Consider the following 57671-nt stretch of genomic DNA (forward strand, 5'->3'; position numbering starts at 1 on the left):
ACTGCGGATAGCTGGCGGCTACGCCGGAGGCATAAGCCTGTGCTCCGAAGTGCTGACGATTCTCTGGGGTATCCGAGGTACGCAGCGTACTGCCATCAATCGCGTAGCGGGCCAATCCGCGCCAGCTTCTTCCCTGCTGATGCCGCTCATCCCAAACCAGCGCGCTGAGCCCGAAGAGTTGGGCCAACGGTTCCTCGCCGAGGCGCTGCCGCGCCTGGGTCAAGGCGCTCTTGGCAATCTCTGGATTGACCGCGTCAGGCAGCACCAGATCGAGATGAGCGACGACCTCCGGGATGGGCTGATGCCGGTACATAGCCAACGCAATGACCAGCCAGACGACCTGTTCGGCCGGCAATCTACGTCGGCGCACGCTGGCTTTGCCGGTCACTGCAAGCGCGTGGGCGATCCATGCCGGGTCAATTTGCTGAGAAAGTGCAGAGAAATCAGGGTGTTTATGAGCCTTGCTTACCATCTTGACCAACGTGAGGGAGTCAACCTGGCCGGAATATGAGCAAGATTCGCACCATGAAAAATGCCGTTCACTTGCTTAAGTGAACGGCATTACCCCGTTTGGGGCGCTTTGTGTTTGGACGGGTAGCGGCTGGCTGTTACAGGGTCGGATAGTCTGTATAGCCCTTCGCGCCGCCACCGTAGAAGGTGTCCGGGTCCGGAGTGTTCAGCTCAGCGTCGTTGGTCAGGCGTTTCACCAGGTCCGGGTTGGCGATGTAGGTGCGGCCGAAGGCGGCAGCATCGATCAGTCCGGCGGCGATCAGGCCCTCGGCCTTGATGCCGGTATAGCCGCCCGCCGCGACGATCACGCCCGGGAAGCGGGCGCGCAGCGCTTGGCGGAACTCGGTGCTGTACGCCGGGCCGCCGGCCCAGTCTGGTTCGGACACGTGGAGGAAGGCGATGCCGCGTTTGGCGATTTCGTCGACCAGATAGTAGGCGGTCTCTTCCTGGCCGACGTCGGACAGGCCGTTGAACACGCCCAGCGGCGAGATGCGGATGCCGACGTGATCGGCGTCCCACTCGGCGATCACCGCGTCGAGCACTTCCAGCGTCAGACGAGCGCGGTTCTCGACACTGCCGCCGTACTGGTCGGTGCGCAGGTTCGCTTCTGGCGACAGAAACTGATTGAGCAGGTAGCCGTGGGCTGCATGGATCTCGACGAAGTCAAAGCCGGCACGGCGGGCGTTGTCAGTGGCGCGGCGGTAGTCCTCGATCAGGTCGTCCAGCTCCGACAGCTCCAGCGCGCGCGGGGTCGAGGTCGGTTCGCGCACCAGCTCGCCCTGTTCGTTGCGGATGGTGGTACGGGTGTCGGCGGCAATCGCCGACGGCGCTTCCGGCGCCTGGCCGTCCGGCTGCAGGCTGGTGTGCGAGATGCGGCCGACGTGCCACAACTGCAGCGCGATGCGGCCACCGTTGGCGTGCACCGCATCGGTGACCACCTTCCAGGCCTGCACCTGTTCCTCACTGTAGATGCCTGGGGCGCCGGCGTAGCCCTTGCCCTGCGGCGAGATCTGCGTCGCCTCGGCGATGATCAGGCCGGCGCTGGCGCGCTGCGCATAGTATTCGGCCATCAGCGGCACGGTGGGCACGTCGCCCGGCTCGATGCTGCGCAGTCGGGTCAGCGGCGCCATCAGCACGCGGTTGGGCAGCGTCACGGTGCCCACGTTGAGTGGGGAGAGCAGTTTATCCAGCGCCATCATGCTTCCTTTCGAATAGACCGGTCGTCTCTAAAAATGCGTCGATAAAAGCCCGTGCGGACACGGGCGGTCAGGTAAGGGATTGCCCCCGGATTACAGAGCCGGCAGGCGTTGTTCAGTATCGGCACGCGCCGCTTCCAGCGGCGCCAGGGTTCGGCCGACCTTGGCGCGCAGCGCGGCGCCGAGCCAGGTCGAGTACAGTGCTTCGGCCAACTTGGCCGGTTCGGCTACCGGTGTCAGCGAGCCGTCGGCCATGCCGGCCTCGATCGCGGCGGCGATGCGGCTGACGATGTGCGCCATGCCGTTGTCGAGCGCGGCACGCATCGGCTCGGACAGATCGCACACCTCGGCGGCCAGCTTCACTGCCAGGCAGCTGCCGTGGCGCTCGGTGTCACAGGCGCTGGTCACCCACTGCTCGAAATAGTCGAGCAGCTTGGTGCGCATCGGGCCGGCTTCATGGTTGAAGCGCGTGTCCATGCGCAGGTCGTACTCGTCGAAATAGCGGGTCAGCAGTGCCTCGCCGAAGGCTTCCTTCGACTTGAAATAGTGGTAGAACGAGCCCTTCGGGACCCCGGCGGTCGACAGCAGTTCGGCTAGGCCAAGGGCGGTGAAGCCGCGGCCGAGGATCAGCAGCTCGCCAACGGCGAGGATGTGTTCGCGGGTATCGGGGTGGGTAGCAGGCTTGTTCATGGTCAGAATAGTAATAGACCAGTCGGTCTAGCGCAAGAAGTCAATGAATAACCACAAGAATAACATGACTATTCCCTGGCACGGCCCTGGCCGGCGGTGCGCTCGGCGGCCTGTCCCCGCGCACCTGGTTGCTCGCCAGCTGCAGCTGGCAACATCGATCCTGCCGTTGTGACCTCTCCACCTTTGCTAGGGGGCGTAGTGTCGACCGTCCGTCGGCAGGCCGCCGTCAGTGTCCGTTCAAGGCTGCCGAAACAAGGTACTTCAAGGGAGCCGCATGGCTGCCTGGCCGGCAGTGCAATGGGCAGGTGGCGTCTTAATCGCGGGGCATGCAGTTTGCAAGTGGGCCGGTGTGATGCCCATTGCCTGTCATGACGCATGCGCGCGCGGTGACGCCCGATCGTCACCCGGTTTACAATGTCGCCACAAGCGCCGCACAGAGCGCACCGTATCCACGCCGATACCACCCGGAAAGACCCCTCAGAGAACCCAAGGAAGACCATAGATGAGCACCATCCGTCAGGAAGACTTCGTCCAGAGCATCGCCGATGCATTCCAGTACATCAGCTACTACCACCCGGTGGACTACATCAAGGCGCTGAGCGAAGCGTATGAGAAGGAAGAAAGCCCGGCGGCCAAGGACGCCATGGCGCAGATCCTGATCAACAGCCGCATGTGCGCCGAAGGCCACCGTCCGATCTGCCAGGATACCGGCATCGCCGTGGTGTTCCTGAAGGTCGGCATGAACGTGCGCTGGGACGCCACCCTGTCGGTGCAGGACATGGTCAACGAGGGGGTGCGCCGCGCGTACAACCACCCGGACAACAAGCTGCGCGCCTCGGTGCTGCTCGATCCGGCCGGCAAGCGTCAGAACTCCAAGGACAACACCCCGGCCGTGGTGCACTACGAGATCGTGCCGGGCGACGAGGTGGAAGTGATCTGCGCGGCCAAGGGCGGCGGCTCTGAGAACAAGTCGAAGATGGTGATGCTCAACCCGTCGGACAGCATCGTTGACTGGGTGCTGAAGACCGTGCCGACCATGGGCGCCGGCTGGTGTCCGCCGGGCATCCTCGGCATCGGTATCGGCGGCACGCCGGAGAAGGCGATGCTGCTGGCCAAGGAATCGCTGATGGCACCGGCCGACATTCACCTGGTGCGCGAGAAGAAGGCACGCGGTGAGACGCTGACCCGCGCCGAAGAGCTGCGCCTGGAGCTGATCGAGAAGGTCAACGCGCTGGGCATCGGCGCTCAGGGCTTGGGCGGCCTGACCACCGTGCTCGACGTGAAGGTGCTCGACTACCCGACCCACGCGGCCAGCCTGCCGGTGGCAATGATCCCGAACTGCGCGGCCACCCGCCACGTGCACTTCCACCTCGACGGCAACGGCCCGGTCAAGCTGACCCCGCCGAGCCTAGACGACTGGCCGAAGATCACCTATGACAGCTCCAAGGGCAAGCGCGTCAATCTCGACGCGATCACCCCGGAAGAAGTCGCCAGCTGGCAGCCGGGCGACGTGCTGCTGCTCAACGGCAAGATCCTCACCGGCCGCGACGCCGCGCACAAGCGCATGATCGACATGCTGAACAAGGGCGAGAAGCTGCCGGTTGACTTCACCAACCGCTTCATCTACTACGTCGGCCCGGTCGACCCGGTCGGTGACGAAGTGGTTGGCCCGGCCGGCCCGACCACTGCGACCCGCATGGACAAGTTCACCCGCCAGATGCTCGAGCAGACCGGTCTGCTCGGCATGATCGGCAAGGCCGAGCGCGGCCCGGTGGCGATCGACGCAATCCGCGACAACAAGGCGGTGTACCTGATGGCAGTGGGCGGTTCGGCCTACCTGGTGTCCAAGGCGATCAAGGCATCCAAGGTGGTCGCGTTCGAGGACCTGGGCATGGAAGCGATCTACGAGTTCGACGTGCAGGACATGCCGGTGACGGTGGCGGTCGACTCCTGTGGCGTGTCGGTGCACAACACCGGCCCGGCCGAATGGCGCGATCGCATCGCCAAGATCACCATCAACGTGGCCTGATCGTCAGCCAAACGGTCCGCCGATGGCAAAAAGCCGGTCTCATTGAGAAGGCCGGCTTTTTTCATGGGCACGGCGCAGAGCCGGTCTGGCATCGGGGTGCCCGTGCCGCCTGTCGCCAGGCTGATTTACAGCGACGGTCCCGGCCAGTATAAAGGGCGCATTTCCATTTACTCTTGTCATCCGCCATGCGCTCAATCTATGAAATTGCCGCCGACCTGTTCCTGTACAGCCCCGAGGGCAAAAGCTCCGGCATGAACCGCGAGCAGGTGATCGCAATGCTGCGCGCCCGCTGGCCGGACGAGGCCGAATTCCGAGCCTACATGGACAAGCAGACCCGCCAGGCTGCGAGCGAGAAACAGCAGCTCGCGCCGAAGAAGCTTCACTGAGTACTACATCCAGACAGGCCAGCCCATGTGGCTGGCCTGTCGTCGTTTCAGGAATGAGGATTACTGCGCCGGGGTGATCTCAACGCGGCGCGCCTCCTTGTCGTTGCCAGCGCCGGTGACGCTCTGTGGCGGCTTCATATGGATCTTGTCGTCGGCAAGGCCCGCCGCCAACAGGGCGTCCTTCACCGCCAGCGCGCGCTTCTTGGCCAGCTCCTCGTTGGCGTGCAGATCGCCGGTCTTGTCGGTGTAGCCGGTCACATCGACGCCGCCCCCCGCAGACTTGGCCGCGTCGACCGCCGACTTGATCGCCTGCTGCCCGTCGGCATCGATATCGGCTTGGCCGGTGGCGAAGTAGACCTTGGCCGGCCCGGCGGTGCTGCTAGCGGGGGCCGAGTCAGTGCTCGCCATCGGTGCCGACGCGGTGCCGGCGGGCGCGCTGGCCGCTGTCGCCGCGCTGCTGCCGGCCGAGGCGGTCTCGTCTACCGTCGGCGTCGCTTTTTCTGCCGTGGGTTTCGTGTTCAGGAGCGGAAACGCGGCTAGTGCTACCAAGATGAGCAGGAGCCACGGCCACCAGCGGCGCGGCTTGCTGCTTGCCTCGGCGACGACCGTGCTCACCGGCTCCGACACCTTTGCGGCCACCGCCTTGGCCCTTGCCTCCGCGTCTTGTGCCGCTTCGCTGAACTTGCCGGTCAGGCTACCGAGAAACGCCGTCGCGCTGCCAAAGCCGAGCATACTGGTCAACTGCGGGTTTAGCGCGCCAAGCAGCGTGTCGTGTTGCTCGCTCAGCAGCCGTGAGAGCCCACCGGCGTCGAGCTTGTTCTCACCGACTACCTTCTTGACCACGGAAAAGATCGCCGGCGTGACCAGTGTCAGCAGGCCACCGGACACCTCGCGGCTGATGTCGCCTCCCGAGGCCAGTGTGATCTGTTCTCCAGCATGGCCTGACACCGCATGACCGATGCCGCTGACCGACGAGACGGCGTCAGTGAGCGCGTCGATCTTGTCGCCGAACAGTTGGTTCAGCAGGCCATGACCGATCTGTTGCAGTTCGTCGCGGCTTTCCGGCGTAGCCAGTTGTTTGCCGAACTGTTCGGGCAGATGGATATCGGTCGGGACGCTGTCTAGCGCGGAGAGCAGGCCTTGAGCGCCTTCGGGCGTCGCGCCTTCCTGGGCAATGCCACCCAGTACTGCTGGCACCAGGGTCGAGATGCCCTTGCCGATCTTGCCGACGTCTTCGCCAAACAGGGAACTCACCAGCTGGACGAAATCGTCGCCAAGCGCACCGCTTGTCAACTCAAGCAGATTGATGCTCATCCTTTTCCTCCGTGCCCATTACCAGGCCAGCGCCGTCCGTAAAAAGATCGTGAACAGGCTCTTAATAACCGCTATCAGGCTGTGGCCTGCTCAGGCGCAGTATAGGCATTGTTTCTCTATTTATTGTTTTTGCATCGGGCGCCGGCCGGTCGCAAAGGGGCATGGGGCAAGGAAAGCGCCGAAAATCTGCCGTGATGGCTGGAATGCCATATGCGTAAAAAACGCGCTACGATGGTGTGATAGTCAAGGTCGAAGAGCAATCATGAGCCAGTCCATCGAGCTGGCCGCACCGTTCGAAGCCGAGCGGGTCGCCACAGTGCTGCGACAAGCGGCCGACTGGCTGATTGCGTCGGGTCGGGGCCATCTATCTAGAGCGTTAAGACCCCGCCCAGTTAAGAGGGCATTCTGCGGCGCAAGAAAAGGGGGCGAGAGACGGGTAGCGTGCCGGGGCCGAATCCTTCACCATGGCGTGTTGCCACATGCCGTTTCATCGCGATGCCTATTGCCTCCCGCTCCCAGTTGTCCAAGGACGTCATCCAATCCATGCCGCCCTATCCGGGCTTGCCGCTTGCCGCCGTGCACGTGGTCAGCGATGCGGTCATGCTCGCCAGCGCCTGCCGGGCTCTGAGCGCCGCCGGCACCATCGGCTTCGATACCGAGTCGCGTCCCACCTTCCGCAAGGGGGAGGAGTCGACCGGCCCCCATCTGATCCAGTTCGCCAGCCATGAGCGCGCCTGGCTGATCCCGGTGGCACTGCTGAGTGACGTTGCGCCGTTGAAGGCGCTGCTCGAATCACCGGCCATCGCCAAGGTGGGCTTCGATCTGAAATCGGACACCCGCCGCTTGCGAGACAAGCTCGGCATCGAGTGCGCTGGCCTCGTCGACGTCGGGGACCTGTGTCGCGAGGAAGACGAACGCCACACTGTCGGGGCGGTCCAGGCGGTGGCACGGGTGTTCGGTCAACATTTCCGCAAGTCGAAACGGGTGTCGACCTCCAATTGGGGCTGCACCGTGCTGACCGATGCGCAGCAGCTCTATGCCGCTAACGACGCCCATGTCGCACTGCAAGTCTACTTGGCGTTGCAACACGCCGGTCGGCTCCCGCTACGTTAAGAGTCGCCAGGCCGCCGCCCTGCGATGGTGTTCCGGCCTCGCCACAACGCTTGTGATTGAGTGCAAGCGCGATTGGCGAGTTTGAAGCCGGACTGTAGCGTTCCTTCAAGCCCTTTATGTTGCCTTTCCACGACGGTTCCCATCTGGTGTTGGTTATGTGCATCAATGCCGGAAATTGGCAAATAGGCCGATGGATGCCTCGATTGCCACTATAGCTGGTGCCAACCGCTTAACAGGGGTGAGCATGTGCATGAATCCATTTCAATGGTATTGCATATGTCTCAGCCGGATCTTCTTGAATAGTGCAAAAAACATTCTTAGACCGAAATGGTGTCTTGGTCATAGATGCCACAGTTGAGCCCCGCCGCTGCTGGGGTTGCCGCCGGCTGTGGGTGTCGGGACACAACACAAGATCCTGCCCACCCTGACGTGGCCTGGTTGCAGCACGGCTGGTAGCGAGCGGGCCACGGTTTCGACATAGGGAGTGAATCATGCAAAAGCGCATCAAGATTGCATTGCTACTGGCAGGGCTGGCGAGCGTGCCGGCAGCGATGGCGGCGTCGACCGACGAGCCGTGGTATGTCGGCGGTAAGGTGGGCTGGTCGAATTGGAGCAACCAGCGCTATAGCGACGCCATCCAGAATCCGTACGACGTGAACAAGGACACGGTGGGCGGTGGCGTGTTCCTCGGCTACCAGATCAACCAGTGGCTGGGCATCGAGGGTGGTTACGACTACTTCGACAAGCTCAAGTACAGCGCCACCAACCTGGCGGAGCGCCAGGACTTCAAAGGGGAGGGCATCCAGCTCACCGCCAAGCTCGGCATGCCGATTGCAGAGGGCCTCGATCTCTACACCCGCCTGGGCGGCATGGGCACGCGTGGCAAGGGTCTCGGCGAATCCAAGGACGTGTTTTCGCCGCTGGCGGCGCTGGGCCTGGAGTACCAGTTCAACCGCAACTGGGCGACTCGCTTCGAATACCAGTGGACCGGCAACCTCGGCGACAAGGACAAGGTGGGGCTGAAGACCGACAACAACCTGGTCAGCGTGGGCCTGCTCTACAAGTTCGGCGGCGCGCCGGCGCCAGTGCCGGTCGCCGCACCGGCGCCGACCCCTGCGCCGGCACCGGCCGCAGTGGCCCCGCACGAGTACAACCTGAGCTCCGATGTGCTGTTCGACTTCAACAAGGCAACGCTGAAGCCGAGCGGGCAGACCGCACTGGCTGAGCTGATGCATCAGCTGCAGGCCGAAACGTCGAGGGAGGCGAACATCACCGTGGTCGGCCATGCCGACCGGCTCGGTTCCGAGAAGTACAATCTCGGCCTGTCCCGACGCCGTGCCCAGACCGTGGCGAACTACCTGATCGGCCACGGTATCCCAGCCAACCAAGTCAGCGTTGAAGGCGTCGGCGAGTCTGAGCCGGTCACCGGCAGCCAGTGCGACGGTATCAAGAAGCGCGCGCAGCTCATCAATTGCCTGGCTCCGGATCGTCGCGTGGTGGTGAAGGTGAGCGGGCAACCGAAGCCGCAGTAAGCTGGACTGGCAACGTCGGAACCGCCTGGGGCCTGGCCGAAAGCGTCGTGAGTGCTTTCGGCCAATTCATTCAAAGCGTTGTAGGGCGGCGACTGAGCCGTCGCGCCGCAGGGTACCGGCCGTCGCATTTATATGCAAACTGGTCGGGACATCTCCGCGGTTTTCTTCTAGTATTTATTTAGTGAATTGACGAATTATGCCGTCAGTTATCACTCTGGCGCATTGCCTGGAGCGTGTGATGTGTCGGCCCGCGACGGTCGGAAACGGCGTTACGCGCTGTGGTTTTTGTTGTGCTCGACGTTTCCGAGGCAGTACTGATGGGCTACAAGATATCTTTCGCAGCGGGGGCCAGGGCGTTTCCCAATTCTCATCCGATCGAATACAACAAAATTGCGCTGGTGTGCGAAGGCGGCGGACAGCGGGGCATCTTCACCGCTGGACTGCTGGACGAGTTCCTCCATGCGGATTTCTTCCCGTTTCATCTGATGATCGGCTCCTCGGCCGGGGCACAGAACCTGTCGGCTTACGCCTGCGGACAGAAAGGCTATGGCCGCCACGTTATCACCCGTTTCACCACCTCGCCGGAGTTCTTCAACCCGCTACGTTTTCTGCGTGGCGGCCATCTGATCGATCTGGACTGGTTGGTTGAGGCGACCTCGCGCGAGTTTCCTCTCGACATGGCGCGGGCACGGCAACGCTTGGTTGGCCGAGAGCTGTTGCTGTGCGCCTGCCGCAGCGACGACTTCCAGCCGGTTTATTTTCCCGCCATCGAGACCGACTGGCTCGAGGCGATCAAGGCGTCGAGTGCCATCCCTCTGTTCTATCGCAATGGCGTCGAACTGGACGGGGTGCGATATCTCGACGGTGGGGTACGCGATGCGATCCCGGTGCGCGAAGCCTACCGGCGCGGCGCGGACCTGATCGTGGTCATCCGTACCACACCATCCGGTTTCGACGAGCCGCCGCCTTGGCGCCGGGGCATGCAGCGCCTGTTGGCGCAAAGCAGGCTCAAGCTGGTGGTCGACGTGGTGGAAAGCCACGAGTCGAGCTATCTCGCCACCCAGGCCTTCATCGATCAGCCGCCGGCCGCGCTGCGCATTCTGGAGATCGCCCCGAGCACGCCCTTGGCCAGCAAGATCCTGGGCAGTTCGGCCGAGGCATTGAGCCGTGACTACCGGATAGGTCGTCTGTACGGTCGCCGTTTCGTGAAGCATGTCGCCCCGCTCTTGCGACAGCGCAAGGACCTCGCCTCCGTGCAGTCCACCGACAGTCTGGTGGTCTGAACGCCGCGTGTTTTCTCTTTTCTGTCCGGTAGCGTCATCTTGCCGATCTGAACCGTGCCGAGCGGGGGCAAGGTGGTCGGCCGCTTGCTTGCCACTCACTCCCCCTCCAAGTCATAGCGCGTTTCGCAACGGTTCCGGCTGCTCAGTCCTGGTGACGCTCCAGGTCGGACAGCAGGATGTTCAGCGCTACGCTAGAAGTCTTCAATTCCCACAACGACAACGCCAACGACGCGATCATGCAGATCAGGCTCACCCCGAAAGTCATTTCGGCCAGCTGGTGCGCGCCGACGTAGATCTCGAACATTGCCAGGACGCACAGGAACAGGCTCAACACCCCTGCTCCCTGCATCCATTGGATCAGCAGGATGCGCTGGCGTAGTGAACCGATCTGCTTGAGCAGGTTGCTGCTCGGGCGGGTCTGATGGTCGTCGTAGAGGCGGCGCACGATCGCGGCCAGGCCGAGATAGCGATTGGTGTAAGCAAGGAGTAGCAGCGAGACGGCGGGAAACAGCAGGGCGGGGGTTGTCAGCGACAGTTCGTTCATCACAAGGGGGCTTAGAGCCAGTTCAAAGTCTTTTTGCGGCTGCTGCCGACCCCGGCAGGATGCAGCACTAGGAGAGCGTGCGGGCCGCAGCAATGCGGCCGAGGGTTGTACTGGCAGGGGCTAGGTGTTCTCGTCGATGTAAACATCGGTACCGATAGGGCTGTGATCGAACAGTTCGATCACGTCGTCGCTCTTCATGCGAACACAGCCGAGCGAGCTTGGGGTACCGAACGGTACGTGGGCACCGGCGCCGTGAATGTAGATGAAACGCTCAAAGCTGTCGACGTCCCCTCCCTGATTCAGGCCTGGCTGCATGCCGCACAGCCACAAGATTCGGGTCAGGATCCAGTCCTTGTTCGGGTACTGCTGATGTAGTGCCTCGGTGTATTTCCACGGCGTCACGGTCTGCCGAAAGATGATCGTATCCTTTTCGGCGCCATCGCCAATTTTCTCGCAAACACGGTGCCAGCCGCGCGGCGTCTGATAGCTGTTCTTTTGCTCGCCGACACCGAGTTTGGCGGTTGAAACGAGATACTGCCGTTCAGGCAGGCCGTATTCGTCGTAATAGGTCAGTGTCTGGCTCTTGACCCCGATCAGCAGCCAAGGCTTACCGTAGCTGAACGGATTGGGGTGGGTCGGCGTCAATGGTGCTGCGCTCTGCTGGGCCTGTAGCCAGGCGGCAATGGCAAGAGGATCGTAGTTCGGGGCCGCGAATGCGGTAAACGGCAAGGCAAGCAGGCCGGCAAGGATAAGCCGGCAGCCAATGAGTGATCGCATAGGGGGACTTGTACAGAGTGACGGTAGCGAGATGCTGCTTCCAGTATTGCCGATTCATCGGCGGACGTGGACGGAAGATACCAGGCTGGGCCGGCAGGGTGCGATTCATTCCGCGGCCTGTTGGCGACGACTACGGAAGAACTCACTCAACTGTTTGCTGCAGCGTTCTGCCGCTACTCCACCGAACACTGCGGTGTGTGGATTGAGTTGTCGATTGGCGAACAGGTCAAGTTGGCTGCCTGCTGCACCGGTCTTCGGCTCGCTGGCGCCGTACAACACCCGGTCTAACCGTGCCATCACGATGGCACCCGCGCACATCGGACAGGGTTCGAGCGTGACGTACAGATCGCAGCCGCTTAGCCGGTAGTTGTCGAGGGTAGCCGCCGCTTCGCGCAGCGCCAGCATCTCGGCGTGTGCCGACGGGTCGCGTCGGCCAATCGGCTGATTATAGCCACGACCGATGATCGCTCCCTGATAGACCACCACCGCGCCGACCGGTACTTCGCCCCCCCTTGCTCCCTGTTCGGCCAAGGCCAGCGCTTCGTCCATATAGCGGAGCTGCTCGCCCTGTGGCGGTACCAGTCGTATCGGCGGGTGTGCGCGTAGCGCGTGGCGTAACAGCGCCCGGTCGTGATCGGTCAACTGTTGCCAGTGCAGGCCGCGTTCGGCCGCTGCCAGTGCGAACAATAATCGCTCGGTGATGGTCTTTCCTGCTGCCTTCAGGAGCAGATAGGTACTGACGGCACCGGCGGCGGCGAGCTGTTCACGGCTGGCGATGCCGAGTTCGGCCAGTGCCGCGATGGCGCTGGGCGGCAGAGGGGGAGAGGTCAGCGGCGTCATGGCGAGATTATAACGTCACCGTCCATGAGCAGAGTGCAGACGGCAAAGGGGCGGGCAATCAGCGGTGCGACCAGATACGCCGGGCGGCCCGCCAGATGATGAGAGCACGGCTGGTATTGCGCAGCAGGCTGCGCAAACGACGGCTTGGCATCAGCGCTGCCAGCACGCCGCTCAGAAGGCGCCAGGTGCCGGCTTCCTTCCAGGCATCGACACCGTCGGCGACATTGGCCAGCGGCCGCTGCCATAGTTTCAGTTCCATGCGTAGCTTGACCCGCAGCGCTTCGCCCTTCATGAGCAGTAGCTCTTTCTTGAGGGCGCGCTCGTGAGGGGTCATGACGATCCCTTTTCGTTAAGGATTTCCCAGTCCTTGCGCACCTCATTGAGCGTAACCGAGAACGGTGCTGGTTGACTGTGCAGACGACGGCGCATCCGGTACAGGGCAAACGTGCCACCTAACAGAAAGACCACTGCCAAGAGGCCTAGCACCAGGGCGCGCCAAGGTTCTGGCGACAGCACCATGATGAAAAGCAGTAGCGCCTGCAGGCCTACCAGGAACGCGATCAAGGCGGCAACGCCGGTCAGCACGTCAAAGAGCAGTGCTTCCTTTTGCTCTTGAGCCTCCAGACCGAACAGTTCGGCACGGGTTAACAACAGCGAGACCAAGCCGCCCAAGATCGAGCGGAGCGAGCCTGGGCGGGGTTGTTGGGCATTGTCAGTCATGCAGAGATCAGCGACGAGAGATCAGTACACCAAGCAGCAGCCCAACGCCGGCGGCGATGCCGATCGACTTCCACGGGTTGTCGTGCACGTACTGGTCGGTCGCCTTGGCGGCGACCTTGGCCTTGCCGACGACAAGTTGTTCGGCGTCTTGGAGTCGGTCCTTGGCGAGCTTGAGGTTTTCCGCAACCTTCAGACGCAGCGCGCGGGCTTTGTCACTGCCCTCGTCACCAGCGGTAGACAACAGGTCTTCTGTGCTGGACAGCACCTGACGGACGTCTTGCAACAGCCGTTCTTTCTCGGCTTCGAATGCATGATCGGACATGGGACCTCCTTCGTGGTTGAGACAACAAGAGGACTTGCAGCGGGCTTGCTATTGAAAAGGCTGCCCGGCCATCGCGAGTGGTATGTCGATGAGGGTGACGCTGGCAACGCAGCAGACCCGTTTGACAGGGCCTTCGCTGCCAACAGCCCGCCGACCAATGGCTGGCCTCCGTCACTCCCTCGCTCGCTGATCCTTACCCTAACAGGCTGGTATGACAGGCGTCAAACCACCGTGGTCTGCCGCAGGCCATTTGGAAAAACGGCTCTTTATATGCTTTTGGTATTGCAAAAGTCTATTGTAGACAACATAAATTCGCTTGTCGTAGGTAATACCAGTTGCAGTTTTGTGACGTATTTGCAACATGTGTTTTTTTGTTGTCATCGAGTTATATGTATTTTATTTGTAGATTTTTGTATGAAAATCATCTAGTTACAAATAATTTTTTTGTAACGTAATGTTATTGTTAGCACAGAATATAAAAATACCACTTTGTTTTTCGCATGCTACCAATTTCTGCAGTGCTACTGGCTTTTTGACAGTGTTTCAGATGATTTGCAAACTCTTTCCCCACGTGCTTGCCACTTTATAAATTCCATCGGACAAAACCCGATTGGAATAATTCAAAGGCACTGCTGCGTTACATCAAAAAAAGCTTGCCTATATACAGAGGGAAATAATGAAAAAGCTGAAACTCGTTGCTGCGCTGCTTGCTGCTGCTCCATTGCTGTCGCACGCCGATGCCACCATTTATGGCTCTATCCGTACCGGTATGGATTGGTTCAAAGATGCTCATACCAATCAATCGAGCATGGGCGTCGACGACTATTCCAGCCGTATTGGCTTTAAGGGTAACGAAGACCTGGGGAGCGGTCTGAAGGCGATCTGGCAGGTTGAGAACGGCTTTGACAGCTCTGGCAAGGGCGGTACTGGTTCTGCCTCCGGTACCTTCGCCAACCGTACCACCTTCGTTGGCCTGCAAGGCGACTTCGGTAAGGTCCGCCTCGGCTACCTGGACGACGTGACCTCCGAAACGGAAGCCACCGACATCTGGTACGACGCGCGCCGCAGCGGCCTTGCTTTCCCGCTGTATGAAGGCAACGATCTGATCGGCGCCTTCGGTGACGGCCGCTTCAAGAACTCGATCCGCTACGACACCCCGGACCTCGCCGGTTTCAGCGGCATCCTGCAGTATGGCTTTGACGAAACCGCTCCTGCAGGGCAGCCGAAGGCAGGCCAGTGGGGGGCCCGTCTTGCCTATACCTACTCGGGTTTCTTTGGTGCTTACGCCTACCAAGCCAAGTTCAACCAGGGTAGCAACCATGGTCAGACTGCCTCGATCAACCGGATTGAAGGCGGTTACGACGCCAACAACCTGTATCTGGCTGCAACCTACAACTGGAACAAGTCGTTCGGCGATGCTACGGGTCTGGGCATCGGCAGCACCGACACCGCTGCGGAGCTAAAGAGCGAAACCTGGGCGGTGACGGCGTCTTACGACATTGGCGCCTTCAAGCCGAAGCTGACCTACTCGCAGTACAAGAGCCCGAAGGTCGATGGCCAGGAAGTTGACTGGGGCCGCAAGCAGGTTGCCGTTGGCCTTGACTACTCGCTGTCCAAGCGCACGCTGCTGGGCGTTCAGTACGCTCAGATCAAGAATGACCATGGCTACCAAGTGGCTAACGGTGATAAAGGCGACAAGTCGAGCAGCGCTGGCGTTTACCTGAAGCACAACTTCTAAGTCGCTTTCATCGCGCGATTTCCATCATTCAGTCATTAAGCCGCTGGGAACCCAGCGGCTTTTTTTTGCATCATCTAATGTCGAAACAAGAATAATAGTTCTAAAAATAAAATGTTTTGTCATATCTATTTTCGGTGTTGAAATGCCGAGATTAGAAATGATCGCATTGCTTATTTCCTACCTGCTGCTAGCAAAAAAGCAAGGGTTATTTCCGGGATAAGAAACCGTTTTGTGCGATCAATAATAATTGCTCATTGTGTATAACTGACTTTTATTGATTTGAGGCTGATGGAGAAATGGAGCCTCTATGTCAATAAAACACATTGTGCTAAAAACAAAACAGCCCCGGCGAGGCCGGGGCTGTTGATGGTAAGAACTAGGAAAGGGGTGTTGCCGCTTATTCCCACTCGATCGTTGCCGGCGGCTTGCCGGACACGTCGTAGACCACGCGGTTGATGCCGCGCACTTCGTTGATGATGCGGTTGGACACGCGGCCGAGCAGGGTGTGGGGATGCTGTTAGCGATTGTATTTAAAGGGTTTTGTTGGGTTTTCCTGTCCGGGGTTTTTACACCATTTACGTGTTGACCGGCCTGTGACCGTCGTTACGGAGGTAATGATGGCGGCAATCAGGCAAAGAAGTGGCAAGTGGCAGGCCCGGGTGACCGTGGCGGGTCAGGAGGTCTGCAAGACATTCCTATATAAAGCAGATGCGGCGCGCTGGGCGCGCGAACAGCAGATCGAGATGGAGAGGGCCATCGCCCATGGCTGTGCCGGCTACGCAACGCTGGCGATGGTGATCAAGCGTTACCTGGCCGAAGTGCTGCCGGGTCGGCGTGGGCGCACTCAGGATCAGTATCTCGTGCGGCGCTTCCTGCAGATGCCATGTGCTGAACTCGCCATCAGCAAGGTGCAGGCCGAGCATATTGCTGCCATGCGCGATCAGCGATTGAAGGAAGTTTCATCCGGATCGGTGCGGCGCGAACTGGACCTGCTGTCGTCCATCTTCAGCCATGCGGTCAAGGAGTGGCGCCTGTGCCGCGAGAACCCAGTGCTGTCGATCAAGAAGCCGGCACCGGGTCGGGCCCGGCAGCGGCGCTTGCTGCCGGGTGAGCTGGAGCGGGCCATGCAGGCCAGCCAATCGCCAGATTTTACGGCGATCATCACGTTGGCGCTGGAGACCGCGATGCGACGCAGCGAACTTCTGCAGTTGCGCTGGGACAACATCGATCTCCAGCGCCGGGTGGCCTACCTGCCACTGACCAAGAACGGTGAGTCGCGCTATGTGCCGTTAAGTCGCCGGGCGCTCGAGATCCTGCAACAGTTGCCGCGCCGGGCTGACGGCAAGGTGTTTGCCAAGAACGGCACTTCACTCAGCGGCGCGTTTCAGCGCGCTGTGGCACGGGCGCGGCGGCTCTATGAGGAAGAGTGTGCCCGGGATGGTCAGCCTGCCGATCCAAAGTATCTGATAGACCTGCGATTGCACGATCTGCGCCATGCCGCGACGACACGTCTGGTAGAGCATGGCCTGAGCATCATCGAGGTGTCGGCGATTACCGGGCACAAGACCCTGTCCATGCTAAAGCGCTACAGTCATCCCGATCCGGAACGTTTGGCCGCCAAGCTGGATTGAGCATGTTGGAAGAAGGCGCCAGCTGATGCCGAATTGGACTCATGCTCGAGCTTGCTGAAAGCAGCTACAGGCAAGCTCGAGCATGAGGGCGAAGTCCTTGTCCACGGGTTCTGGTGAGGCTAATTCTTGCGCCTATTGGTCAGCAACTTGCCGCGGCCAACTACGGCCCGAACGTGTCCTGACTTGCCGCGATGGCAATGGGGTGAAAAAACTCGCGAAACCTACATGGGGTCGATGGTTAGAGGGTTGGGTTGACTGCTCGGGTGATGAACGGTCCGCGGTGCCCTTTCCGTGCTCTAGCAAATCGATCACCGGCTTGCCGTCATCGCCACGAGCGACAACTTCTGCGACCGCCCTGAGGGGAGGGCGAACTACGCACGTTGCAGTCGCTCGTGACGCAGGTCAAGTGTATTTGGCCTGGTGTTCGACAGTTGTGAATACGTCGTGAACGTCGGCCTGTGCACTGCGGCCGAGAGGGTGTTCGACCTCAGTGTGGAGCCCTCTGCCTTCTATTTCAGATAGCCGCACAGCGGCGGCCTGACATCATGGTCCTGGCTGGTGCAACGTGCTCAACCGTGGGCACAGAAGCCTTCAACGAGGCAGATGCCGGTCTGGACGGGTATCCAGAACGTGCTTGTCATCGAACTCAAAAGGGGAGTCCGCCATCGGTCGCGACGGGCCGGGTAAGTGGCTCTGTCCAGGATGTCCTCGGTAGCGGCGCTATGGAGAGGGCATGTCCCAAGGACTCATTGTCGGACGCTCGGTCGGCGCCCAGGGCATGAGCGAATTGGAAAGACGATGGGCTACTCCGCAGTCACATCCAAACGCCGGCTTATGGACTTCTGACCCATGAGAAGCACCTGCGCTTTCTCGTCCCAACGGCAAGATTCCGCCCCATGTATGAGGACGAGGCAAGGGCCGAGTTGTCCGACAAGATCATGAAGGCATGGCGAGCCGGACAGATCTGGATCTACCGGCTTGGAGCGGCAGGTAGGAAGCCACGCGTTGGCGCCTCGCTAGTGCCGGCCCGCAGGCGCGCCGTCAAGTGCTGGGCACGCGGGTCCCCGAATCCACCGCGCTGCACTACAGGCGGGGCTCCACATCGGGTCCGAGGACTGAGTAACCGTCTTCGAAGCCAAGCGCCAGAAGTGAGCTGTCCCAGGGCTTGTCGGTTTTGACCATGGCGTTGAGCGTGGTCAGTTGCCTGTAGCAAGCCGGTTGAATCTGCTGAAGTGCTCGTGCACATGCTCGACCATCTGGCCTTCGATGCCGTCCGGTTGCGCCTTGGCGGCAGCGATGATGGTCTCGATGCTCGGGTGCAGGCCCGCAGGCAGATTTGCAGCCGCAGGCGCTCGCTGTGGAGTCTGGTCAGCCACTGACGTCGGCGCGTGGCCAACGCAGCGAGCCATTGCTGCTGCTCGTTGGCTGCAGGATGCCGGAAGCGGGCCAAGTCCTCGCGCCGTGCCAGCCCCACCGCCATCTCTGCCAGCCTGCGCGCGTCCCTTGTGCCGGTCCTGGCCAGGCGTCCCATGGAGTTGGCGAAGTCCGCGTCTGGCGCGGGTTGACCACCGCCTCCGGCAAGTCTGCAGCGTGCAAGCCTGCCTCGTCTCGTAGCCGCCGATGGCCACCATGACCACCAGCGCAACTCGCAGCGGCTGCCAGGCTGCCGTCGGAGCTGAGTGCGCATCGGCGTTGTTATCGAGCCGTGAACCTTGAACTTGGCGTTCAACACAAGGACATCGGCATGCGTCTTGGCCGTATCGACACCACCTATCATCGCTAGAAGCAGTATGGTCTTCGGGTCTCTTGCCTGTTCATGTGCGCCCAGGGACTGCGCGCGCAACCGCCCAGGCTTGAGGAAGACCGGTGCGGCTATCGTGCGTTCTTGACTCAGTTACGAGCTCAAAAAACCCCAGCGCCTAACACACTAAACTGGCCGGTTTGGCCGCCTCAGCAGCGGTCAAACGCTATCGAACTGGTCTGGGCTGAATACGAGCGGCACCAGATGGAATTGCCCTCGGAGGGAGGGCTGTCAGGCCCGACCCTGGATTCCGCAGCGTCCAGAGCGATGTCCCTTTCACTTCGCAATATTCATTTGGTATGAAGTAAGGTGTTTTGGCAGGCTAGGCTTAATCTGTGCTTTTTCGACTTTTAATACAAGATAGCTTTGCTTTGCAAAGCTATCTTGTATTAATTTCAATGTCAAGGCTTTTTCACTCCGTGAGTATTCAACAGTAAGGCAGTTTTTCACTCCGCGACCCTCAACTCTTTGAAAATGCAAGGAATAGTGAAATATGGCCCGAGTAAGGTAGTTTTCTGCAATCCCCTATATATATAAACTTTTTCAAAATTACCTTACTCAATAAATTATCTACGCGCGCGAGGGAGAGGGCCCGATCCGATCCGGCCGGAGAAAAGGAGCAGTGTCGTTTGCTGCGCCTGTGCGACGAGGGGGAGCGGGTCGTGTGGTGATGACTGGTGGCTGCGAGGGATGTGTGCCCCCGGCGCGGGTGCTTCGGGAGTAGCACGTTTGCAGCGGCGCAGGTCGGTGCACCGCGATCAATCAGCGTGCCGTAGGGTGCGCAGAGATGCGCAGAAACGGGGCTACACCACGCTCAAACAGGTTCGGGTAGTGCATCCCTGTCTGATGTGTTGATAAGCGATTCTAGGGCTGTTTCTGTCGATTTTTGTCCGTTGCGCTGCGCAGTAAAAATCATGGCCCGGACTGGCAGTGTTCAGCACATGCGCTGCTGCGCCACATTGGAAGCGGGCGGGGCGGGGGGGAGGGCCGCCCCGCTCGTTCGTATTCTCCCATTCGTCATTTTGGACGGTGCGGCATCGGCTCTTGCTTGGGGCTGCCCGGAGCAAGGAGACGCACATTCACTTCTCCCCGTGCTCAGCAGCAGATGCCATCTGCTCGTTAAAGCCCACGTTGGATCGACAAAAACCGGGCTTGGCTGCGTTTTTGCCTCGTCGGATACGCCAGTCATGCCTATTCCATAAAAATCGATTCTAGGGCTGTTTCTGTCGGTTTTTCTCTCTGACGCCTTGATGCGTCCTCTGCGCCCTGACGTTGGTCTCGCTGGCGCATTGCTGCTCCGGGCGTCTCGCCGGTTCTTGAACTAGGTGTCCGGGGCAACTAGGGCGGCAGGGACACTGCCGGTCTAGGGAAGGGAGCAACCCGCTCCGGCATTCATCCATGTCGGGGCCACGCTGCCCATTTCCCTCTGTGCTTAACAACTTGTTCTGCTCCCCCTCCTGAATACATCAAGCATGATGACCATCACCGCGGGAGTCGATCACGTCGCCCCGCAAGCTGAGTCATCAATCGCACGAGGAGGTCATCATGAAGCACCTGGAGAGCACCGCACGCCTGAATATGTTCAACGAGGAGAACGGCACCGACTGGATGCGTTCGTGCGAGCAGTATCAGGAGCGCATGGAGCGACAGCGGTTGCAGGCACGCCAGGAAGCCCAGCAGAGCCGCATGCGCCACCGGATGTGGTGACCATCCCTGCCATGCCACATTGTCTCGTGCGAGGCCTTTGCATGGGACAGGAGACTCGTCCTGCCTGCGCGGCAGGAACTCAACAGGACACGTCGTTTCGTCTGCGCCGATCGAGGGACAATTCGCCGTCTGGATAGGTGGCCGCCGTTGCCGAATGCTGATGCGGTGCCTCGGGTAATCGGAGCGCGATCGCCCGGGTCCACTGCCTCGTCACTGAGGCTGAGCATGCCAAGCGCCACGGTAGCGCCCCGGGCGGTGTTGGCGGCCAATCCGGCGTGGGCGCCCAATCTCGCTTGCAAGTTGAAGGTGCATGCAGGGGAGCTGCCGCATTATCAGCCACCACAATATCCCCCGGAGTGGCTTTTGGCGCCACTGCTTCCTAGCGGTGATGTCGTCTATTAGATGGTGAATGTTGGACTCACGCCTGGCGCAGGTTCTACGAGGAGGTTAAGCCGCTGGCTAAACGTGGCCAAGCGGTAGAGTGGATTGCATCGCTGATGCCATGCATAGACAATGCCCGCCACGCCTTGGACGAAGACGAGTGTCAGCGGCGGAGATTGGTGAAAAATGCACCTTTCCTGGCCAAGTTCAAAACCGGGCTCGACCATGGCAGCGTCCGTTGCTGATCGGTGTATTGGCGAATGATCTCGATGGGCGCACCGCCGCCGCTTCTGGCCTAAGCAGGACGACGAACATAACGCACGACTCTACAGCTTCTTGTGGATACTCGAATTGTTCTTCTTTCGGATCATCCGGCTGTTCAACAGTGCCGAGGTGGAGGTCTTTGGCGGGTAATTCACCAACAGGTGCATGAGATCGTTCTCGCCATCGAACGCCACCAGTTCCGCCTCGAAGACATCGCATATGCCGGCGACGATGGGGGGGATCGTCCAGCACTTCTTTGGTGAGCACTTCACGGCGATGCGTGTAACAAAGACTAAGTGAACATGCATCAGGAATATGAAGTGTCTGCCATGCCTAGGGCGAATCCACATTCAGGGGTTCCAGATCAGGAAGGCCGCCAGATAATAGAGGAACGCCATGAAGTGGCGGGCCTTGCGGTCGTAGCGGGTCGACAGTCGCCGCCACTGCTTGAGGCGGCCGAAACAGCACTTGATCGCGTTGCGTGCCCGGTAGCGCGTCGCGTCGAAGGGACGCGGCCGTTGGTAGCTGTGCGGCAGGATGACCGGCTGAGCGCCCAGTAACTCGATCGCAGCCACCAGCGCCTAGCTTGTCGTAGCTCTTGTCGGCCAGCACCCGGCGGGAACGGAAGTCATGCAGCAGGGCCGGTGCCTGGGTGATATCGTTGACCTGGCCTGCGGTCAGCAGTAGGCGCAGCGGCCGTCCCTGCTCGTCGCTGGCCAGGCGGATTTTGGTGCTCAATCCACCTCGGGAACGCCCCTTCCGTTGAGTTTTGCTTCCCTTTGCCGGTTACCATCTGCTCATGAGCATGCACGATGGTGCTGTCGATCTGCAGGTGGTGGTTATCGCGGTCGGCCACCATCAGGGCGAAGATCCGCTCCCAGACGCGGCGTGCGGCCAAGCGGGTGAAACACGAGTGAACCGTCTTGTGCTTGGTAACGCGTAGGCAGATCGCTCCAGCTCGCCCCGGAACGGAGGGAGCCCCCACAACACGCCGTTGACGAAGGTCCGGTTGTCGACACCGCTGTGTTCCGGGGCGCCCACCTTGCTGGACAGGTCGGTCGCAGACGGGCTCATTGGGCATCGGTCAGTTCGTAATGGCTGGGGTGTGGCATGGTCTGGCAGGAGGAAAGCGGGGGAGCCTGCCACTTTACATGCCCACCGCAAGGGAATGAATGTCGATTCGGCCTCGTGTCGATTTCATTACTCGTAGGCCAAAACTATAATTTTTGGCATGCAACGTCTCCAAGCCTTCAAATATGAACTGATGCCGACCGGTGAGCAGCAGCGCGACATGCGCCGCTTTGCCGGCGCGTGCCGATTTGTGTTCAATCGTGCGCTGGCGTTGCAGAAAGCCAACCACGAGGCCGGCGGCAAGTTCATCGGCTATGTGGCGATGGCGAAACAGCTGACCACCTGGCGCCATAGTGCAGCAACGGTATGGCTGAAGGATGCGCCTGTCCACCCGTTGCAACAGGCGTTGAAGGACTTGGAAAAGGCTTACAAAAACTTCTTCGCCAAGCGGGCCGACTTCCCGCGCTTCAAGCGAAAAGGGCAGTCGGGCAACTTCCGTTATCCTGACCCGAAGCAGATCAAGTTCGATCAGGCCAACGGCAGAATCTTCCTGCCGAAGCTGGGCTGGCTACGTTACCGCCATAGCCGGGAGGCGCCGGGCGAACTGCGCAACGTCACCGTCAGCCTGTCGTGCGGCAAATGGTTCGTCAGCATCCAGACCCGTCGCGAAGTCGAACCGACGATCCCGCAAGGCGGCGCAGTCGGTATCGACCTGGGCATTGCGCGTTTTGCCACCTTGAGTGACGGCACGTTTTATGCGCCGCTTAACAGCTTAAAACGGTATGAAACCGCCCTGCGCAAAGCGCAACGCGCGATGAGCCGCAAGACCAAATTCAGCAACAATTGGAAAATGGCAAAAGCCCGCATCCAGCGCATTCACGCCCGTATCGGCAACGCCCGTCGCGACTATCTGCACAAAGCCTCGACCACCATCAGCCAAAACCACGCGATCGTGTATATCGAAGATTTGCAGGTGCGGAACATGTCCAAGTCAGCGGCCGGCAGCACTGATGCGCCGGGTAGAAACGTTCGGGCCAAGTCCCATCTGAACAAAGCCATTCTAGATCAGGGGTGGTTCGAGTTTCGCCGCCAGTTGGACTACAAGCTGTCGTGGAACGGCGGGCATCTCATCGCCGTGTCACCACGCTATACCAGTCGGACTTGTCCGGAGTGTGGTTACGTATCAGCAGATAACCGCCGCACCCAGGCTCGGTTCGCGTGCGTGGAATGTGGCTATGAGAACAATGCCGATCTGGTCGGTGCGATCAACGTGTTAAGGGCGGGGCTCGCCCGGTTAGCCTGTGGAGAAACTTCGCCTGATGTTGGGGTGTCGGCCCAGGAACCCACCGAAGCGACTATACAGCTCAGCGTATAGCGCCGTAGGAATTCCCTTCCTTCCCGCTCTTGCAGAGCGGCGAGCGTTAGCGAGAGGTGGGGAAGGATGTCAAATGACATCACATCGTGTCATGTTTGAAAGAGGGAGAAAGAGTAATCCAACCGGGTCCAACCGGTATTCAACTCTTACACCACCAGAAATCACGATATCTTAGGTAGGAATAAGGTTTCAGTGGGCCTGCGTTGTTAAAAAAGGCCTGCTCCTAACTTTTCATCCTTATACCTGAATGGGAGACTCTTCGGTCGTCCCCTCTGCGCCATGGGAGCCAATACCGAAGGCCGGGCAATGTTCATGGCCGGGTTTCAAGTTTCCCCAAGGCGAGTGTCGCCAGTCCTGACGGGCTGCAACGCCAGATGCAGTAGGTCCCATATGCCTGTTCCTGCCCGCCGTGCAAGCGATGCCAAGAGGTCATGCCACTGCCTGAGTTCCCCAGCAGGGCCATCTATGGGATGCCGATGGCGAGGACGAACAGTATTCTGCTGAGGGCAGCCTTATCCTCTAGGCGAGGATGGCCACCTCTGCGGGGGTGGGGCGCTGCAGGCAACAAGGGCTGCAACGATTTCCTGAGCTTCTGGCTGACAACACGACGTTTCATTCTTGCCAAATGAGGCTCTATTTATTTGGCATTATGCGGGCTTTGGTTAGCGACTCTAGAGCATGTTCTGAGCCATGTCATAGCCGTAAGATTCAGCGACTATGGCAGACCGCAAACCCTACCCGGCCGATGTGAGTAATGAGGAATAGGTATTCGTCGCCCCCCTATTTGATCCTGCTTCCGCTCGATGCCGGCCAGCGTCGCCACGACCTGCGCGGAGTCAACGCGCTGCGCTACGAGGTGTGCACCAACTGTCCATGGCGGATGCTGCCCAACGATCTGCCTCCGTGGTCGCGGGTGCATCAGCAGATGCAACGCTGGCTGCTTCGAGGCCATCGTGCACGATCTGCGCATGCTGCTTTGTCTGGTCTATGCATGCATTCCGCATCCTTCGGCGGCAATTTTGAATAGCCGCACCCTGCAATCGACGCCCAGCAGCGGCGTCCATGCCGGCTACGGCAGTGCCGAGCGAAAGAAGGGCTCGAAAGTTCATCTGGCGGTCGATACGCTCGGCCACCTGCTGGCCCTGCATGTCACGCGGGTCAATGAGCAGGATCGGGATCAGCTCAGCCAGTTGGCTCAGGCCGTGCAGGCGATGAGCCATCGAGAGGTGACACTCCTATGTTGACCAGGGTTACACCGGGGAAACAGCTACCAACGCGGCCCGTGAGCACGGCATCGCCCTCGAAGTGGTCAAGCTCCCCGTGGCCAAACGTGGCTTTGTGCTGCTTCCATGCCAATGGGTAGTCGAACGCGGCTTCGGCTGGGCGGCCCGATTCCGCCGTTTGGCCCGTGACGACGGACGCCTACCTGAAACTCTGTCAGGGTTGCACTACCTTTCCTTCGCTTACCTCTATGTTGCTGCACCTAACTGATGCCATGAACATCGTTCAGAACATGATCTAAGTGTTCCGTAGTTGCTTGCTCTGTCTTTATAATCACCACCATTCATTCGACATTCACTGCTGACTTATTTCATCCCTTCGTCAGCATCATGGGCATCACAACATGAATCATCTGGCCCTGTCCTCCTCAGCTTGGTCGGTTGCAGATCTTCTGCGCGGCCCTGAATACCAGTGGCTTCGCGAGTCTTTGACCCTCAGCGACGTGGAAAGCACTTCCTTTGCTACAGGTTATGGTCGCCTAGGGGAGGCAGGATGAACGCGTTGGATAAACCCTTTGAACCAACCCTTGGTCGGCTTTTCAAAATGGCTGTGCTCGCAGGGGTTGAAGCCGCCGTCAAGCTTCATGTTCGTAGGGGAGACGATCTGAACGCCAGGGATGGTGCAGGCATGACGCCGCTCATGCTCGCCGCCTCGAAAAACAAGGCTTCCGTCTGCACCCTCTTATTGGCCGCAGGGGCCAACCCAAGCCTCCTCGACCTCTCAGGAAGGGATGCGCTGTCTATCGCTAGGCATGCAATGGCTTTGGAAGCCGCCTCGATACTCGAGGCAGCCATCATGCCTGAACCTGAAACGGAGCCTGAACCGGAGCTTGCTTGCAAGATGGAGCCTGTGGCATTCGGACAGAATCTCGATTGGGATGAAGGCAACGAGCATTCTGCTATCGACTTGTCAGGCTGGGAGGCGGATGAGGACGCACCCGTGCCAGAGGGTGACTCGTCCATCGTGGAGCTGGCGGCAGAGCTACATAGGACGATATCTGCCCTGATCCCGGACGATGACGCAGAGGGGTGGGTAGATTTCGAGGCATTTCTGCCTGAGCGCGCGGCACCGCTCCCTGGCAGCCAGGGTGAGGCGGAGGCCACGCGTCTCCGTCACTTGCTGTTGCGGGCGATTCGCGAAGGAAGTGTTCCCGAATTGGATTTTACCGAAGCCTGCACGGACGAATTTGGGGCCGTGAACCCGGGCTGGACCGCTCTTTTGCGCCTGACCCTTGGGGAGCTTGGAGCGGAGACGGACGAGCGGCATGAGCTAGGGGACGAGCCTTGGCTCGCTGGGGCACGGGAGTGGGAGGACGAGGAGGTTTCAAGGGCGCTAACCTTCATTGAAGACATCGAGTCGGGCCGAAATGAGCCTGCGAGGTTCTACGCCAAGGAGATGCGGGTTGGCGAGTTGCTATCCGCAGAAGAGGAAGCGCGGCTCGGACGCGAGATGGAGGAGGGACTTACCGAGGCCTCATTCGCGCTGGCGTCCTGGCCGGAGGGGCTTGAGGCCGTGCTGGAAGCTGCGGAACGCGTTCGCTCCGGTGCGCTCCGCCCTGAGAGTGTTGCGCTGAGCTCCGAGGCCGGGCTGGATGAAGAGGGGCAGTCCGTTGCAAGCCCGATCGAGGTCGACGACGAGGCATTGGACGAGGATGACGGCCTCTCAACGGAGACGAAAGAGTTTCTCGAGCGCATGGACGAGGTCCGTGCACTCTTCTTAGGGGCGGCTTGCGCGTCGTCCAATGCGATTGTATTGGGCGAGGCTGTCGTGAAAGTCCGGCTGTCACCGTCGTTCCTGTGTGGACTCGCAAGACAAGATGGGGCTGGCTGGGACACCTCCTCGAAGTTCTCCGCCGCTATTGGCAGATACGCCAAGGCGCGGGAGACCATGGTGTTGCACAACCTCAGGCTTGTCCTCTCTGTGGTCAAACGTTACCAAGGGCTGGGGTTGCCCCTGGAGGACCTGATCCAAGAGGGTAATATCGGCCTAATTAGGGCTGTGGAAAAATACGATTGGCGGAAGGGCTTCCGGTTCTCCACTTATGCAACGTGGTGGATTCGTCAGCAGGCAACGCGTTCTCTGGCGGAAGCTGGTAGGACGATCAGACTCCCTTACCATGTGCATGAGAGAACCCTTGTGCTACGCAGGGAAGCTGAGGCAGTAGAACGAGAGACTAGTCGAACACCGACCGACGCACTCCTAGCCGAGAGGCTGGGCATGCACGTCTGGAAGGTCTCGTCGTTGCGCGCCCGGATGGAAGAGCCGGTCTCCTTGGAGGAGCCGGACGAGTTTGGTGGATATTTGGCAGATACCCTTGCTGGGGAGGGGCTCCTCTCCCCGGAAGAGCATGTGGAGCGTATCTCCTTGATTGAGACCCTTGGCAAATTGTTCTCCGCGCTCGACCCAAGGAGTGCTGAGGTTTTGACACTTCGATACGGTTTCGACGGAACCGACCCGCGCACTCTTGAGGAGGTCGGGGAGCATTTCGGGGTTACCCGGGAGCGCATCCGGCAAATCGAGGCGAAGGCCCTGAAAAAGCTGGCTCATCCAGCAAGGGCCGGGATTCTCCGTGCATTTCTTTATCCCGACCATGATGCCGGGATGGAGGATGCGAACGGCTACGATCCTGAAGAAGCCCCCCCTTTGGCCGCTGACGCTCCTGGCGATGAACCCGCTAAGCAGTCTGGTAGGCCGACCAATGTGGGTCCGGCCGTCCAAACTGTCCCCGCGGCGATGGCAAGCGCGGAGGACGTCGAGAGGGTTCTCGAGTTCGCAAGAGCGTCGGGAGCTGTGGTGGAGGACCGGCGCGGCGATGGTGGATGCGTGTTGGTGCGCCTGCCGCCAGACAAATATATGAGGATAAAGAGTCTGCTCCAGGATCTTTTGGCCGCAGGCTTCTCGCCCTTGCCTGGAATGGTGTATCGGAAATGAGCGAAAAGACGAGAAACGCCCCGCCACGGGCGTCCGCGATGATGGAGGCGCTACGGGGGCTCGGCTACTCGACCGCGGCTGCTCTTGCAGACATCGTGGACAACAGCGTGTCCGCCGGCGCGTCTGAGGTGAGGGTCGAATTCACTTGGCACGGAAATGGCAGCCGTATCTCCGTGCTCGACGACGGCAGGGGTATGGACGACTACGGTCTCGAGGCGGCCATGAGGCTTGGAGACAAGAGTCCTCTCGACGCGCGGGACCCGGGCGACCTTGGACGCTTCGGAATGGGGCTCAAGACCGCCTCGTTTTCGCAGTGTCGGCGCCTGACGGTGGCCTCAAAAATGGCGAGTGGCGATAGGGCGTGCCTACGCTGGGACTTGGATGCCATTGCCGAGAGACCAGAGGATGGTTGGATTCTCTTTGAAGGTCCCGCGAAGGGCTCAGAAGGGCATCTCGCGCCGCTCGACGGGGTGGGCTCGGGGACGCTTGTGCTTTGGGAGCGACTCGACAGGATTGTCACGGATGGCTACACCGCCGATCACTTTCTTGCTCTCATTGAGGATGTGGAGAAGCGCCTCGCGATGGTGTTCCACCGCCTGCTAGAGGGGCCGCGCCCGAAGCTGCGCCTGTTGCTCAATGGCCGCGCAGTCGCCCCTTGGGACCCCTTCATGATCGGACACCCAGGAAAGCCGTGGAATTCCCCCGTGCAGAGGCGTCATACGCCGTTTGGGGTCGTGGAGGCAGAGTGCCATGTCCTTCCGCACCGCGACAGACTGACGCAGGCGGAGCACGATAATGCGGCTGGTCCGGAGGGTTGGACATCGCAGCAGGGTTTCTACGTTTACCGCAACGGGCGACTACTTCTGGCAGGCGGGTGGCTCGGCCTTGGGCAAGGAAGGGCGTGGAACCGGGAGGAGGCCCAGCGACTGGCGCGGATCCGCCTGGATATACCGAATACGGCGGATGCCGACTGGAAGATAGACATCCGGAAGTCGACCGCGCGTATACCCGTCGCCCTTCGGTCATGGCTGACCACGCTTGCCGAAGACACACGAAACCGCGCAAGGCGGGCGTTTGCATACCGCGGTTCGCCCGCCCCCGGGCCGGGAGCTCAGCAGGTCGAGCAGGCATGGACGGTCGAGCGCCTCAAGAATGGTATGAGATACAGGGTCGACCCGGAGCATCCTGCAGTTGCAGCAGTCCTCGAGGCGGCTGGCCCATTGCTTCCGTTGGTGAAGGCCATGCTTCGTGTGGTCGAAGAGACTGTCCCGGTTCAGCGAATCTGGCTCGACACGGCGGAAAGCAAGGAGACGCCGCTCACTTGCTTTGAGGGGGAGCCCCCTGCGCACGTCGCGGAGATTCTTTGCACCCTGTTTGAGGACATGGTGGGTCGCAGGGGGATGTCGCATTCCCTAGCCAAACGGACGCTGGCATCCACCGAGCCATTCCAGAAATACCCATCTCTGGTGGACGCACTGCCCGACGGCTCGTCCACGGGGGCAGACAACGACAGGAGAGGTGCATGACACGCGACGATGCTGGCACTCTGGAGGGGACAATCACCATCGCCCAGACTCTGTTGCGCAGGGAGAAGGACAAGGGAGAAGAGATCACCCCCATGCTGATATCCCAGAAGGTCGAGATGGCGGCAGCCCTGACGGATCCGGACGGTTTTGTCGACAAAGCGGCTGCGACGGAGGAGTTGATCCGCAGGTTCAGCCACTGGGTCGGCAAGGATGCCACCCTGAAAAACAACTTCAACCACGTCGACTGGCTGAACTCTGAGCGTAAGTGCGACTGGCGCTATTGGCACCGTCTTCAAAGGTATTTGGAGCGACGCCTGTCGGTTGAGGTCGTCGATGCGCTGGATAGGTCGACTGACGGCATCCTAGAACTCCTTGAGGATCCGAAGAGGACCGGCACGTGGGACAGAAGGGGGCTGGTTGTCGGGCATGTCCAATCGGGCAAGACGAGTAGCTATTCAGCTCTGATATGTAAGGCTGCAGACGCAGGATACAAGATCATCATCGTCCTCGCTGGCATGCACAACAACCTGCGCTCGCAAACCCAGATTCGGCTTGAGGAGGCCTTTCTAGGCTACGAGACGTCGCCTCAGCGCGAGCCCGGGACGCCCCTTGGTGTCTTCGAGGAGGACAGCGATCCAAAGATCCATCCCCACTGCGCAACGACCAGGGCAGACAATGGGGACTTCAACGCCTCGGTCGCGAGGCATTTCTCGATTTCGCCTGAGGAGCGCCCATGGCTCTTCGTGGTCAAGAAGAACAAGTCGGTTCTCACCAAGCTCCTGAAATGGATTCAGAGTCCGCACGTTTCCGACGCGACCGACGCAGCGACCGGCCGGAAGATGGTGACCAACCTACCGCTGCTGGTGATTGACGACGAGGCCGACCATGCCTCCGTGGACACGGGGGAAAAGCCGCTCAACGATGACGGCACGCCGAACACCGAGCACGAGCCCAAGGCCATCAACGGCCTTATCCGGAAGATTCTCCACGCGTTCTCCAAGTCAGCCTACGTGGGCTACACAGCCACCCCGTTCGCAAACATCTTCATCCACCGTCGCGGGGAGACCAACGAGGAGGGACCGGATCTTTTCCCGCAGTCGTTCATCAAGAACATTGCGGCGCCGTCCAACTATGTGGGTCCCGCGCGGGTGTTCGGTCTTCGTGGGCCGGACGGGCGCATTGGCGGTCTGCCACTGGCAAGGGATGTTTCCGACCACGTCTCCGCCGACGGGCAGGCGGGATGGATGCCACCAAAGCACAAGAAGACCCACGATCCGTTTTTCGCTGGCGGGAACGTGCTGCCGCCCTCGCTCCGTGAAGCGATACAGTCCTTCGCCCTTGCCTGCGCCGCTCGCGTGTGCCGCGGGCAGGGGGATGAGCACTCCTCGATGCTGGTGCACGTCACGCGCTACACAGAGGTCCAGGACAAGGTCCGCGGGCAGATCGATGACTTCGTTACCAAGATGACGCGCCGTATAACCCGCGGCGTGGACCACGAGGAGCTCGTCGGGCAGCTTCGGGGGATCTGGGAGAGGGATTTCGTCCCCACCTGCGAGAAGGTCGCAGTGGAAGCCCCGGATGCGGCGGGCGGCTCAAGGGTTCCGGCTTGGGATGAGATTCTCCGGGCCCTTCCGACTGTGCTCTCGGACATCATTGTGAAAACTGTGAACGGGAACGCCAAGGATGCCTTGGATTACGTCGAGCACAGTGAGAAGGGACTCAAGGTCATTGCCATCGGCGGGGACAAGCTGGCCCGCGGACTGACGCTCGAGGGGCTGTGTGTCAGTTATTTCGTCCGCACAACCAAGATGTATGACACCCTGATGCAGATGGGGCGCTGGTTTGGCTATCGCCCAGGCTATCTCGACCTTTGTCGTCTCTACACGACGAGCGAGCTGGTGCAGTGGTTCGGGCACATCGCGGATGCCTCGGAGGAGTTGCGGGAAGAGTTCGATACCATGGTCGGGATGGGGGCCACACCCTGGGAATATGGCATGAAGGTCGAGTCTCATCCTGTGCTGCTAGTTACCTCGCCCTTGAAGATGAGAAGTGCGAAGACTCTCTCCCTTTCCTATAGCGGCAGCATGGTCCAGACCGTTTCGTTCTTCAACACGCAAGAGCAGCTGGGGCAGAACCTCGAAGCCGCGGAGCATCTGGTGGCAGCGATGGGCGCCCCTTCCGAGGTTGGGCCGGGCAGGCCGCGCGGTGACACGGTGGACGAGTGGAAGCGTTCGTTGCTATGGAACGGAGTTTCCTCCGAGCTTGTGCTGGATTTTCTTAAGGCATACCAGACACCACTCGGGGCGGACAGGGCGAACAGTGCGGTGCTGGCGGAGTTCATTGGGATGATGAACGAGATCGGCGAGTTGAAGGAGTGGACCATTGCGCTGCTTGCCGAGGGGCGTCCGGGACAGCCCCACATGTTTTCGCCGCACGCCACGATATCCTCGTTCCCTTCGCGCGGCGACAACGGCGTGCCCGGCCGCTATTCAATCGGCGTGCTGACAGATCCGAGCGACGAGGCCATCGACCTTGGGGACGCCGAATGGAGTCTTGCGTTGGCGGAGACCCTCAAGGAGTGGAAGCCGGACGTGGCGAGAAACCGTGTCACGCCGCCCACCCGTCCGAGCGGAAAGAAGGTCAGGGAACTGCGGGGGCTTGGGCTTAATGGCTCGGCGCCCGGCTCGAGGAGAGGGCTGCTAATGCTCTATCCGCTTGCCCCTAAGATCGCGGGTAGGGCTGTCACGCAGGATTGGGACAAGCCGATAATGGCGTTCGCCATAAGTTTCCCCGCCAGCCAATCCGGGGTGAAGGTCGATTATAAGGTGGATCACTTATTCTGGGAGCAGGAATATGGCGCGGCCGATTGACGAGTTCATCCTCGCATGGGGTGCGCTCTCCGGCGACTCCCGCGAGGCGGGATGGCGCAGCATACCGGTCGCGTCGGCTGGGCCTTGCGTGCTCATGGCGGGAAGGCGCTTCCCCGGAAACGAGGAGGCTCTGCTTGCTGGTTTCAGGAGCGCGAAGGTGCCCGCCGCCGAGAAGCTTCCTGAGGGGCGCGGTTTCGAGGTCACGAGAGCGGATCCCTACGGCGACGGCAAAACATGGATATCGCTGACCCGCAAGGAGTCTGGGAGTGTTGAGCTGTTCGCTGAGATGGTAGGCGACGTTGCCGGGGCGATGGACACCGCGGCGGCAGCCGGAGAGGAGGGTGTCCTGCGGACTCTGCTCATCAGGGTCAGAGCGTGGCAGGAGTTCATGCGCAAGGGGGTTCAGGCGCTGTCACCCGAGGCCGAGCTCGGCTTGTTCGGTGAGCTAACACTATTGGGAACGTTGATGGACGCCGGGGTTTCGTCGTTCACGGCGGTCGAGTCGTGGGTGGGCCCCTTGGACGGAGCGCAGGATTTCGCACTTGGGGACGGGGCAGTAGAGGCCAAGGCGACGCTCTCGGATAGGTCCTTCCCAGCGAAAATAGGTTGCATGGAGCAACTTGATGACTCAGTTCTAAGGCCAATCTTCTTGGCGGGGATGCGCTTTGCCCTGCGCGAGTCGGGAACGAGCCTTCCTGAGCTTGCTGCGGACATCGCGGGGAGGCTCTCGGGCTTGCCGGACGCTGCGACGGCCTTCTCGGCCCGGCTGCTGGCGGCCGGATATCACGCCTCCCATGCGGACACCTACCGTAGGCGCTTCTCACTTGAGAAGACGCGCGTATTGGAGGTGGGTGAGGGCTTTCCCCGGATTGTGCGGGGGACGGTTCCAGACGCGATCACCCGCGTCATGTATGAAATAGACCTTGACCGGATCCCTGGAGGCGACTCCGAGGTTGGTGGGGCTCTGAAAAAACTTGGAGTGCTTTGAAGATGGAATTGGTTGATTTTCTGAGGGACACGCAGGCGGAGGTTAGGACGCAGATGAGCGAGGGGGCACCCTACGCGGAGATGGTCTTCACGGAGGTGGTCATGCAGCACCTCGCGGATGTGGGGATGACATTCGAGCCGAGCGTCTGCCACTACCAAGGCAAGATGGGCAACGCCAATCTACGTCTGAGCGGTTTCGCGATGTCCGACGACTTCGACCAGCTCGACTTGTTCGTGAGCCTATATGACGGTGTAGATGAACTCACCCCTGTCTCTGATACGGATACGAAGGGGGCCGTCCAGCAGTGCCTGCGCTTCCTGACCCTTTGCGCCGAGGGGAAGATGGCGGCAAAGCTGGATCCGTCGACCGATGTTTCCTCCCTTGCGATGCAAATCCATGAAATCTACAACGACTTGGAGCAGGTGCGCGTCTTTGTCCTGACTGATAGGGTAGCCAAGTCGAAGAGCTTCAAGACGCTAGAGGTAGGTCCGAAGACCGTCAGGCTCGAGGTGATGGACATCGAGCGGCTCCACCGGCACTGGTCTGAGGGCAAGCCGCGCGACGAACTCATCATCAGCTTCGAGTCGGAACCGCTCCCCTGCGTCTTTGTCCCCGGGGTGACGGGCGAATACGACTACGCCCTGACGGCCATACCAGGTGAAGCGCTACGGCACGTTTATGAAAAACACGGCCCGCGTCTCCTTGAGGCCAACGTCCGCTCGTTTCTGAGCGTGAAGAGCAAGGGGGTGAACGCCGGGATACAGAACACCCTGAGGACGGCTCCCGGCAACTTCATTGCCTACAACAATGGGATTGTGCTCGTGGCCGACGAGATTCGCCTTGCACGCGCTGCCGACGGCTCGCCGGGCATCGTTTGGTTGAAGGGTATGCAGATAGTGAACGGTGGCCAGACTACAGCCTCGATTTTCTTCACGAAGAAACGCTTCCCGGATACCGACCTCTCGTCGGTGCGCGTCCCGGCGAAAATTATCGTCCTCAAGGAGCAGGATCCGGTGAAGGAGGAGACGCTAGTTTCCGACATATCCCGCTATGCTAACAGCCAGAACGCGGTCAAACAGTCTGACCTTTCGGCGAATAAACCCTTTCACATCGACGTCGAGCGCCTTTCGCTCAGCGTCTATTGCCCGGATGGCGTCGGACGCTGGTTCTACGAGCGGGCCGCCGGTAGCTACAACACCATGTTGGCCCGCGAGGGCGCGAACACAGCGAAGGGCAAGGCTCTGAAGGCCGCCATTCCGACTACGCGGAAAATCACCAAGACCGACCTCGCGAAATACATCGTCGTATGGGACGGGGCGCCCGATGTGGTGAGCCTCGGCTCTCAGAAATGCTTTGACCGCTTCATGTCGTCCCTGACAGTGGCCGAGGCCGACACACCCTATGAAGCCCCAGACGTGGCGGAATACAAGGCAATGGTGGCGAAGGGCATCGTGTTTAAGGCTGCACAAAAGCACTTCCGGATGCTTTTTCAGGCTTTCCAAGCGAACGTGGCGGCCTACACGGTATCGCTTCTCGCGACCCGCTGGGGTGATCGTTTTGATCTCTCCAAAGTATGGGAGCGGCAGGCGGTGTCACCTGAATTGTTGGTCCAGCTCGGGACATGGGGAAGAGAGGTCAATGACGAGCTCCACAAGACCGCTGGGGGCCGGATGGTCTCGGAATGGGCCAAGCGGCCTGAGTGCCGGGAGGCCATCATGTCCCGCCAATACTCAGAGCCCGCCGGGGGTATTCCCGAGTTTCGGGCCGGCTGACGGGCAAGAGGCGTGGTGGACGTCGTAGACGCGAGGACTCGCAGCCGAATGATGTCGGGCATACGAGGACGCGACACCAAGCCTGAAATCCTAGTTCGCAAGGCTCTGTTCGCCGAGCGTTTCAGGTTCCGCCTCCACAGACACGACCTTCCCGGGTCTCCCGACATCGTCCTTCCGCGCTACCGGGTCGCAATCTTTGTCCACGGGTGCTTCTGGCACATGCATGCCGGCTGCCGTTACGCAAAGATGCCAGCCACGAGAACGGATTTCTGGTCGAAAAAGCTCAGAGGCAACGTGGAGCGTGATGCGAGAGCAATGGAGGCCCTAGTTGCCGCCGGCTGGCGTGTGCTTGTCGTTTGGGAGTGCGCTACGAGGGATGCGGCGACTAGGGCGGGGATTGGCTCCGCCCTCTCGTCGTGGATCGCTGGAGGCGAGGTCAGGGGCGAGATTGCCTTTTGCCCGCCGCGTGCATGAAGTCCGCTACAACGGTCGCAATCCGTCGAGCCAGCCACGGCGGGACGGCGTTGCCAACCTGCGTGTATTGCTGCGTCTTGTTGCCGGCAAAGTAGTAGTTATCGGGAAAAGTCTGGAGCCGAGCCGCCTCACGGACGGTCAGGCTGCGGCACTGCGCGGGGTCCGGGTGGATGAAGTAGTGACCGTCCTTGGCGATGTGTGCGACAACCGTCGAGGATGGATAGTCCGCAAGCTGCACTCGGAAGCGGTCGGCGAATGGGACGTTGTCCGAACGCACGTTTCCGTGTGCAGGGAGAAGGGCGGGTGGAAATTGTGTCACTTTTGGCGAGACCCTGATCGCCTTGGCGTAGGCGGATGCGAAAAAATACCTGTGGATATCCGAGCGCATGTGGCTGCGCGTCTCGTGCTGGATTACACCCCCAAGCCTTTCGTCCAAGAACCAGCGGCGTAGCCTTGGCCTGAGTGTGCTCTGGGAAAAGTCGTGGGTGATAAAGGGAGCACCTGCTGTTTCGTGAGACTTGGCGCGGAGAGCGGCAGCTTCCATCTGAAGGCGCACGGCTTCGGCCGCTCTCGGGTCGATGCCTGTTAGTAGCTTGGGAGTCTCGCGCATGGCTCTCAGCCAGGCTTCGTGCGAGTCGGATTCTTTAGACAGGCGGCTGCGTAAAGCAGGTAGGCCGGACAGGGCTTCTCCAACGGAGACAGGAAGGTTTTCCGCCCCGAGGCTGAACCTTGAAGGGTCTGAAGAAAGCTCTGGGGTGGCGCGTGCTACGTCGGAGCGTATGCCGAAGAGGATTACGCGATGACGCCCTTGAGGGACGCCAAAACGTTCGGCCTCGATCACGAAGTCTGCTGGTTTAAGGGTGGTTGAATCGCCCGGCGAGACAAGGGAGCGTATCTCGTATTCGAGTCCCTCGTTCGGGGCAGACAGGTCGGCCATGATTCGCTCGAAAATCCGTCCACCGCCGTGGGTCGAGGATAGCATGCCTTTGACGTTCTCCATGATGAAGACGGCGGGCTTAAACCTCTGGATGATTCGCAGGTATTCCTTGTAAAGGAAGTGCTTCTCATCACTTTCGAACTTTTCGATGTCTTCGCGAGTTCTACGGGAGCGGCCGGCCATCGAATAGGCTTGACACGGCGGCCCGCCGATAAGGACCCAGTCCTGCTCTCCGTTGAGCGCTTCGGAAATCCAGCGGTCGATTTCCTCTGGGGGGGTCTTCCCGAGCTCGGCATTCTTGGCTTCGGCCAGCGACTCGGCGGCCTCGTTACGAGCATCAGGATGGGAGAATAGCTGCTCCCTAGTGATGTTCCCCCTTATGTGGTCGTAATAGCAGTCAGGGGCTTTGCCACGCGGAAAGCGACGGAACATGGCGCGGAGCGAAAGGGTCTTGTGGGCTATCGCATCTTTCTCGATGGAGACCCTTAGAGAGAAGATGGGGGCGCCGTGCTCGTCGGAAACGGATGAAAAGCCCTCGCCAAGGCCACCTGGGCCGGCGAACAGGTCAATTATAGGGATTGGTTTTAGTGTCGCCATTTCATTTCAGTGGGGTGTTTCTGGCGCCAAAGCACAAGGGCGCCCAAAAGCGCCCAAGGATGCTACCGGATTATCGGGCGCAGAGTGCTCCCGTGCCATGATTTTACCTGGTTGGAATTTTGGCGAAAAGGGTGGTTTGCATCGGGAAGCTCATCCGCGAAGAGGAGCCTTGCTGACAAATTCTACTAGGATTGTCTCTCCGGCCCCGATCCCCTTGAAGATTGCACGGATTTGCACCTCATGAATTGGGTTTCCGCATGGGGCTCCCTTGGCTTCCATGCTGACTCATGACTGGACCTGCTGGAGGAAGGGCATCGGTGCCTTCACTAATTGTGTGTGGAGAGGTATAACAATGCGGTGCGGGGAGATGAGCACTGGACGGCAAGATTTCTTGACCGTTCCTTGACCGGTCAGAGAGGATTTCTGACCAATTTTGACCATTTTTCGGCGGTCAAAGCGCCGGTCAATAGCGTAGTAAAGAACAGGGCCAGCACATGGGCCGGCCCTTTGGTTCTGGCAGGGCTTATCTTAAAAGCCCTTTAAATACAGTGATTTATTATTCCCACTCGATCGTTGCCGGCGGCTTACCGGACACGTCGTAGACCACGCGGTTGATGCCGCGCACTTCGTTGATGATGCGGTTGGACACGCGGCCGAGCAGGCTGTACGGCAGCTCCGCCCAGTGTGCGGTCATGAAGTCGCTGGTGATTACCGCGCGCAGCGCAACCACGTAGTCGTAGGTGCGGCCGTCGCCCATCACGCCCACCGACTTCACCGGCAGGAACACTGCGAAGGCTTGGCTGGTCTTGTCGTACCAGGACACGCCCTTCTCGTCGCGGGTAGCGCGCAGCTCTTCGATGAAGATCGCATCGGCGCGGCGCAGCAGCTCAGCGTATTCGTGCTTTACTTCGCCGAGGATGCGCACGCCCAGGCCCGGGCCCGGGAACGGGTGGCGGTACACCATGCTGTGCGGCAGACCGAGTGCCACGCCCAGTTCGCGCACCTCGTCCTTGAACAGCTCGCGCAGCGGCTCGAGCAGCTTCAAGTTCAGCGTTTCCGGCAGGCCACCGACGTTGTGGTGGCTCTTGATCGAGTGAGCCTTCTTGGTCTTGGCGCCGGCCGATTCGATCACGTCCGGATAGATGGTGCCCTGGGCCAGCCACTTGGCGTTGGTCAGCTTCTTCGACTCGGCCTGGAACACTTCGACGAACTCGGCGCCGATGATCTTGCGCTTCTTCTCCGGGTCGGTCTCGCCGGCCAGCTTGCCCATGAACTCGGCCGAGGCGTCGACGTGCACCACTTTCACGCCGAGGTTGTCGGCGAACATCTCCATCACCATCTTGCCTTCGTTCAGGCGCAACAGGCCGTGGTCAACGAACACGCAGGTGAGCTGGTCGCCAATGGCGCGATGGATCAGCGCAGCAGCCACCGAGCTGTCGACGCCGCCGGACAGGCCAAGGATCACTTCCTCGTCGCCGACCTGTTCGCGGATCTTGGCGATCGCTTCGTCGATGTAGTTCGGCATGGTCCACGACGGCTGAGCACCGCAGATCTCCAGCACGAAGCGGTTCAGCATCGCGCGGCCCTGCTTGGTGTGGGTCACTTCCGGGTGCCACTGCACGCCGTAGAAGTGGCGCTTCTCGTCGGCCATCGCGGCGACCGGGCAGGCGTCGTTGCTGCCGATCACATGGAAGCCTTCCGGCAGCTTGGTGACCTTGTCGCCGTGGCTCATCCACACTTCGATCAGATGCTCACCGTTGTCGCCCTGACGGTCGACGATACCGTCGAACAGGCGGCTGGCGACGGTGCCAACCTCGGCAAAGCCGAATTCGCGCACGTGGCCCATCTCGACCTTGCCGTCGAGCGCCTGTGCCATCCATTGCATGCCGTAGCAGATGCCCAGCACCGGCACGCCCAGCTCGAACAGCGCCGGGTCGGCCTGGTAGTCCGATTCGTACACCGAGTTCGGGCCGCCGGACAGGATGATGCCGGTCGGGGCGAACGCGCGGATTTCCTCGATCGGCATGTCGAAGGAGTGCAGTTCACAGAACACATGCGCTTCGCGCACGCGGCGGGCGATCAGCTGGGTGACCTGAGAGCCGAAGTCGAGAATGAGGATTTTGTCCATGGTCGTCCTTTGGGTACGGCGCCGGGCGGGTTAAGGCTCCGGTCTTGCAAAGAAAAATTAGTCTTGCTCGTGGTACTTGCTCGGCAGCGCCGGTAGGCGGCGATCCGGTATGCGCGGGCTGCGCGCAACCAGCATCAATACCCCCGCTAGCACCATCCCCAGCGCGATCAGCGGCATGAGCCGCCATGAGGCGGCGTCGTAGAGATAGATCACCAGGCCGGCATAGACCAGCAGGGGCGAACTCACCAGCGTTGACTTGTTCAGCCCGTCGAGCAGCAAAAGCGCCACGCCGGCAATCGCCAGCAGCAGCGCAAGCAAGGTAGTAGTGTTCGGCAGTAGCTCGGTGCTCTTCAGAAACCACAGACAGCCGACGATGATCAACAGAACCGGGGCGGCGGCACTACGCATCGCTCAGCCCTTGTCGCGCATCATGCGCTGCTTTTCGCGGTCCCACTCGCGATCTTTCTCGCTCTGGCGCTTGTCGTGCTGCTTCTTGCCGCGGGCGAGGCCGACCTCGGCCTTGATCCGGCCCTTGTTATAGTGCAGATCGAGCGCCACGAGGGTGTAGCCAGCGCGTTCCACCTTGCCGATCAGCTTGTTGATCTCCGACTGGTTCATCAGCAGCTTGCGCGGCCGGACCGGGTCGGGCTTGATGTGGGTGGAGGCGGTGGGCAGCGGGGTGATGTGGCTGCCGACCAGCCAGAATGCGCCGCCCTTCCAGTTGACGTAGCTCTCCTTGAGCTGCACCCGGCCGGCGCGGATGGCTTTCACCTCCCAGCCTTCCAGCACCAGCCCGGCCTCGAGCTTGTCCTCGATGAAATAGTCATGGAAGGCCTTGCGGTTTTGCAAAATGCTCATGTGAAGCGGCGGGTTATGTGCAGGAAATCAAGAATTTTACCAGATTTGCCTGCCGGCTGTCCGGACACTGCGCGCCGGACGGGTGACCCGGGCTGGCTGCGATGGCACAATGGGGCTTTGCCCGCATCTTGGGCAAGTCGATTTTTAGCCTATCGCCATGTCCGTAGTAGAAAAGAACGTTTTGGTTACCCACACGCCGGCTCAGATGTTTGCGCTGGTTGACGACGTGCCGCGGTATCCGCGCTTCTTGCCGTGGTGCGGCAAAGCCGAGGTGCACTCACGCAACGGCCACGAGGTGGTGGCGAGCCTGACCATCGATTACCTGAAGATTCGCCAGCACTTCACCACTCGTAACAGCAATGTCTCCGATCGTGAGATCAAGATGGAGTTGGTCGAGGGGCCGTTCCAGCACCTGGAAGGGGTATGGCAATTCCATCCGGTCGGCGATTTCGGTTGCAAGATCGAGTTCCGGCTGACCTACGAGTTTTCCAGCAAGATCCTCGAGAAGATTATCGGCCCGGTGTTCGGTCATATTTCCGGGACGCTGGTCGACGCGTTCATCAAGGAGGCGGACCGGGTGTACGGCGATGACTGAGGTGATCGAGGTAGAGGTGGCCTATGCCCGGCCTGAGCGCCAGATGATCGTGCCCCTGTCCGTGCCGGCGGGGACGACCGCGTTGCAGGCGGTGCAGTTGTCGAAGTTGGCCGAGCAGTTTCCCGACATCGATTTGGCCGATCTCAAGCTCGGCATCTTTAGCAAGGCGGTGAAGCCTGATACGGTGCTGCGCGCGCGCGACAGGGTGGAGATCTATCGGCCACTGATCGCCGACCCGAAAGAGGTGCGCCGGCGCCGTGCGGAGGCTGGCAAGGCGATGAAAAAAGGCGGAGGCTCGCTCGACGAATAAGTCGTGCCAGGGCTGCCGCAAAACAGGCCGCGAAAGCGGCCTGTTTTGCATTAACGACGGCGTCGGACTCAGCGTGATGACACCTCGTCCAATACGGTTGGGGGGCTGTCATCGTCGGCGAGAAGCACCCGGTTCTTGCCGGCCAGCTTGGCCAGATACATTGCTCGGTCGGCCCGGTCGATCAGTTCGACGTCGAGCATGCCCGATTGCCAACGAGCTACGCCAGCGCTGAACGTCATCACCAGCCGCTCCGAGCCGGCGGTCAGCGGCACACGAGCCAGTGACTGTTGCAGCTTCTGAATGGTGCGCAGTGTTTCGTGCTCGGCGCTGTTCGGCAGCACCAGCACGAATTCCTCGCCGCCGAACCGCGCGAGCACGTCGGCAGGCCGGATTTCGCGACGCAGCGTGTCGACCAAGTGCTTGAGTGCCTCGTCGCCGACCAGGTGGCCGTAGTTGTCGTTCAGCTTCTTGAAGTCGTCGAGGTCGAGCAATGCTAGGCACAATGGTTGGCCGTTGCGCTCGGCGCGCAGGATTTCCTGCTCCAGCCGCTCGGCCAAGCCGTCGCGATTGAATGCACCGGTCAACTGGTCTTCCTGCACCCGGCTGGATGCGGCCGCCAGCGCCGCTTCCAGTTCGGTGATACGTAACTCGGCCTCCTGCATCTGGCTACGAGTTGCGGTGAGTTCATCACGAGATTCGGCCAGGTTCAGCTGCAGGCCGGTCGTGTCGTCCATCAGTGCGGCGACGATATGGGTCAGCTCGCTCATTTCACTGGCTTGGCTGATCTGCTGGCGATGTTGGGTCAGCTTCTCCTGGAAGCTGTCGGCGCTTTCGGTTATCAGCGACAGCCGGTCGATGAAACGGTCGAGCAGGCTGCGCAGCTCGTTGGCGGCCTTGTCGAGCGAACTCTTCAGGATGCCCTGCTGGTAGATCACTTCCTTCAGGCTGGCTTCGAGCTGGCCAACGCTGTCGAGGGTCAGCGGTTCATCGCTGAGCAGGCCTTGCAGTGCGCTGATCTGGTCGGTCAGATAGCTATCAGGGCGATAGAACTCGGCAATGTTTTCCAACAGCAGACTGAGTACGTCGCGCAGGGCCACCGCCAGACTTTCCTCGCCCTTGTTGTGCAGCTCCAGACTGAAGAAGAAATTACGCAGCTGGGTGAGAAAGTTGTTGAGGTCGAGATCATCGCCGAGTTCAGAGATCTCAGTAAGCAGGACCTGATAGGCTTCTGCGAGAGCCGGGTGCAGTTGTACCCGCGGCTCGATGCCGTATTTGAAGCTTAGCTGCAGTAGGCGGCGTACCAGCTGCCAGTCAGCGCCGAGTGGCGGCGGCGGGGCGGCTGAACGGGCGTCATCGCCGTTGCTGTCATCCGACTGGGTGGCCCACTGCTTCACCAGGTTGCTGAGCGTGCGGTTGAGTTCCGCGGGCTGGTTGCCAAAGGCGAGCAGCACCCGCTCCAGCGAGGCGCGCCGATGTAACTGGCCGCGGTCCCAATGTTCAACGTCCCACTGTTTGATCAGCTGTTGCAGCAAGGCACCCCAGGGTTCGGCCAGGGAGGTGGCATTGCGGCTTTGTGTGACGTAATCGATGGCGATGGTCGGCAGGACTTCCCAGTGACCCTTGTCGGTCTCCTGGCGGAACCGAGTCAACAGGGCTTGCTGGCTCGGGGTTTGGCCGGGTAGGGCCTCGAGTGAACGGTACAGCTCACCGGCGAGCTTCAGCTCCTGATTGGCGGGTACCTGCAGGATATCGTGGTAGACACGGGCGTAGTTGTCAGGTGTTGGTGCCAGCTTCTGTAGGGCCAGCTGCTTAAGTGCCTCGCGGGCAACCTCGGTCGGGTTGTGAGGGGGAGGGGACCAGACGCGGGAAAGACCTTTTGTGCGTGCCATCGCTATGGACTATAAGGTCGGACCCATTAGGCCGGAATGGCTCCGGGATGGGCCGGACGGGATGAAATCGGTAGGTTGCAAAACAAGTGGGCCTGCGGCCCACTTGTCGTTGATCGGTCGTTTTGGTCAGCCGGCGCGAGCGGGCTCGAGTAGCTGGAAGAAGACTTCGCCGTTGCGAATCATCCCCAACTCGTTGCGGGCCCGCTCCTCGATGGCGTCGTTACCGAGCTTCAGGTCGCGCACTTCAGCCGACAGCGCGCTGTTGCGTGCCAGTAACTGCTGAGTGGCGACATGTTGCTCGGCGACCTGACGATCGAGCTGCCACACCCTGAACCAACTGCCCTTGCCGAACCACAATGGGTACTGCAGAGCAAGGATCAGGACTACCAGGGTCAGGGTGAGCCAGCGCATCGCTTACTTCAACTGGTAGAACGCACCTTTGCCCGGGTAGAACGCAGCGTCGCCGAGTTCCTCTTCAATGCGCAGGAGCTGGTTGTACTTGGCCATGCGGTCCGAGCGGCTCAGCGAGCCGGTCTTGATCTGCATGCAGTTGGTGGCAACGGCGAGGTCGGCGATGGTGCTGTCCTCGGTTTCGCCCGAACGGTGGCTCATCACGCTGGTGTAGCCCGAACGCTTGGCGAGATCGACGGCCTTCAGCGTCTCGGACAGTGTGCCGATCTGGTTCACTTTCACCAGCAGCGCGTTGGCGAGACCGGCCTTGATGCCTTCTGCCAGGATGGTCGGGTTGGTCACGAACAGGTCGTCGCCGACCAGCTGCACGCGGCCAGCCAGACGGTCGGTCAGGATCTTCCAGCCCGCCCAGTCGTGCTCGCTCATGCCATCCTCGACCGAGATGATCGGGTAGTTGTTGACCAGGGTTTCCAGGTAGTCGACGAACTGCTCGCTCGACAGCGACAGGCCTTCGGCCGACAGGTGGTACTGACCGTTCTTGAAGAACTCGCTGGACGCGCAGTCCAGTGCCAGCATCACGTCTTCACCCGGCACGTAGCCGGCTTGGGTGATCGCTTCGAGGATCAGCTTGATCGCGTCTTCGTGCGAGGCCAGGTTCGGGGCGAAGCCGCCTTCGTCGCCGACGCTGGTCGAGTAACCCTTGTCGTTGCACAGCTTCTTCAGCGCGTGGAACACTTCGGCGCCGCAGCGCAGCGCTTCGCGGAAAGTCGGGGCGCCCACCGGCACGATCATGAATTCCTGGATGTCCAGGCTGTTGTTGGCATGCGCGCCACCGTTGATCACGTTCATCATCGGCACCGGCAGGCTCATCGGGCCTGCGCCGCCGAGGTAGCGGTACAGCGGCAGACCGGAGTCTTCGGCGGCGGCGCGGGCCACGGCCATCGACACGGCCAGCATGGCGTTGGCGCCCAGGCGGCTCTTGGTTTCGGTGCCGTCCAGCTCGATCAGGGTCTTGTCAATGAAGGCCTGGTCGGCGGCATCGAGGCCGATGATCGCTTCGCAGATTTCGGTGTTGATGTTTTCCACCGCCTTGAGCACGCCCTTGCCGAGATAGCGGGCCTTGTCGCCGTCGCGCAGTTCGAGGGCTTCCTTCTCGCCGGTGGACGCGCCGGACGGCACAGCCGCACGGCCCATCACGCCGGATTCCAGCAGGACATCGGCTTCCACGGTCGGATTGCCGCGCGAATCCAGAATCTCGCGGGCGACCACGTCGATGATCGAACTCATTCCATCTCCCCTTTTGTCTAAGGATGTCTTCAGTGTAAAGCGGGTATGCTTTCGGCCACCCTTTGAAGCTGGCTGGCCGAAAAGACTAGGCAAAGCTTACAACGAATGCTCTGGCAGCGGTTGTGACTTGACCAGTGCGTCGATTGCTTTCAGTGTGGCCAACAATTCTTTCATTCGGTCGAGAGGCCAAGCATTCGGGCCATCCGACAGTGCCTCGCACGGGTTCGGGTGCGTTTCCATGAACACGCCAGCGACGCCCGAGGCGATCGCTGCGCGTGCCAGTACCGGCACGAACTCACGTTGGCCGCCGGAGCTGGTGCCTTGGCCGCCGGGCAACTGGACCGAATGGGTGGCATCGTACACTACCGGACAGGCGGTCTCGCGCATGATCATCAGCGAGCGCATGTCCGACACCAGATTGTTGTAGCCGAACGACGCACCGCGCTCGCAGGCCATGAAGCGGTCGGTCGAGAGGCCGGCTTCAGCCGCGGCATCTCGCGCCTTGTCGATCACGTGCTTCATGTCGCCCGGCGCCATGAACTGGCCCTTCTTGATGTTGACCGGCTTGCCGGACATCGCCACCGCGCGGATGAAGTCGGTCTGACGGGCCAGGAAGGCTGGGGTCTGCAGCACGTCGACCACCGAGGCCACTTCCGGTACCTGTTCTTCGGTGTGCACGTCGGTGAGTACCGGCACGCCGATCTGGCGCTGTACTTCCGACAGAATGCGCAGGCCTTCGTCGATGCCGAAGCCGCGGAACGACTTGCCCGACGAACGGTTGGCTTTGTCGAAGCTCGACTTGTAGATGAAGTTGATACCAAGCTCGCCGGTGATTTCCTTGAGCTTGCCGGCGGTGTCGAGCGCCATCTGCTCGCTTTCGATCACGCAGGGGCCGGCGATCAGGAAGAACGGCTTGTCGATGCCGACGTCGAATCCACACAGTTTCATGCTCTGCTCCATAGCAAAACGGGCGGCAAGCCGCCCGTGCCAGTGATTACTGGGCCTTCTCGGCCTGGTGGGCGAGGGCCGCCTTCACGTAGGCGATGAACAGCGGGTGGCCATCGCGCGGGGTCGAGGTGAATTCCGGGTGGAACTGGCAGGCGAAGAACCAGCGATGGTCCTTCAACTCGACTGTCTCAACCAGTTTCTCGTGGCCGGCGGAACGGCCGCTGATGGTCAGGCCAGCCGCTTCCAGGCGCGGCACGTAGTGATCGTTCACCTCGTAGCGGTGACGATGCCGCTCGACGATCTGCTCGGCACCGTAGATTTTTGCCGCCAGCGAGCCCTGCACCAGGTCGCAGGCCTGGCCGCCCAGGCGCATGGTGCCACCCAGGTTGGAGTTCTCGTCGCGGGTCTCGATCTTGCCGTCGTGGTTCACCCACTCGTCGATCAGCGCCACCACCGGGTATTCGGTCTCAAGATCGAACTCGGTCGAGTTTGCGCCGGTCAGGCCGGCCACGTCGCGGGCGTACTCGATCAGCGCGATCTGCATGCCCAGGCAAATGCCCAGATACGGGATGTTGTGCTCGCGTGCGTATTTCACCGCCTTGATCTTGCCTTCCACACCGCGCTTACCGAAGCCGCCTGGCACCAGGATGGCGTCCATGTCCTTCAGCACGGCACAGCCGTCACGCTCGACTTCTTCCGAGTCGATATAGTGGATGTTGACCTGAGTACGGGTATGCACGCCGGCGTGCTTGAGCGCCTCGGACAGTGATTTGTACGACTCGGTCAGGTCGACGTACTTGCCGACCATGGCGATGTTGACCTCGTGGTCCGGATGCTCGATCGCATCGATGATGCGGCTCCACACCGACAGGTCGGCCGGGGGCAGTTCCAGCTGCAGCTGCTCGCAGATGATCTCGTCGATGCCCTGGGCGTGCAGCATCGCCGGCACTTGGTAGATGCTGTCGGCGTCGTAGCAGCCGATCACGGCGTTCTCTTCGACGTTGCAGAACAGGGCGATCTTGCGCTTTTCGTCTTCCGGCAGTTCGCGGTCCATGCGGCACAGCAGCACGTCCGGTTGGATACCGATTTCGCGCAGTTCCTTCACCGAGTGCTGGGTCGGCTTGGTCTTGATTTCGCCGGCGGCGGCGATGTACGGCACATACGACAGGTGCACGTACAGGGTGTTCTTGCGGCCGAGGTTGGAGCGCATCTGGCGGATCGCTTCCAAGAACGGCAGCGACTCGATGTCGCCAACGGTGCCGCCGATCTCGACGATGGCCACATCAGCATCGCCGGCGCCTTCGCCCATCTTCAGCTTGATTTCATCGGTGATGTGCGGGATTACCTGCACGGTGCCGCCGAGGTAGTCGCCGCGGCGTTCCTTGGTGATCACCGATTCGTACACCTGGCCGGTGGTGAAGTTGTTCGACTTCTTCATCTTGGCGTGGATGAAGCGCTCATAGTGGCCAAGGTCGAGATCGGTTTCGGCGCCATCTTCGGTGACGAATACTTCACCGTGCTGGAAGGGGCTCATCGTGCCCGGGTCGACGTTGATATAGGGGTCGAGCTTCAGCATGGTGACTTTCAGCCCGCGCGATTCGAGGATGGCCGCAATGGACGCAGCGGCGATGCCCTTGCCGAGGGAGGACACCACGCCGCCAGTCACGAAGATGTACTTGGTCATGGGAATATTGATCCGTGGGAATCCGGGATTTTAACCCGAAACCGGCCCGGTTTGAACCGTTGACATCTCGCCGCTTGTCGGCATGTCGGCTTGGGCAATGGTGGCGTTCTGGCGACAGTCGGGCACGCCCCCTGCATGTTGTGTGCCACAAGCCGCCATGGCTCCGGTATGATGCGCGTCCTGCGTCTCGCCGGGCAGGGGGCGGAGCGTGGTCGACTTGAGTATCCTGCTGTTTTTGTGTTATAAAGCCCCTTTTACCGGTTTTGGGAGTTCAACCATGGCGCGTGTTTGCAAAGTCACTGGCAAACGTCCGGTGACCGGGAACAATGTGTCCCACGCCAACAACAAGACTAAACGTCGTTTCCTGCCGAACCTGCAGTACCGCAAGTTCTGGGTAGAGAGCGAAAACCGCTGGGTTCGTCTGCGCGTATCCAACGCCGGCCTGCGTACTATCGACAAAGTCGGTATCGAAGCAGTCCTGGCTGATCTGCGCGCCCGCGGCGAAATCTAAGCGACGAGTAACGAGGTATATAGATCATGCGCGACAAGATCAAACTGGAATCGACCGCTGGTACCGGTCATTTCTACACCACCACCAAGAACAAGCGCACGATGCCGGAAAAGATGGAGATCAAGAAGTACGATCCCGTCGTCCGTAAGCACGTGATCTACAAAGAAACCAAGCTGAAATAAGCGGTTTCTCTGTTCTGGTCCAAAGAACCCTTCGCTGGTGCATGGCGAAGGGTTTTTTGTTGTCCGATTGATTTGTCCACTAGGACAATCGCCCCGCTTCAAAACAAAAGGTTGGCCATTTGGCCAACCTTTTTTGGTTTTGCTTTGCGCGTTGGGGCACGAAGGTTTAATGCGTTTGTTCCAGCGCCCGTTGCGTGCGCAGCGCCAGCACCAGGTCCTGCCAGGCCTTGGCCTTGTCCGGCAGGTTACGCAGCAGATAGGCTGGGTGGAAGCTGACGATCAGCGGGATGTCGTGGTAACGGTGCACCTTGCCGCGCAATCGGGCGATGCTGTCGCTGTTCTGCAGCAGTGTCTGTGCGGCGAACCGGCCGAGCGCGATGATCAGGGTCGGCTTGAGGTGGGCGATCTGCTGTAGCAGGTAGCCCTGGCAGGCGGCGATTTCGTCACCGGCTGGATTGCGGTTGCCCGGTGGACGGCATTTGAGCACGTTGGTAATGAACACATCGGTTTCACTGTCGAGGCCGATCGAGGCGAGCATGTTGTCGAGCAACTGGCCGGCCCGGCCGACAAAGGCGAGGCCTTGTCGATCCTCGTTTTCGCCCGGCGCCTCGCCGACCAGTAGCCAGCGTGCCCCCGGGCGGCCCCGGCCAAATACGGTATGGGTGCGGGTTTCGCACAGGCGGCAGCGCCGACAGGCGGCGACAGCCGCCTCCAGTTCGGGCCAGGGCAGCAATTCTCCGGCTTCGGGTAGCTGAGCCGGCGGTGCGATGGGGGGCGGTTCCGCCGCTACCGGGGGGGCAGGGGCGGCAGGCGAGGCCGAACGCTCGGTCAATTCGGTCAACGCAGGTCGAACCGGCCGAGGGGGCGTGGTTTCTGTTGGGGGGCTCGCTTCGACCTCTGCGGCGCGAACTTGGGGTAGGGGCAGCGAGCGGCGCAGCCAGAGTGGCCCAAGTCCCATTGCTTCGATGCGTTGCCACTGCCGGCTCACAGTGATGCCTCCATCAGGATCGCATGCTCGCGGCCCTGCTCGGCACGATAATAGTGCTTACGGATGCCGCATTCGCTGAATCCCAACGATTCATACAGCGAACGGGCGATAGTATTGCTCTCGCGAACCTCGAGGAACATGCGTAGCGCGCCTTGCTGCCGCATTCTCAGCATCAGCTCGCTCAGCAACTGTCGGCCTAGCCCCTGACCTTGCCAGTCGTGATCGATGACGATGTTCAAGAGATGGGCTTCGTCGAGCACCAGCATGATGACGGCGAGACCGACGATTTCGGCATCAAGCTGGGCGATGAACAATTGATGGCCGGACTCGAGGGAGCCGCGGTACTGGGCTTCGCTCCAAGGGTGCGCGGTACTGCGCGCTTCCAGTGTCGCCAGCAGCGTCAGGTCCAGCGCGGAAGCTGGGCGCAGCGTCAGCGTGCTCATCGGCGTTGTGCCTGTTGTTCGCGTGCGGTCAGCGCTACTTTGTTGCGGACATAGAGCAGCTCGGCGCTGCTGGCATCAAGGCTCGGGTAGGCACCGCTGCCGGCCAGGTCAAGATAGGCCGCTGCGCTGGGGCGCAATTCCGGCAGCTGTCGGGCCAACTGGGCCGTCAGATTTTCCGGCAGGCGATCGGCATAGACCGACAGGCCATTGCCCGCCGCGATCCATCCCGACTCTGTCAGCCTTAGTTCGGCCGGGTCGAGCAGTTCGATCGGTCCTTGGCGGCGTACCCCGTGCCTGGTGTCGTAATGGCCGACGTAGACTTCTTGCATCCGGGCATCGAGGCAGACCAGCAGCCGTTCGGTCGCCGGTGCCTGCGCGGCGACGGCGTCGAGGGTAGGAATGCCGATCAATGGCAGGCTGGCCGATACGGCTAGCCCTTGGGCCAAACCGGCCCCGATGCGCAGACCGGTGAAAGAGCCGGGACCCTGTCCGTAGACGATGGCATCGAGCTCACCGAGTTTGAGACCTGCAGCATCGAGCAGCTTCTGCAATTCCGGCAGCGCACGCTCGGCGTGCTGCTGGCCGACAGTCTCGTGAAATTCGACCCGTTGTTCGCCGTTCTGGATGGCGAGGGACAGGTCCTGAGTCGAGGTATCGAGGGCAAGCAGCTTCATCGGAGGAGCAACGGTAACGGCAGAAGAGGGGAAGCGCCGAATTATACGCGCAGTTGTTCGGCCCAAGCGAGCGCCTCGACGTGGGCCTGGTTGAGTGCGGCCGGGCCGATGCCGACTTCCTCGCACAGCCGCTCCACCCCGTCGAGCTGACAGGTTTCGCAGGCCAGAGCCAGTCGAAGGAAGGCGGCGCAGGGACCGGTGCCATCGATCAGTGCTGCGGTGATGTTGTCGGGCAGGTGCAGGTGTTGAAGCACCGCTTCCATCGGCATGTCGAACACTGCGTCGAGCAAGGAGAACAGGCCGACGATGAACAGGTTGTCGAGACTTTCTCCGTTTAAGCCGGCTTCGCGGCCGGCCAGTTCCATCAGGCGGCCACGCGTCAGTGCGGTCTTCTCCAGGGCGGTGCTGCTGTCGCGCCCCGGCTTACGGCTGATCAGCAGCAGGATCAGCCAACGGTAGAGCTTCTGGTAACCGAGCACGGTCAGCGCGTGGCTGAACGAGCCGATACTCGTGTTCAGGCCGGCGGCCGCCGAGTTGACGAAGTGCAGGAGCTGATACGACAGTGCCACGTCATGTTTCAGCACCTCTTCGACTTCGCCGACCGGCGCATCCTGGCGCAGCAGGTTGAGCAGTGTCAGGGCATTGGAGAAGCTTGGGTCGATCACCTTGGCCGACAGCGTCTCGGGCCGGGCAAAGTAGAAGCCCTGCATGCCATCGAGGTCGAGTTCGCGGCAGCGGTGGAAGTGCTCGTGTTCCTCGACCCGTTCGGCGATTCGCAGTACCGGATAGTGCCGCAGTCGGGCATTGAGGGTGCGTAGCGTGGTCGCGTCGTTGCACTGGACGTCGAGCTTGACATAACTTGCCAGCTCCAGCAGCGAGGCGGACGGGGCGTCGAAACTGAAGTCGTCGAGAGAGATGCTGAAGCCGAGTGCGCGCAGATGGCGGATGCGCGAGACCAGCTCACCAGTTGGCACCAGCGTTGACGGGATGTCCAATACGACGCGGCGGGCAGGCAAGAGCTCCAGGAAATCGCTGGCCAGCATCGCCTCGCCGACGTTCATGAAGGCGAGGCGATTGCCAACCAGCCACTGGGTGCCCATGTGGTTGAGCGTGTTCAGCAAGACCTGGGTATCAGCATCCAGCTGGGCGTGCTGTTCGGCCGTGCGGCTGTGCGAGCTGGCCCGGAAGAACAACTCATAACCGATTAGTTGCTGGTTGCGGTTCAGAACCGCTTGTCGGCCGATGTAGGCTTCGCTCGCTGTCACATCCTCCATCTGGCTTACCCCGGGTAGTACTCGGGAGTACGCAGGGCTGCTGGCGTGACATCCTTATTGTTCATCAGGTCTTCCATGTCGAGCACGAGTACCACCGAGCCGTCGCCGGAAAGCGTTGCGCCGGCAACGCCCTTCGGGCGAATGTTTTGCAGCGGCTTGATCACCACGTCGTCGCGGCCGACGAACGAGTCGATCGCGAGGATGAACGAGTGGGCGGCCGACTGCATCAGCACGCCGAATGCCGGCTTGTCGGTCGGCTCCCAGCCGAGCAGGTGAGACAGCGATTTCAGCGGCAGGATCTCGTCGCGCACGACGATGGTCGGCTTGTTGGAGACCTCCTGGATCACGTTCGGGTCGATCGGGATGATCTCGCGAACCATGGCGAGCGGCACGGCGAATGCCTGGTTGCAGGCGCGTACCACCAGCACCGGCAGGATGGCGAGCGTCAGCGGCAGGGAAATGCTGATGCGGGTGCCTTCGCCCGGCACCGAGGTGATGTCGATGCGGCCGTTGAGCTTCTGGATGTTGGTACGGACCACGTCCATGCCAACGCCGCGTCCGGACACGCTGGAAATCTGATCCTTGGTCGAAAAGCCCGGCAGGAAAATCAGTTGCAGGCACTGCTTCTCGTCCAGCGCGTTGGCGGTTTCCACATCGATCAGCCCCTTCTCGATCGCCTTGCGGCGCAGGACGTCGGCGTTCATTCCTTTGCCGTCGTCCTGGATCTCGATCAGGATGTGGTCGCCAACCTGCTCGGCGGTCAGGTGCACCTCCGCCTTCGCCGGCTTGCCGGCCGCGATGCGTTCCTCCGGCAGTTCGATGCCATGGTCGACCGCGTTGCGGACCAGGTGGACTAGCGGGTCGTTGAGGTCCTCGATCATGGTCTTGTCGAGTTCGGTCTCTTCGCCGACGATGATCAGTTCCACTTCCTTGTTGAGCTGACGGGCCAGGTCGCGGGCCAGGCGCGGGTACTTCTGGAACAGCCGGCCGATCGGCTGCATGCGCGTCTTCATCACCGCGTTCTGCAGATCGCTGACCAGAAGGTCGAGCTGGCTGACGGCCTCGTCGAGCGAACGCAGCGTGTTCGGGTCGCTATGACCCTGCAGAATTTCGGTGCGCAGCGTGGTCAGGCGGTTCTTGGTCAGACCGATCTCGCCCGACAGGTTGAGTACCATGTCGAGGCGGTTGGTGTCGATCCGGATGGTGTTTTCCTGCTGGCTGCTGCTGACCGGCGCATTGGTCTTGGCCGGTGCAGCCTTGGCCGGTGTCTTGGCCGGTGCGGCTGCGGGGAGAACTTCTCCGCTGACAGCCGCTGGAACCTGGGCTGGTATCGGCGCCAATGCAGGTTGGGTGGCCACCGGCGTGGCGGTACTGGCCGGTGCAGCGGCGACAGCGGCTGCCGGTACGATGACCTGCATCAGGGTGGCCCAATTGGGTTCGGCGCCGCTGGCGGTGGCCGGAGCAGTAGTCGCAGCGGCCACTACAGGGGCGGTGGCCACCGGAGCTGCCGCCGGGGCTGCGTCAGACGCTGCCGAGCCTGCCAAGGCTTCGTCGAGTGCGGCCAGTAGCGCAGGGTCGGCCGAAACTGGTTGCTGGCGTTGCGACAAGGGGCCGAACATGTCGCGTACCACGCCGGTGGCGTCCATGATCACGTCCATCACGCGGCTGTTGAGCGTGAGTTCTCCGTTGCGAAGCTTGTCGAACAGGTTTTCGGTGCGGTGGCACAGGGTGACCATCGCCTTGACGTTCAGGAAGCCTGCGCCGCCCTTGATCGTGTGGAAACCACGGAAAATATCGTTCAGCAGGGCGGTGTTGTTCGGCTGCTTCTCAAGCTCGACCAATTTGTTGTCGACGTCGGATAGCAGGTCGCAGGACTCCAGAATGAAGTCCTGCAGCAGTTCTTCCATTCCCGAGAATTCGCTCATGTTCGGCTCGTTTCGCTTTGGTAATCAGGGACGCTCGGCGCTTAGAAGCCGAGGCTTTCCAGCAGCTCGTCGACCTGGGCTTGGTCGGTGACAACGTCGTTCTTGCCCTGCGCATTGACGACCGGACCGTTGAGCAGGTTCGGGTCGAGCCCAGCCTTCTTGTCCGACGGCAGGTGCTGGATCAGCAGCGTCAGCAGTTCGCCTTCCAGCACCTTGACCACGTCCATGATCTTCTTGATCACTTGGCCAGTCAGATCCTGGAAGTCCTGGGCAAGGATGATTTCCATCAACTGGGTGTTGGTGGCTTGGGTGTGAGCGGGAACCTTGTGCAGATATTGGCGGGTCTCGCCGGCGAGTGCGGCAAACTGCTCTGAGGAGAGCTGGTTGGCGTAGAGCTGCTCCCAACGGGCGGACAAGCCTTTCGCCTGGCTTTCCAGTTCGTCCTGCAGCGGCTTGGCGATGTCGGCGGCATTCAGCGTACGTTCGGCTGCCTTTTCGGTCAGCTCGGCGATGTAGGCGAGACGGTCTCGGGTATTGGGGATCGCCTCGGCCACTTCTTCCAACGACTTGTCGTAGCCAAGCTCGCTCAGAGTGTCGTGCAGCTTGCGCGCCAACTGGCCAACCTGATGGTACATGTCGCTACCTGGGGTGAGCACTACCGGCTGGGCCGCAGCGGGCGTGGGGGCGGCTGCGTTGACCACGGACTGCTGGGACTGAATGCTGTTAAACAGAGCTTCCAGTGCTGGCGAGTCGCCGCTTTCCAGGACCACGGACTGCTGGGACAGAATGCTGTTAAACAGAGCTTCCAGTTCTGGCGAGTCGCCGCTTTCCAGTAGATGATCCGGCACAATACGTCTCCTGCGATGCTAAAAACCCAAGGGGGACTCAGGCGGTAGTCAGGGTGGTGAAGATCTTGCTGAGCTTCTCTTCGAGTGTGGCGGCGGTGAACGGCTTGACGATGTAGCCGCTGGCGCCCGCAGTAGCCGCTTCGATGATGTTCTCGCGTTTGGCTTCGGCGGTGATCATCAGGAAGGGCAGCGTGCGCAGCTGTGCGTCGCCACGAACGGCGCGCAGCAGTTCGATACCCGTCATGTTCGGCATGTTCCAGTCGGACACGATGAAGTCGAAGTGCTGGGTCTTCAGCTTGTGCAGTGCCACCTGGCCGTCTTCAGCTTCGTCGACGTTGGTGTAGCCGAGCTCCTTGAGCAGATTTCGCACGATGCGGCGCATTGTGGAGAAGTCGTCGACCACAAGAAAGCGAAGGTTTTTTTCTGACATGAAACGTAATTCCTAGTGTAATCCCTGAGATTACAGCGCCGGCCGGCGGTTAACGCTGCAGGATCGGGATCAGAGTTTCGGCCAATACGGCCGGGTCGAATTTGGCGACGTAGGCGTCCACCCCGACGCTGGCACCCATCGCCCGGTTGGCGTTGGACGACAACGAAGAATGCATCACTATAGGGATGCCTCGGAAGGCGGGCTCTGCCTTGATCAGTCGGGTGAGCACGTAACCATCCATCTCAGGCATTTCGGCATCAACCAGGATTAACTTGAGCGTATCACTCAGTGGCTTGTTGTCGTCGCGGTGGCGGGCGGCCAACATCTGCAGTCGATCCCAGGCTTCGCGGCCGTTGTTGGCTTGCTGGTACTTGACGCCCATCTTGTCGAGCACCATGGTGATTTCCTTGCGGGCCACCACCGAGTCGTCGACGAAATAGACGTATTGGTCGGCTTCGAGCGAGGCGGTCGGGAGGTCTGGCACGTGGGTGTCGCCGACTACGCTCGACAGAATCTGTTCGACGTCGAGAATGGACACGAGCTTGCCGTTATCCAGCTCGGTGACAGCGGTGATCAGGGTCTGGCTGGCTCCGCCTGCCATGTTTTCCGGAGCGCGAACCTTATCCCAGTCTACCCGGATGATGCGATCGACCGATTCGACCAGAAAGGCCTGCGAGCTCTTGTTGAACTCGGTGACGATCATGGTTTCGTACTGGCGGCCCTGGGTTTCCGCGCCGATGAATTTGGCAAGCGAGATGATCGGGATGATGTTGCCACGCAGCGACAGTACCCCTTCGACACCGAACGGCATATTGGGCGAGCGAGTAATGCTCGGGGTCTGCGAGACTTCCCGTACCTTGAACACATTGATCCCGAAGATCTCGCGGGTGCCCAGCGAGAACAGCAGGATTTCCATCTTGTTGGAGCCGGCGAGCATAGTGCGGCCGTCCACCGAGGTGAGCAAAGAGGCGTTGGTTGCCGTCATGGTCTGTTTACCTTAGCGACAGGTCGTTCTGCGTGGTTCTGTAAAAAAATCTTATGTTTTGCCGTGTTTTTATATTTTGAGCAATTCACGGATTTTGCTTGAGAGCTTATGCGGCTCGAATTTTGACACATAAGCGTCGACGCCGACCGATTCGCCAAGTTTCTGGTTGGACTGGCCCGACAACGATGAGTGCATCAACACGGGGATGCCTTCGCAGCGCGGGTCGGACTTGATCATGCGGGTAAGCATGTAGCCGTCCATTTCCGGCATTTCCACGTCGGTAAGCACGAGATGCAGCGAGTCCTTGAGCTTTTTGCCGGCCTGGTCGGCCTGGTTGGCGAGGCGTTGGATGTCTTCCCAGGCGCGCAGGCCGTTGGCCGACGACATGTGGCGAATTTGCATCGTGTCGAGGGTACGCTCGATCTGCTTGCGGGCTACCGCCGAGTCATCGGCGAAGAACACCATGCATTCTTCATTGACAGGCTCGATGTTGATGAAATAGTGGGAGTCGTCGATTGGCGTGGTCGCAGCCAGCACCTTTTCCACATCCATCATCATCACCAGGGTGTTGTTTTCCAGCTCGGTGACGGCGGTGACCAGGCCACCCATACGGTGGTTGATCATCTCGGGCGGGACGCGCATCGCCGACCAGTCCAGGCGCAGGATGGTGTCGACCGCTTCGACGAGGAAACCCTGGGTGTGGCCGTTGTACTCGGTCACAATCATGATTTCCGGAGTCTTTTCGGTCACAATGCCCGCGTATTTGGCCAGGTCGATCACGGGAACCAGCGCACCGCGCAGGCTGACCATGCCTTCGACGGTGTCGGGCATTTCCGGCGCCGAAGTGATCGCCGGGGTACGCATCACTTCGCGTACCTTGAACACGTTGATGCCGAAGGTTTCCTTCCGTCCGGTGCGCTGATCGTGCCCGAGGGTAAACAACAGAATCTCGAGTTTGTTGGTGCCGGCCAGTTTGGTACGGGCGTCAATTTTTTTCAGGAGCTCGGACACGGTTACCTCCAGGAAACCTGTTCATGTGATCGAAATGGTGATGTGCTTGTCGCTCAAAACGGCGTCACCATGTCATTGTAGTAATGACAAATGCATGATGCAAAAGCACTTCCCAAAGCCTGTAAGCGGCACATTTTGTATCTATCATACCGTTTAAGAATCTTTTTACAAATCGCAGCCGTATGACAAATCCTGTCCAAAATGCATCTGTGCGCGAACACCAACAGTTGACCGCGGCGTTTGCCCAATTCAATACCGTGTCCGGTCAGTTGATCGAAGCCTATCACTTGCTCGAGCAACAGGCGGTGCAACTGAACCAGCAACTGGAGGCGGCGAATCAGCGTTTGCGGGTGCAGGGGGCAGAGAATGCGGCGCTGGCCGAACGGCTCGGTCAATTGTTGGCGGCGCTGCCCGGTGGGGTGGTGGAACTGGATGCGGGCGGGGTGGTGCGGCGTGAGAACCCGGCGGCGAGCACCTTATTCGGCCGGCCGTTGGTGGGCTTGCACTGGGGGGCGGTGCTGGCCGACTGCGAGGCCGGGTCGCTGGAGCACAATTATCGCCTGCAGCTGAACGGTCAGCCTGGGGCACGGGTGATGCTGCAGTATCAGGACCTGCCGGAGCTGGGGGGGCGGATCGTGCTGGTGCACGATGTGACCCGACAGTTCGAACTGACCGCCGAGCTGGCGCACCAGCAGAAGCTGGCGGCGATGGGCAGCATGGCGGCGTCGCTGGCGCATCAGTTGCGCACGCCGCTATCGGCGGCAATGTTGTATACAGCCAACTTGCGTGAAGGAGGGCTGGCTCCGGAGGCGCGGGCGCGCTTCGTCGATAAATCGGTGGACCGGCTGCGCGCGCTTGAGGGGCTGATCCACAATATGCTCGACTTTGTGCGTGGCCAGGTGACGCAGCGCGAGCGACTCGTTGCTGGGCAGCTGACCGAGGATGCGCTGCAAGCATTGCCGCCGTCGGCGCAGGGTGTCGAGCTGCGTGGGGTGTCGGAGTTGGGTGAGACGGCGCAGATTCTCGGTGACCGCAAGGCGGTGGGCGGTGCGCTGTCCAATCTGCTCGACAATGCATTGCAGCATTCGCCGCCCGGGGGCGTGGTCGAGCTGTCGGTGCATCAGGCGGGCGATGAGGTGGTCTGGCAGGTGGCGGATCAGGGGCCGGGGTTGCCGGACGGAGTGCTGGAGCAGGTGTTCGAGCCGTTTTTTACTCGTCGTCCAGGCGGCACCGGCCTGGGGCTGGCGATCGTGAAAAAGGTGGCCGAAGAGCTGGGCGGCCGGGTGTCGTGCCGGAACCGGCCGCAAGGCGGGGCGCTGTTCGAGCTGGCGTTGCCGCTGGCCGACGAGGCGCGGCCGGGCGCCGCCAGCTGACAGCGCCCGGCGCCGGCTTACTCTTCCAGGTGCTGTCGTTTGCCGGTGACTTCGGCCCAGTCGGCGTGATCCGGCAGCGGGTCTTTGCGGGCCACGATCACCGGCCAGACTTTGGCGAGCTTGTTGTTGAGTTCGATATATTCCTGCTGGTCGGCCGGTACGTCTTCTTCGGCGTAGATCGCCTCGACCGGGCATTCGGCCACGCACAGCGTGCAGTCGATGCATTCGTCCGGGTCGATCGCCAGAAAGTTCGGGCCTTCGTGGAAGCAGTCGACCGGGCAGACGTCGACGCAGTCGGTGTATTTACATTTGATACA

51 protein-coding genes and 3 pseudogenes (1 of these 54 running past the window's edge) are annotated in these 57671 nt (G+C 60.8%); 21 read left to right on the forward strand and 33 right to left on the reverse strand.

The genetic code is table 11. The features are described from left to right. From QU481_RS11210 to QU481_RS11220, 3 genes are all read right to left on the reverse strand, one after another. On the reverse strand, positions 1-472 hold a 472-nt coding region (locus QU481_RS11210), incomplete at its 3' end, for a transposase domain-containing protein (RefSeq protein WP_289830079.1). 136 nt (positions 473-608) lie between these two features. After that, a complete protein-coding gene (locus tag QU481_RS11215) occupies positions 609-1706 on the reverse strand; it encodes an alkene reductase (protein WP_289830080.1) in 1098 nt (365 codons plus the stop codon). A gap of 93 nt (positions 1707-1799) precedes the next feature. Further along, positions 1800-2396, reverse strand: coding sequence for a TetR/AcrR family transcriptional regulator (locus QU481_RS11220; protein ID WP_289830081.1), 597 nt, complete (start codon positions 2394-2396; stop codon positions 1800-1802). 502 nt (positions 2397-2898) lie between these two features. Between QU481_RS11220 and QU481_RS11225 the strand changes: the two genes are divergently transcribed. Next, a complete protein-coding gene (locus QU481_RS11225) occupies positions 2899-4425 on the forward strand; it encodes a fumarate hydratase (RefSeq protein ID WP_289830082.1) in 1527 nt (508 codons plus the stop codon). A 185-nt stretch (positions 4426-4610) separates the two neighbouring features. Continuing rightward, positions 4611-4811 carry a hypothetical protein gene (locus QU481_RS11230; protein WP_289830083.1) on the forward strand — a complete coding sequence of 67 codons (201 nt, stop codon included), beginning with the start codon at positions 4611-4613 and terminating at the stop codon, positions 4809-4811. Between the two features lie 60 nt (positions 4812-4871). Here QU481_RS11230 and QU481_RS11235 read toward each other — a convergent pair whose 3' ends face one another. Continuing rightward, positions 4872-6125 (reverse strand): OmpA family protein, encoded by a 1254-nt coding sequence (locus tag QU481_RS11235; protein ID WP_289830084.1) that lies wholly within the window; start codon positions 6123-6125, stop codon positions 4872-4874. A gap of 543 nt (positions 6126-6668) precedes the next feature. On the opposite strand from QU481_RS11235, the gene QU481_RS11240 reads away from it, so the two are divergent. The 3 genes from QU481_RS11240 to QU481_RS11250 all read left to right on the forward strand — a co-directional run bounded on the left by QU481_RS11240 (position 6669) and on the right by QU481_RS11250 (position 10053). Continuing rightward, positions 6669-7238, forward strand: a complete 570-nt coding sequence (locus tag QU481_RS11240) for a 3'-5' exonuclease (protein WP_289830085.1) — start codon at positions 6669-6671, stop codon at positions 7236-7238. A gap of 491 nt (positions 7239-7729) precedes the next feature. Next, positions 7730-8770 (forward strand): porin OmpA, encoded by a 1041-nt coding sequence (ompA, locus tag QU481_RS11245; RefSeq protein WP_289830086.1) that lies wholly within the window; start codon positions 7730-7732, stop codon positions 8768-8770. 290 nt (positions 8771-9060) lie between these two features. Next, positions 9061-10053: a patatin-like phospholipase family protein gene (locus tag QU481_RS11250; RefSeq protein WP_289830087.1), complete on the forward strand. Its 993-nt coding sequence runs from the start codon at positions 9061-9063 to the stop codon at positions 10051-10053. A 142-nt stretch (positions 10054-10195) separates the two neighbouring features. Here the strand turns inward: QU481_RS11250 and QU481_RS11255 are convergent, their stop codons facing one another. The 6 genes from QU481_RS11255 to QU481_RS11280 all read right to left on the reverse strand — a co-directional run bounded on the left by QU481_RS11255 (position 10196) and on the right by QU481_RS11280 (position 13256). Beyond that, a complete protein-coding gene (locus tag QU481_RS11255) occupies positions 10196-10597 on the reverse strand; it encodes a DUF2721 domain-containing protein (RefSeq protein WP_289830088.1) in 402 nt (133 codons plus the stop codon). 120 nt (positions 10598-10717) lie between these two features. After that, positions 10718-11374, reverse strand: a complete 657-nt coding sequence (locus QU481_RS11260; protein ID WP_289830089.1) for a L,D-transpeptidase — start codon at positions 11372-11374, stop codon at positions 10718-10720. Positions 11375-11479: 105 nt separating this feature from the next. After that, a complete protein-coding gene (gene tadA, locus QU481_RS11265; RefSeq protein WP_289830090.1) occupies positions 11480-12214 on the reverse strand; it encodes a tRNA adenosine(34) deaminase TadA in 735 nt (244 codons plus the stop codon). Between the two features lie 58 nt (positions 12215-12272). Then, positions 12273-12548, reverse strand: a complete 276-nt coding sequence (locus QU481_RS11270; protein ID WP_289830092.1) for a hypothetical protein — start codon at positions 12546-12548, stop codon at positions 12273-12275. Further along, a complete protein-coding gene (locus QU481_RS11275; protein WP_289830094.1) occupies positions 12545-12934 on the reverse strand; it encodes a phage holin family protein in 390 nt (129 codons plus the stop codon). The genes QU481_RS11270 and QU481_RS11275 overlap by 4 nt, the downstream gene beginning before the upstream one ends. Before the next feature lie 7 nt (positions 12935-12941). Further along, positions 12942-13256, reverse strand: a complete 315-nt coding sequence (locus QU481_RS11280; RefSeq protein ID WP_289830095.1) for an ElaB/YgaM/YqjD family protein — start codon at positions 13254-13256, stop codon at positions 12942-12944. A 676-nt stretch (positions 13257-13932) separates the two neighbouring features. Here QU481_RS11280 and QU481_RS11285 point away from each other — a divergent pair. After that, on the forward strand, positions 13933-14994 hold the full coding sequence (locus QU481_RS11285; RefSeq protein WP_289830096.1) for a porin: 1062 nt from the start codon (positions 13933-13935) through the stop codon (positions 14992-14994). 397 nt (positions 14995-15391) lie between these two features. Here QU481_RS11285 and QU481_RS11290 read toward each other — a convergent pair. After that, positions 15392-15505: pseudogene (locus tag QU481_RS11290) on the reverse strand (GMP synthase (glutamine-hydrolyzing)); the annotation flags it as partial. A 103-nt stretch (positions 15506-15608) separates the two neighbouring features. On the opposite strand from QU481_RS11290, the gene QU481_RS11295 reads away from it, so the two are divergent. Further along, positions 15609-16625 carry a tyrosine-type recombinase/integrase gene (locus QU481_RS11295; protein WP_289830097.1) on the forward strand — a complete coding sequence of 339 codons (1017 nt, stop codon included), beginning with the start codon at positions 15609-15611 and terminating at the stop codon, positions 16623-16625. 1196 nt (positions 16626-17821) lie between these two features. Here QU481_RS11295 and QU481_RS11300 read toward each other — a convergent pair. After that, on the reverse strand, positions 17822-18034 hold the full coding sequence (locus QU481_RS11300) for a hypothetical protein (protein ID WP_289830098.1): 213 nt from the start codon (positions 18032-18034) through the stop codon (positions 17822-17824). A gap of 1937 nt (positions 18035-19971) precedes the next feature. Here QU481_RS11300 and QU481_RS11305 point away from each other — a divergent pair. Continuing rightward, a complete protein-coding gene (locus tag QU481_RS11305; protein ID WP_289830099.1) occupies positions 19972-20133 on the forward strand; it encodes a hypothetical protein in 162 nt (53 codons plus the stop codon). Between the two features lie 707 nt (positions 20134-20840). Here the strand turns inward: QU481_RS11305 and QU481_RS11310 are convergent. After that, a complete protein-coding gene (locus tag QU481_RS11310) occupies positions 20841-21050 on the reverse strand; it encodes a transposase (RefSeq protein WP_289830100.1) in 210 nt (69 codons plus the stop codon). Positions 21051-21128: 78 nt separating this feature from the next. After that, a pseudogene (locus QU481_RS23985) lies at positions 21129-21852 on the reverse strand (IS5 family transposase). Between the two features lie 157 nt (positions 21853-22009). On the opposite strand from QU481_RS23985, the gene QU481_RS11320 reads away from it, so the two are divergent. The 8 genes and pseudogenes from QU481_RS11320 (at position 22010) to QU481_RS11355 (ending at position 35066) form a co-directional block, all read left to right on the forward strand. Further along, positions 22010-23224, forward strand: coding sequence for an RNA-guided endonuclease InsQ/TnpB family protein (locus tag QU481_RS11320; protein WP_289830103.1), 1215 nt, complete (start codon positions 22010-22012; stop codon positions 23222-23224). A gap of 717 nt (positions 23225-23941) precedes the next feature. Then, positions 23942-24715 (forward strand): annotated as a pseudogene (locus QU481_RS11325) (IS5 family transposase). A 282-nt stretch (positions 24716-24997) separates the two neighbouring features. After that, positions 24998-27436, forward strand: coding sequence for a sigma-70 family RNA polymerase sigma factor (locus QU481_RS11330; protein ID WP_289830104.1), 2439 nt, complete (start codon positions 24998-25000; stop codon positions 27434-27436). Next, positions 27433-28962, forward strand: coding sequence for an ATP-binding protein (locus tag QU481_RS11335; protein ID WP_289830105.1), 1530 nt, complete (start codon positions 27433-27435; stop codon positions 28960-28962). The genes QU481_RS11330 and QU481_RS11335 overlap by 4 nt, the downstream gene beginning before the upstream one ends. Further along, entirely contained in the window at positions 28959-31832 is a 2874-nt protein-coding gene (locus tag QU481_RS11340; RefSeq protein WP_289830106.1) for a Z1 domain-containing protein, read from the forward strand. Before QU481_RS11335 ends, QU481_RS11340 begins: the two co-directional genes overlap by 4 nt. After that, complete coding sequence (locus tag QU481_RS11345) at positions 31816-32820, forward strand: PD-(D/E)XK motif protein (RefSeq protein WP_289830107.1); 1005 nt, start codon at positions 31816-31818, stop codon at positions 32818-32820. Before QU481_RS11340 ends, QU481_RS11345 begins: the two co-directional genes overlap by 17 nt. A 2-nt stretch (positions 32821-32822) precedes the next feature. After that, positions 32823-34592, forward strand: coding sequence for an AIPR family protein (locus QU481_RS11350; protein ID WP_289830108.1), 1770 nt, complete (start codon positions 32823-32825; stop codon positions 34590-34592). 15 nt (positions 34593-34607) lie between these two features. After that, positions 34608-35066, forward strand: coding sequence for a very short patch repair endonuclease (locus tag QU481_RS11355; protein WP_289830109.1), 459 nt, complete (start codon positions 34608-34610; stop codon positions 35064-35066). Here QU481_RS11355 and QU481_RS11360 read toward each other — a convergent pair. The 4 genes from QU481_RS11360 to smpB all read right to left on the reverse strand — a co-directional run bounded on the left by QU481_RS11360 (position 35029) and on the right by smpB (position 39586). Further along, positions 35029-36600 carry a DNA cytosine methyltransferase gene (locus QU481_RS11360; protein WP_346432431.1) on the reverse strand — a complete coding sequence of 524 codons (1572 nt, stop codon included), beginning with the start codon at positions 36598-36600 and terminating at the stop codon, positions 35029-35031. The two genes, QU481_RS11355 and QU481_RS11360, sit on opposite strands and share 38 nt — an antisense overlap. A gap of 556 nt (positions 36601-37156) precedes the next feature. Next, on the reverse strand, positions 37157-38728 hold the full coding sequence (guaA, locus tag QU481_RS11365) for a glutamine-hydrolyzing GMP synthase (protein WP_289830110.1): 1572 nt from the start codon (positions 38726-38728) through the stop codon (positions 37157-37159). Positions 38729-38785: 57 nt separating this feature from the next. Further along, entirely contained in the window at positions 38786-39136 is a 351-nt protein-coding gene (locus QU481_RS11370) for a hypothetical protein (protein WP_289830111.1), read from the reverse strand. 3 nt (positions 39137-39139) lie between these two features. Beyond that, positions 39140-39586 carry an SsrA-binding protein SmpB gene (gene smpB / locus QU481_RS11375; RefSeq protein WP_289830112.1) on the reverse strand — a complete coding sequence of 149 codons (447 nt, stop codon included), beginning with the start codon at positions 39584-39586 and terminating at the stop codon, positions 39140-39142. 157 nt (positions 39587-39743) lie between these two features. On the opposite strand from smpB, the gene QU481_RS11380 reads away from it, so the two are divergent. Together QU481_RS11380 and QU481_RS11385 are read left to right on the forward strand one after the other, a co-directional pair. Continuing rightward, positions 39744-40181, forward strand: a complete 438-nt coding sequence (locus tag QU481_RS11380) for a type II toxin-antitoxin system RatA family toxin (RefSeq protein ID WP_289830113.1) — start codon at positions 39744-39746, stop codon at positions 40179-40181. After that, complete coding sequence (locus QU481_RS11385; RefSeq protein ID WP_289830115.1) at positions 40174-40491, forward strand: RnfH family protein; 318 nt, start codon at positions 40174-40176, stop codon at positions 40489-40491. The genes QU481_RS11380 and QU481_RS11385 overlap by 8 nt, the downstream gene beginning before the upstream one ends. Before the next feature lie 68 nt (positions 40492-40559). On the opposite strand, the gene QU481_RS11390 is transcribed toward QU481_RS11385, so the two are convergent. The 5 genes from QU481_RS11390 to pyrG all read right to left on the reverse strand — a co-directional run bounded on the left by QU481_RS11390 (position 40560) and on the right by pyrG (position 46710). Continuing rightward, positions 40560-42380: a GGDEF domain-containing protein gene (locus tag QU481_RS11390; protein ID WP_289830116.1), complete on the reverse strand. Its 1821-nt coding sequence runs from the start codon at positions 42378-42380 to the stop codon at positions 40560-40562. A gap of 126 nt (positions 42381-42506) precedes the next feature. Further along, entirely contained in the window at positions 42507-42791 is a 285-nt protein-coding gene (ftsB, locus tag QU481_RS11395) for a cell division protein FtsB (RefSeq protein ID WP_289830117.1), read from the reverse strand. 3 nt (positions 42792-42794) lie between these two features. After that, the gene (gene eno / locus QU481_RS11400; protein ID WP_289830118.1) at positions 42795-44078 is read right to left on the reverse strand and encodes a phosphopyruvate hydratase; all 1284 of its coding nucleotides are present in this window, start codon (positions 44076-44078) and stop codon (positions 42795-42797) included. A 96-nt stretch (positions 44079-44174) separates the two neighbouring features. Further along, positions 44175-45026: a 3-deoxy-8-phosphooctulonate synthase gene (gene kdsA / locus QU481_RS11405; RefSeq protein ID WP_289830120.1), complete on the reverse strand. Its 852-nt coding sequence runs from the start codon at positions 45024-45026 to the stop codon at positions 44175-44177. A 46-nt stretch (positions 45027-45072) separates the two neighbouring features. After that, positions 45073-46710, reverse strand: a complete 1638-nt coding sequence (pyrG, locus tag QU481_RS11410) for a CTP synthase (RefSeq protein WP_289830122.1) — start codon at positions 46708-46710, stop codon at positions 45073-45075. Between the two features lie 277 nt (positions 46711-46987). Here pyrG and rpmB point away from each other — a divergent pair, with 277 nt between their 5' ends. Continuing rightward, positions 46988-47221 (forward strand): 50S ribosomal protein L28, encoded by a 234-nt coding sequence (rpmB, locus tag QU481_RS11415; protein WP_289830170.1) that lies wholly within the window; start codon positions 46988-46990, stop codon positions 47219-47221. Between the two features lie 26 nt (positions 47222-47247). Beyond that, on the forward strand, positions 47248-47403 hold the full coding sequence (gene rpmG / locus QU481_RS11420) for a 50S ribosomal protein L33 (protein WP_289830123.1): 156 nt from the start codon (positions 47248-47250) through the stop codon (positions 47401-47403). Positions 47404-47569: 166 nt separating this feature from the next. Here rpmG and QU481_RS11425 read toward each other — a convergent pair whose 3' ends face one another. The 9 genes from QU481_RS11425 to QU481_RS11465 all read right to left on the reverse strand — a co-directional run bounded on the left by QU481_RS11425 (position 47570) and on the right by QU481_RS11465 (position 55981). Further along, positions 47570-48244: a uracil-DNA glycosylase gene (locus QU481_RS11425; protein WP_289830124.1), complete on the reverse strand. Its 675-nt coding sequence runs from the start codon at positions 48242-48244 to the stop codon at positions 47570-47572. A 143-nt stretch (positions 48245-48387) separates the two neighbouring features. Further along, positions 48388-48834 carry a ribosomal protein S18-alanine N-acetyltransferase gene (gene rimI, locus QU481_RS11430; RefSeq protein ID WP_289830125.1) on the reverse strand — a complete coding sequence of 149 codons (447 nt, stop codon included), beginning with the start codon at positions 48832-48834 and terminating at the stop codon, positions 48388-48390. Next, on the reverse strand, positions 48831-49508 hold the full coding sequence (tsaB, locus tag QU481_RS11435) for a tRNA (adenosine(37)-N6)-threonylcarbamoyltransferase complex dimerization subunit type 1 TsaB (protein WP_289830126.1): 678 nt from the start codon (positions 49506-49508) through the stop codon (positions 48831-48833). Before tsaB ends, rimI begins: the two co-directional genes overlap by 4 nt. Before the next feature lie 41 nt (positions 49509-49549). Further along, positions 49550-50782 carry an EAL and HDOD domain-containing protein gene (locus tag QU481_RS11440; RefSeq protein ID WP_289830127.1) on the reverse strand — a complete coding sequence of 411 codons (1233 nt, stop codon included), beginning with the start codon at positions 50780-50782 and terminating at the stop codon, positions 49550-49552. A gap of 5 nt (positions 50783-50787) precedes the next feature. Beyond that, on the reverse strand, positions 50788-52707 hold the full coding sequence (locus QU481_RS11445; protein ID WP_289830129.1) for a chemotaxis protein CheA: 1920 nt from the start codon (positions 52705-52707) through the stop codon (positions 50788-50790). 41 nt (positions 52708-52748) lie between these two features. Continuing rightward, positions 52749-53555, reverse strand: a complete 807-nt coding sequence (cheZ, locus tag QU481_RS11450) for a protein phosphatase CheZ (protein ID WP_289830130.1) — start codon at positions 53553-53555, stop codon at positions 52749-52751. A gap of 37 nt (positions 53556-53592) precedes the next feature. Next, entirely contained in the window at positions 53593-53985 is a 393-nt protein-coding gene (gene cheY, locus QU481_RS11455; protein WP_289830132.1) for a chemotaxis response regulator CheY, read from the reverse strand. 49 nt (positions 53986-54034) lie between these two features. Further along, positions 54035-54970, reverse strand: coding sequence for a chemotaxis protein (locus QU481_RS11460; RefSeq protein ID WP_289830134.1), 936 nt, complete (start codon positions 54968-54970; stop codon positions 54035-54037). Positions 54971-55039: 69 nt separating this feature from the next. Then, entirely contained in the window at positions 55040-55981 is a 942-nt protein-coding gene (locus QU481_RS11465) for a chemotaxis protein (RefSeq protein WP_289830135.1), read from the reverse strand. A gap of 209 nt (positions 55982-56190) precedes the next feature. On the opposite strand from QU481_RS11465, the gene QU481_RS11470 reads away from it, so the two are divergent. Beyond that, positions 56191-57354 carry a sensor histidine kinase gene (locus tag QU481_RS11470; RefSeq protein WP_289830137.1) on the forward strand — a complete coding sequence of 388 codons (1164 nt, stop codon included), beginning with the start codon at positions 56191-56193 and terminating at the stop codon, positions 57352-57354. Between the two features lie 17 nt (positions 57355-57371). Here the strand turns inward: QU481_RS11470 and fdxA are convergent, their stop codons facing one another. Continuing rightward, positions 57372-57671: the 3' portion of a ferredoxin FdxA gene (gene fdxA / locus QU481_RS11475; protein ID WP_289830138.1), read on the reverse strand. Its footprint extends 24 nt past the window's final position; only the last 300 of its 324 coding nucleotides appear in the window; its start codon lies beyond the right edge, outside the window; it ends in the stop codon at positions 57372-57374.

The organism is Crenobacter oryzisoli (genome assembly GCF_030385785.1).
Classification (GTDB): Bacteria; Pseudomonadota; Gammaproteobacteria; order Burkholderiales; family Chromobacteriaceae; genus Crenobacter_A; species Crenobacter_A oryzisoli.

Bases quoted from the DNA above. Each gene is read 5' to 3' on its own strand.
- QU481_RS11215 (WP_289830080.1), bottom strand. From the start codon at position 1,706: ATGGCGCTGGATAAACTGCTCTCCCCACTCAACGTGGGCACCGTGACG.
- QU481_RS11220 (WP_289830081.1), bottom strand. From the start codon at position 2,396: ATGAACAAGCCTGCTACCCACCCCGATACCCGCGAACACATCCTCGCC.
- QU481_RS11225 (WP_289830082.1), top strand. From the start codon at position 2,899: ATGAGCACCATCCGTCAGGAAGACTTCGTCCAGAGCATCGCCGATGCA.
- QU481_RS11230 (WP_289830083.1), top strand. From the start codon at position 4,611: ATGCGCTCAATCTATGAAATTGCCGCCGACCTGTTCCTGTACAGCCCC.
- QU481_RS11235 (WP_289830084.1), bottom strand. From the start codon at position 6,125: ATGAGCATCAATCTGCTTGAGTTGACAAGCGGTGCGCTTGGCGACGAT.
- QU481_RS11240 (WP_289830085.1), top strand. From the start codon at position 6,669: ATGCCGCCCTATCCGGGCTTGCCGCTTGCCGCCGTGCACGTGGTCAGC.
- ompA (WP_289830086.1), top strand. From the start codon at position 7,730: ATGCAAAAGCGCATCAAGATTGCATTGCTACTGGCAGGGCTGGCGAGC.
- QU481_RS11255 (WP_289830088.1), bottom strand. From the start codon at position 10,597: ATGAACGAACTGTCGCTGACAACCCCCGCCCTGCTGTTTCCCGCCGTC.
- QU481_RS11260 (WP_289830089.1), bottom strand. From the start codon at position 11,374: ATGCGATCACTCATTGGCTGCCGGCTTATCCTTGCCGGCCTGCTTGCC.
- tadA (WP_289830090.1), bottom strand. From the start codon at position 12,214: ATGACGCCGCTGACCTCTCCCCCTCTGCCGCCCAGCGCCATCGCGGCA.
- QU481_RS11270 (WP_289830092.1), bottom strand. From the start codon at position 12,548: ATGACCCCTCACGAGCGCGCCCTCAAGAAAGAGCTACTGCTCATGAAG.
- QU481_RS11275 (WP_289830094.1), bottom strand. From the start codon at position 12,934: ATGACTGACAATGCCCAACAACCCCGCCCAGGCTCGCTCCGCTCGATC.
- QU481_RS11280 (WP_289830095.1), bottom strand. From the start codon at position 13,256: ATGTCCGATCATGCATTCGAAGCCGAGAAAGAACGGCTGTTGCAAGAC.
- QU481_RS11285 (WP_289830096.1), top strand. From the start codon at position 13,933: ATGAAAAAGCTGAAACTCGTTGCTGCGCTGCTTGCTGCTGCTCCATTG.
- QU481_RS11295 (WP_289830097.1), top strand. From the start codon at position 15,609: ATGATGGCGGCAATCAGGCAAAGAAGTGGCAAGTGGCAGGCCCGGGTG.
- QU481_RS11300 (WP_289830098.1), bottom strand. From the start codon at position 18,034: ATGGCTCGCTGCGTTGGCCACGCGCCGACGTCAGTGGCTGACCAGACT.
- QU481_RS11305 (WP_289830099.1), top strand. From the start codon at position 19,972: ATGAAGCACCTGGAGAGCACCGCACGCCTGAATATGTTCAACGAGGAG.
- QU481_RS11320 (WP_289830103.1), top strand. From the start codon at position 22,010: ATGCAACGTCTCCAAGCCTTCAAATATGAACTGATGCCGACCGGTGAG.
- QU481_RS11330 (WP_289830104.1), top strand. From the start codon at position 24,998: ATGAACGCGTTGGATAAACCCTTTGAACCAACCCTTGGTCGGCTTTTC.
- QU481_RS11335 (WP_289830105.1), top strand. From the start codon at position 27,433: ATGAGCGAAAAGACGAGAAACGCCCCGCCACGGGCGTCCGCGATGATG.
- QU481_RS11340 (WP_289830106.1), top strand. From the start codon at position 28,959: ATGACACGCGACGATGCTGGCACTCTGGAGGGGACAATCACCATCGCC.
- QU481_RS11345 (WP_289830107.1), top strand. From the start codon at position 31,816: ATGGCGCGGCCGATTGACGAGTTCATCCTCGCATGGGGTGCGCTCTCC.
- QU481_RS11350 (WP_289830108.1), top strand. From the start codon at position 32,823: ATGGAATTGGTTGATTTTCTGAGGGACACGCAGGCGGAGGTTAGGACG.
- QU481_RS11360 (WP_346432431.1), bottom strand. From the start codon at position 36,600: ATGGCGACACTAAAACCAATCCCTATAATTGACCTGTTCGCCGGCCCA.
- guaA (WP_289830110.1), bottom strand. From the start codon at position 38,728: ATGGACAAAATCCTCATTCTCGACTTCGGCTCTCAGGTCACCCAGCTG.
- QU481_RS11370 (WP_289830111.1), bottom strand. From the start codon at position 39,136: ATGCGTAGTGCCGCCGCCCCGGTTCTGTTGATCATCGTCGGCTGTCTG.
- smpB (WP_289830112.1), bottom strand. From the start codon at position 39,586: ATGAGCATTTTGCAAAACCGCAAGGCCTTCCATGACTATTTCATCGAG.
- QU481_RS11380 (WP_289830113.1), top strand. From the start codon at position 39,744: ATGTCCGTAGTAGAAAAGAACGTTTTGGTTACCCACACGCCGGCTCAG.
- QU481_RS11385 (WP_289830115.1), top strand. From the start codon at position 40,174: ATGACTGAGGTGATCGAGGTAGAGGTGGCCTATGCCCGGCCTGAGCGC.
- QU481_RS11390 (WP_289830116.1), bottom strand. From the start codon at position 42,380: ATGGCACGCACAAAAGGTCTTTCCCGCGTCTGGTCCCCTCCCCCTCAC.
- ftsB (WP_289830117.1), bottom strand. From the start codon at position 42,791: ATGCGCTGGCTCACCCTGACCCTGGTAGTCCTGATCCTTGCTCTGCAG.
- eno (WP_289830118.1), bottom strand. From the start codon at position 44,078: ATGAGTTCGATCATCGACGTGGTCGCCCGCGAGATTCTGGATTCGCGC.
- kdsA (WP_289830120.1), bottom strand. From the start codon at position 45,026: ATGAAACTGTGTGGATTCGACGTCGGCATCGACAAGCCGTTCTTCCTG.
- pyrG (WP_289830122.1), bottom strand. From the start codon at position 46,710: ATGACCAAGTACATCTTCGTGACTGGCGGCGTGGTGTCCTCCCTCGGC.
- rpmB (WP_289830170.1), top strand. From the start codon at position 46,988: ATGGCGCGTGTTTGCAAAGTCACTGGCAAACGTCCGGTGACCGGGAAC.
- rpmG (WP_289830123.1), top strand. From the start codon at position 47,248: ATGCGCGACAAGATCAAACTGGAATCGACCGCTGGTACCGGTCATTTC.
- rimI (WP_289830125.1), bottom strand. From the start codon at position 48,834: ATGAGCACGCTGACGCTGCGCCCAGCTTCCGCGCTGGACCTGACGCTG.
- tsaB (WP_289830126.1), bottom strand. From the start codon at position 49,508: ATGAAGCTGCTTGCCCTCGATACCTCGACTCAGGACCTGTCCCTCGCC.
- QU481_RS11440 (WP_289830127.1), bottom strand. From the start codon at position 50,782: ATGGAGGATGTGACAGCGAGCGAAGCCTACATCGGCCGACAAGCGGTT.
- QU481_RS11445 (WP_289830129.1), bottom strand. From the start codon at position 52,707: ATGAGCGAATTCTCGGGAATGGAAGAACTGCTGCAGGACTTCATTCTG.
- cheY (WP_289830132.1), bottom strand. From the start codon at position 53,985: ATGTCAGAAAAAAACCTTCGCTTTCTTGTGGTCGACGACTTCTCCACA.
- QU481_RS11460 (WP_289830134.1), bottom strand. From the start codon at position 54,970: ATGACGGCAACCAACGCCTCTTTGCTCACCTCGGTGGACGGCCGCACT.